The sequence below is a fragment of the Nocardioides sp. SYSU D00065 genome, from assembly GCF_017916425.1.
GTDB lineage: Bacteria > Actinomycetota > Actinomycetes > Propionibacteriales > Nocardioidaceae > Nocardioides.
In genome coordinates, this window is record NZ_JAFMSX010000003.1 from 343,205 (window position 1) to 399,508 (window position 56,304).

General features: G+C 72.6%; 51 protein-coding genes, 2 tRNA genes and 1 other RNA gene (2 of these 54 only partly in view). 34 read left to right on the forward strand and 20 right to left on the reverse strand.

The features are described 5' to 3' along the window. The 5 genes from eccD to J3P41_RS15115 form a co-directional block, all read left to right on the forward strand. Positions 1–861: the 3' portion of a type VII secretion integral membrane protein EccD gene (gene eccD, locus J3P41_RS15095; RefSeq protein ID WP_210651173.1), read on the forward strand. 522 nt of this gene lie to the left of the window's left edge; the window shows 861 of its 1,383 coding nt (coding positions 523–1,383); its start codon lies off the left edge, out of view; it ends in the stop codon at positions 859–861. Positions 862–864: 3 nt separating this feature from the next. Continuing rightward, on the forward strand, positions 865–2,280 hold the full coding sequence (locus tag J3P41_RS15100) for a type VII secretion protein EccB (RefSeq protein WP_210651174.1): 1,416 nt from the start codon (positions 865–867) through the stop codon (positions 2,278–2,280). Beyond that, on the forward strand, positions 2,277–3,509 hold the full coding sequence (locus J3P41_RS15105; protein WP_210651175.1) for a S8 family serine peptidase: 1,233 nt from the start codon (positions 2,277–2,279) through the stop codon (positions 3,507–3,509). Before J3P41_RS15100 ends, J3P41_RS15105 begins: the two co-directional genes overlap by 4 nt. 69 nt (positions 3,510–3,578) lie before the next feature. Then, positions 3,579–4,649 (forward strand): sugar phosphate nucleotidyltransferase, encoded by a 1,071-nt coding sequence (locus J3P41_RS15110; RefSeq protein ID WP_210651176.1) that lies wholly within the window; start codon positions 3,579–3,581, stop codon positions 4,647–4,649. A gap of 45 nt (positions 4,650–4,694) precedes the next feature. Further along, positions 4,695–5,996 carry a UDP-N-acetyl glucosamine 2-epimerase gene (locus J3P41_RS15115; RefSeq protein WP_210651177.1) on the forward strand — a complete coding sequence of 434 codons (1,302 nt, stop codon included), beginning with the start codon at positions 4,695–4,697 and terminating at the stop codon, positions 5,994–5,996. 74 nt (positions 5,997–6,070) lie between these two features. On the opposite strand, the gene J3P41_RS15120 is transcribed toward J3P41_RS15115, so the two are convergent. Further along, positions 6,071–6,155: transfer RNA gene (locus J3P41_RS15120), tRNA-Ser, on the reverse strand. A gap of 93 nt (positions 6,156–6,248) precedes the next feature. On the opposite strand from J3P41_RS15120, the gene ffs reads away from it, so the two are divergent. The 7 genes from ffs to J3P41_RS15155 all read left to right on the forward strand — a co-directional run bounded on the left by ffs (position 6,249) and on the right by J3P41_RS15155 (position 12,600). After that, positions 6,249–6,338: signal recognition particle sRNA small type (gene ffs / locus J3P41_RS15125), an RNA gene on the forward strand. Between the two features lie 56 nt (positions 6,339–6,394). Further along, positions 6,395–8,566: a DNA polymerase III subunit gamma and tau gene (locus J3P41_RS15130; protein WP_210651178.1), complete on the forward strand. Its 2,172-nt coding sequence runs from the start codon at positions 6,395–6,397 to the stop codon at positions 8,564–8,566. A gap of 42 nt (positions 8,567–8,608) precedes the next feature. Further along, positions 8,609–8,992 carry a YbaB/EbfC family nucleoid-associated protein gene (locus tag J3P41_RS15135; protein WP_210651179.1) on the forward strand — a complete coding sequence of 128 codons (384 nt, stop codon included), beginning with the start codon at positions 8,609–8,611 and terminating at the stop codon, positions 8,990–8,992. Positions 8,993–9,003: 11 nt separating this feature from the next. Next, positions 9,004–9,600 carry a recombination mediator RecR gene (gene recR / locus J3P41_RS15140; RefSeq protein ID WP_210651180.1) on the forward strand — a complete coding sequence of 199 codons (597 nt, stop codon included), beginning with the start codon at positions 9,004–9,006 and terminating at the stop codon, positions 9,598–9,600. After that, entirely contained in the window at positions 9,597–10,178 is a 582-nt protein-coding gene (locus J3P41_RS15145) for a DUF5063 domain-containing protein (protein WP_210651181.1), read from the forward strand. The genes recR and J3P41_RS15145 overlap by 4 nt, the downstream gene beginning before the upstream one ends. A gap of 90 nt (positions 10,179–10,268) precedes the next feature. Then, positions 10,269–11,555 (forward strand): aspartate kinase, encoded by a 1,287-nt coding sequence (locus J3P41_RS15150; protein ID WP_210651182.1) that lies wholly within the window; start codon positions 10,269–10,271, stop codon positions 11,553–11,555. A 1-nt stretch (position 11,556) separates the two neighbouring features. Further along, on the forward strand, positions 11,557–12,600 hold the full coding sequence (locus J3P41_RS15155; protein ID WP_210651183.1) for an aspartate-semialdehyde dehydrogenase: 1,044 nt from the start codon (positions 11,557–11,559) through the stop codon (positions 12,598–12,600). On the opposite strand, the gene J3P41_RS15160 is transcribed toward J3P41_RS15155, so the two are convergent. From J3P41_RS15160 to J3P41_RS15175, 4 genes are all read right to left on the reverse strand, one after another. Beyond that, a complete protein-coding gene (locus J3P41_RS15160) occupies positions 12,601–13,260 on the reverse strand; it encodes a hypothetical protein (RefSeq protein ID WP_210651184.1) in 660 nt (219 codons plus the stop codon). 63 nt (positions 13,261–13,323) lie between these two features. After that, a tRNA-Pro gene (locus J3P41_RS15165) sits at positions 13,324–13,400 on the reverse strand. Between the two features lie 82 nt (positions 13,401–13,482). After that, positions 13,483–14,136 carry a dihydrofolate reductase family protein gene (locus tag J3P41_RS15170; protein ID WP_210651185.1) on the reverse strand — a complete coding sequence of 218 codons (654 nt, stop codon included), beginning with the start codon at positions 14,134–14,136 and terminating at the stop codon, positions 13,483–13,485. Between the two features lie 9 nt (positions 14,137–14,145). Next, positions 14,146–15,069, reverse strand: a complete 924-nt coding sequence (locus tag J3P41_RS15175; RefSeq protein WP_307862019.1) for a metallophosphoesterase — start codon at positions 15,067–15,069, stop codon at positions 14,146–14,148. Between the two features lie 25 nt (positions 15,070–15,094). Between J3P41_RS15175 and J3P41_RS15180 the strand changes: the two genes are divergently transcribed. Continuing rightward, positions 15,095–15,553 carry a GatB/YqeY domain-containing protein gene (locus J3P41_RS15180; RefSeq protein ID WP_210651187.1) on the forward strand — a complete coding sequence of 153 codons (459 nt, stop codon included), beginning with the start codon at positions 15,095–15,097 and terminating at the stop codon, positions 15,551–15,553. A 29-nt stretch (positions 15,554–15,582) separates the two neighbouring features. Here the strand turns inward: J3P41_RS15180 and J3P41_RS15185 are convergent, their stop codons facing one another. Further along, positions 15,583–17,901: a transglycosylase domain-containing protein gene (locus J3P41_RS15185; protein WP_246862236.1), complete on the reverse strand. Its 2,319-nt coding sequence runs from the start codon at positions 17,899–17,901 to the stop codon at positions 15,583–15,585. 193 nt (positions 17,902–18,094) lie between these two features. Here J3P41_RS15185 and J3P41_RS15190 point away from each other — a divergent pair, with 193 nt between their 5' ends. Continuing rightward, entirely contained in the window at positions 18,095–18,382 is a 288-nt protein-coding gene (locus J3P41_RS15190; protein WP_210651188.1) for a WhiB family transcriptional regulator, read from the forward strand. A gap of 167 nt (positions 18,383–18,549) precedes the next feature. Here the strand turns inward: J3P41_RS15190 and J3P41_RS15195 are convergent, their stop codons facing one another. Both J3P41_RS15195 and J3P41_RS15200 read right to left on the reverse strand, forming a co-directional pair. Then, positions 18,550–19,701 (reverse strand): ArsA family ATPase, encoded by a 1,152-nt coding sequence (locus tag J3P41_RS15195; protein WP_210651189.1) that lies wholly within the window; start codon positions 19,699–19,701, stop codon positions 18,550–18,552. After that, entirely contained in the window at positions 19,698–20,732 is a 1,035-nt protein-coding gene (locus J3P41_RS15200) for an ArsA-related P-loop ATPase (protein ID WP_307862020.1), read from the reverse strand. Before J3P41_RS15200 ends, J3P41_RS15195 begins: the two co-directional genes overlap by 4 nt. Before the next feature lie 339 nt (positions 20,733–21,071). Here J3P41_RS15200 and J3P41_RS15205 point away from each other — a divergent pair, with 339 nt between their 5' ends. The 3 genes from J3P41_RS15205 (at position 21,072) to J3P41_RS15215 (ending at position 29,689) form a co-directional block, all read left to right on the forward strand. After that, positions 21,072–27,887: an OmpL47-type beta-barrel domain-containing protein gene (locus tag J3P41_RS15205; protein ID WP_210651190.1), complete on the forward strand. Its 6,816-nt coding sequence runs from the start codon at positions 21,072–21,074 to the stop codon at positions 27,885–27,887. A gap of 294 nt (positions 27,888–28,181) precedes the next feature. Then, positions 28,182–29,015 (forward strand): CoA transferase subunit A, encoded by an 834-nt coding sequence (locus J3P41_RS15210; RefSeq protein ID WP_210651191.1) that lies wholly within the window; start codon positions 28,182–28,184, stop codon positions 29,013–29,015. Between the two features lie 5 nt (positions 29,016–29,020). After that, positions 29,021–29,689: a 3-oxoacid CoA-transferase subunit B gene (locus tag J3P41_RS15215; protein ID WP_210651192.1), complete on the forward strand. Its 669-nt coding sequence runs from the start codon at positions 29,021–29,023 to the stop codon at positions 29,687–29,689. Positions 29,690–29,697: 8 nt separating this feature from the next. On the opposite strand, the gene J3P41_RS15220 is transcribed toward J3P41_RS15215, so the two are convergent. From J3P41_RS15220 to J3P41_RS15230, 3 genes are all read right to left on the reverse strand, one after another. Continuing rightward, positions 29,698–30,423 (reverse strand): DinB family protein, encoded by a 726-nt coding sequence (locus tag J3P41_RS15220; RefSeq protein ID WP_210651193.1) that lies wholly within the window; start codon positions 30,421–30,423, stop codon positions 29,698–29,700. Positions 30,424–30,561: 138 nt separating this feature from the next. Next, positions 30,562–30,813, reverse strand: coding sequence for a hypothetical protein (locus J3P41_RS15225; RefSeq protein WP_210651194.1), 252 nt, complete (start codon positions 30,811–30,813; stop codon positions 30,562–30,564). A gap of 91 nt (positions 30,814–30,904) precedes the next feature. Continuing rightward, positions 30,905–31,303, reverse strand: a complete 399-nt coding sequence (locus tag J3P41_RS15230) for a VOC family protein (RefSeq protein ID WP_210651195.1) — start codon at positions 31,301–31,303, stop codon at positions 30,905–30,907. A 230-nt stretch (positions 31,304–31,533) separates the two neighbouring features. On the opposite strand from J3P41_RS15230, the gene J3P41_RS15235 reads away from it, so the two are divergent. The 6 genes from J3P41_RS15235 to J3P41_RS15260 all read left to right on the forward strand — a co-directional run bounded on the left by J3P41_RS15235 (position 31,534) and on the right by J3P41_RS15260 (position 37,770). Beyond that, entirely contained in the window at positions 31,534–32,589 is a 1,056-nt protein-coding gene (locus tag J3P41_RS15235) for an LLM class flavin-dependent oxidoreductase (protein WP_210651196.1), read from the forward strand. 136 nt (positions 32,590–32,725) lie between these two features. Beyond that, positions 32,726–33,781, forward strand: coding sequence for an ABC transporter substrate-binding protein (locus J3P41_RS15240; protein ID WP_210651197.1), 1,056 nt, complete (start codon positions 32,726–32,728; stop codon positions 33,779–33,781). Beyond that, a complete protein-coding gene (locus tag J3P41_RS15245) occupies positions 33,778–34,614 on the forward strand; it encodes an ABC transporter permease (RefSeq protein WP_210651198.1) in 837 nt (278 codons plus the stop codon). Before J3P41_RS15240 ends, J3P41_RS15245 begins: the two co-directional genes overlap by 4 nt. Further along, positions 34,590–35,375 (forward strand): ABC transporter ATP-binding protein, encoded by a 786-nt coding sequence (locus tag J3P41_RS15250; protein ID WP_210651199.1) that lies wholly within the window; start codon positions 34,590–34,592, stop codon positions 35,373–35,375. The genes J3P41_RS15245 and J3P41_RS15250 overlap by 25 nt, the downstream gene beginning before the upstream one ends. Continuing rightward, entirely contained in the window at positions 35,372–36,721 is a 1,350-nt protein-coding gene (locus tag J3P41_RS15255; protein WP_210651200.1) for an LLM class flavin-dependent oxidoreductase, read from the forward strand. The genes J3P41_RS15250 and J3P41_RS15255 overlap by 4 nt, the downstream gene beginning before the upstream one ends. Further along, positions 36,718–37,770 carry an aldo/keto reductase gene (locus J3P41_RS15260; RefSeq protein WP_210651201.1) on the forward strand — a complete coding sequence of 351 codons (1,053 nt, stop codon included), beginning with the start codon at positions 36,718–36,720 and terminating at the stop codon, positions 37,768–37,770. The genes J3P41_RS15255 and J3P41_RS15260 overlap by 4 nt, the downstream gene beginning before the upstream one ends. Positions 37,771–37,799: 29 nt before the next feature. Here the strand turns inward: J3P41_RS15260 and J3P41_RS15265 are convergent, their stop codons facing one another. Continuing rightward, a complete protein-coding gene (locus J3P41_RS15265) occupies positions 37,800–39,182 on the reverse strand; it encodes an MFS transporter (protein ID WP_210651202.1) in 1,383 nt (460 codons plus the stop codon). Between the two features lie 75 nt (positions 39,183–39,257). Here J3P41_RS15265 and J3P41_RS15270 point away from each other — a divergent pair, with 75 nt between their 5' ends. Beyond that, the gene (locus tag J3P41_RS15270; RefSeq protein ID WP_210651203.1) at positions 39,258–40,292 is read left to right on the forward strand and encodes an LLM class flavin-dependent oxidoreductase; all 1,035 of its coding nucleotides are present in this window, start codon (positions 39,258–39,260) and stop codon (positions 40,290–40,292) included. An 18-nt stretch (positions 40,293–40,310) separates the two neighbouring features. On the opposite strand, the gene J3P41_RS15275 is transcribed toward J3P41_RS15270, so the two are convergent. From J3P41_RS15275 to J3P41_RS19345, 4 genes are all read right to left on the reverse strand, one after another. Continuing rightward, positions 40,311–42,725, reverse strand: a complete 2,415-nt coding sequence (locus J3P41_RS15275; RefSeq protein ID WP_210651204.1) for an ABC transporter permease — start codon at positions 42,723–42,725, stop codon at positions 40,311–40,313. Next, complete coding sequence (locus J3P41_RS15280) at positions 42,725–43,471, reverse strand: ABC transporter ATP-binding protein (protein WP_210651205.1); 747 nt, start codon at positions 43,469–43,471, stop codon at positions 42,725–42,727. Before J3P41_RS15280 ends, J3P41_RS15275 begins: the two co-directional genes overlap by 1 nt. 304 nt (positions 43,472–43,775) lie before the next feature. Next, entirely contained in the window at positions 43,776–44,441 is a 666-nt protein-coding gene (locus tag J3P41_RS15285; RefSeq protein ID WP_210651206.1) for a response regulator transcription factor, read from the reverse strand. Beyond that, a complete protein-coding gene (locus tag J3P41_RS19345; RefSeq protein WP_210651207.1) occupies positions 44,438–45,580 on the reverse strand; it encodes a sensor histidine kinase in 1,143 nt (380 codons plus the stop codon). The genes J3P41_RS15285 and J3P41_RS19345 overlap by 4 nt, the downstream gene beginning before the upstream one ends. Before the next feature lie 92 nt (positions 45,581–45,672). On the opposite strand from J3P41_RS19345, the gene J3P41_RS15295 reads away from it, so the two are divergent. From J3P41_RS15295 to J3P41_RS15315, 5 genes are read left to right on the forward strand one after another with little or no spacing between them, the layout of a single operon-like run. Next, the gene (locus J3P41_RS15295; RefSeq protein WP_210651208.1) at positions 45,673–45,831 is read left to right on the forward strand and encodes a hypothetical protein; all 159 of its coding nucleotides are present in this window, start codon (positions 45,673–45,675) and stop codon (positions 45,829–45,831) included. Beyond that, positions 45,824–46,288 carry a RidA family protein gene (locus tag J3P41_RS15300; protein WP_307862021.1) on the forward strand — a complete coding sequence of 155 codons (465 nt, stop codon included), beginning with the start codon at positions 45,824–45,826 and terminating at the stop codon, positions 46,286–46,288. Before J3P41_RS15295 ends, J3P41_RS15300 begins: the two co-directional genes overlap by 8 nt. Positions 46,289–46,292: 4 nt before the next feature. Beyond that, positions 46,293–47,162: an NUDIX hydrolase gene (locus tag J3P41_RS15305; RefSeq protein ID WP_210651209.1), complete on the forward strand. Its 870-nt coding sequence runs from the start codon at positions 46,293–46,295 to the stop codon at positions 47,160–47,162. Beyond that, positions 47,159–47,959 carry an MBL fold metallo-hydrolase gene (locus J3P41_RS15310; protein WP_210651210.1) on the forward strand — a complete coding sequence of 267 codons (801 nt, stop codon included), beginning with the start codon at positions 47,159–47,161 and terminating at the stop codon, positions 47,957–47,959. The genes J3P41_RS15305 and J3P41_RS15310 overlap by 4 nt, the downstream gene beginning before the upstream one ends. 39 nt (positions 47,960–47,998) lie before the next feature. Beyond that, positions 47,999–48,535: a TIGR03086 family metal-binding protein gene (locus J3P41_RS15315; RefSeq protein WP_210651211.1), complete on the forward strand. Its 537-nt coding sequence runs from the start codon at positions 47,999–48,001 to the stop codon at positions 48,533–48,535. 129 nt (positions 48,536–48,664) lie between these two features. On the opposite strand, the gene J3P41_RS15320 is transcribed toward J3P41_RS15315, so the two are convergent. The 3 genes from J3P41_RS15320 to J3P41_RS15330 form a co-directional block, all read right to left on the reverse strand. Continuing rightward, a complete protein-coding gene (locus J3P41_RS15320) occupies positions 48,665–49,927 on the reverse strand; it encodes a hypothetical protein (protein ID WP_210651212.1) in 1,263 nt (420 codons plus the stop codon). Further along, entirely contained in the window at positions 49,924–50,415 is a 492-nt protein-coding gene (locus tag J3P41_RS15325) for a SigE family RNA polymerase sigma factor (RefSeq protein ID WP_210651213.1), read from the reverse strand. Before J3P41_RS15325 ends, J3P41_RS15320 begins: the two co-directional genes overlap by 4 nt. A 69-nt stretch (positions 50,416–50,484) precedes the next feature. Then, on the reverse strand, positions 50,485–51,162 hold the full coding sequence (locus tag J3P41_RS15330; protein ID WP_210651214.1) for a Crp/Fnr family transcriptional regulator: 678 nt from the start codon (positions 51,160–51,162) through the stop codon (positions 50,485–50,487). A 151-nt stretch (positions 51,163–51,313) separates the two neighbouring features. On the opposite strand from J3P41_RS15330, the gene nth reads away from it, so the two are divergent. Genes nth through J3P41_RS15350 form a run of 4 tightly spaced genes read left to right on the forward strand, consistent with a single transcriptional unit; the run spans position 51,314 to position 54,551 of the window. Further along, complete coding sequence (gene nth, locus J3P41_RS15335) at positions 51,314–52,030, forward strand: endonuclease III (protein WP_307862022.1); 717 nt, start codon at positions 51,314–51,316, stop codon at positions 52,028–52,030. Next, entirely contained in the window at positions 52,027–52,635 is a 609-nt protein-coding gene (locus tag J3P41_RS15340; protein WP_210651215.1) for a TlpA disulfide reductase family protein, read from the forward strand. The genes nth and J3P41_RS15340 overlap by 4 nt, the downstream gene beginning before the upstream one ends. Beyond that, the gene (locus J3P41_RS15345) at positions 52,632–53,372 is read left to right on the forward strand and encodes a CoA pyrophosphatase (RefSeq protein WP_210651216.1); all 741 of its coding nucleotides are present in this window, start codon (positions 52,632–52,634) and stop codon (positions 53,370–53,372) included. Before J3P41_RS15340 ends, J3P41_RS15345 begins: the two co-directional genes overlap by 4 nt. A 3-nt stretch (positions 53,373–53,375) precedes the next feature. Beyond that, positions 53,376–54,551 (forward strand): MarP family serine protease, encoded by a 1,176-nt coding sequence (locus J3P41_RS15350; protein ID WP_210651217.1) that lies wholly within the window; start codon positions 53,376–53,378, stop codon positions 54,549–54,551. Positions 54,552–54,569: 18 nt separating this feature from the next. On the opposite strand, the gene J3P41_RS15355 is transcribed toward J3P41_RS15350, so the two are convergent. Continuing rightward, positions 54,570–54,974, reverse strand: coding sequence for a phage holin family protein (locus tag J3P41_RS15355; RefSeq protein WP_210651218.1), 405 nt, complete (start codon positions 54,972–54,974; stop codon positions 54,570–54,572). A gap of 155 nt (positions 54,975–55,129) precedes the next feature. On the opposite strand from J3P41_RS15355, the gene nhaA reads away from it, so the two are divergent. Beyond that, positions 55,130–56,304, forward strand: partial view of a Na+/H+ antiporter NhaA gene (nhaA, locus tag J3P41_RS15360; protein WP_210651219.1) — the 5' portion only. It continues 229 nt past the right edge of the window; the window shows 1,175 of its 1,404 coding nt (coding positions 1–1,175); the start codon lies at positions 55,130–55,132; the stop codon falls past the right edge of the window.

The window sequence follows — 56,304 nt, forward strand, 5'->3', positions numbered from 1 at the left end:
ACCGGGGTGGTGGTCTCGCTGCTCGCCGCGCTCTACGCCGGCGTGGCCGGCCTGCTGCTCGCGCCCGGCGACCTGCCGCCGTGGCAGTGGCCGCTGGACCAAGCGTTCTTCACCGACCCGCTGCTCTTCGCGGGGCTGGGCGTCCTGGCGGTCGGCCTCGTGGCCGTCGTCGGGCTCAAGGACGGGCGCCCCCTGGTCATCCCGGCCATCGTCGTCGGTGCCGTGGTCGTCGCCAGCTCGGTGCTCATCCGCGTCGCCTCGTGGGAGCCGAGTGCCGTCTTCACGGTCCTGCTGACCCTCGTGGTGCTCGCCGGCAGCGTCCTGCCCTGGCTGGCCCTCGGAGTCACCGGCACCAGCGTCGACCAGCTCTACTCGTTGCACGACATCACCGCGGACCCCGACGAGATCGACCCGGACGAGGTGGCCGACGACGCCCGGGTGGGCCACGAGATCCTGCTGGCGGTCTCGGCGACGGTGGGCACCCTGCTGGTCCTCTTCGCGCCGTTCGCGGTGGACCGCGGCGTCTACGGCACGGTCCTGGCCGCCGTGTGCTGCTTGGCCGTCATGTTCCGCACCCGTCAGTACCGCACCAGCGCCGAGGTGCTCGCCGGGCTGACCTCCGGCATCCTCGGCCTGGTCTCGGTCGCGGTGTCGATGCTGCTGATCCACGACGAGTGGCGCTCCGGTGCGGCGATCGGACTCGCGGGCGTCGGCGCGCTGCTGCTCGCCCTGACCCTCGTCCCGGCGTCGGCCTCGGTGCGCCGCGGCCGGATGGGCGACGTCGTCGAGACCATGACACTGCTGGCGCTGCTGCCGCTCATGGTGCTGGCGGCCGGATTCGTCTCCGCGGTGGCGGGCTGATCGATGGCGACCAAGAAGGACCTCGTCGAGGCCCACGCCTTCAGCCGGCGCCGCCTGGTCACCGCGTTCGTGTCGGGCGCGCCCGGCGGGCGCGAGGTCGAGCCGGTGCGTCCGGGCCGGGTGATCATCGGCGGCGTCGCGCTGTCGGTGCTGCTCCTGGCGGGTGCCGCCATCGCCGGCTTCCTGCTCGGCCGACCGCCGGCCCAGTGGCTCGACGAGGGCAGCTTCGTGATCTCCAAGGACACCGGCGAGCAGTACGTCGTGCTCCGCGGCGGCGACGACCCGCTGCTGCAGCGGGTGCCCAACTACGTCTCCGCCCAGTTGCTCCTCGAGCAGGCGGACCTGACGCCCTACACCGTGCGCGACAAGTACATCCGCAGCGTCCAGCTCGGCGAGGACCTCGGCATCGAGGGAGCGCCGGCAGGCCTGCCCTCGGCCGACGAGCTGGTCGACGACGGCTGGACCGCCTGCACCGGCCCCGACGTGGGCATCAAGATCGCGGTCCAGCGCGAACCCCAGGTCGAGGACCTCACCGGGTCGGCGTTCCTGGTCGCCAGCAAGCGCCAGCAGTGGCTCATCGCGACCGCCCCGCCGGTGGGCAACCGGCAGGGGCGCGCCTACCGCTTCCCGATGCCCGCGGACTCCACCGCCGCCTCGACGATCGGCATCAAGCTCGGCTTCGACGCCTCGCCCACCAAGGTGGACGAGGAGTGGCTGAACCTCTTCCCGCTGGGCGAGCCGCTGGAGGCGGCCTCGTTCGGTGTCCGCAACGCCGGCCGGCCGGTGCCCTACGCCGACACCGCCACCGACCTGTCGCGCTACCGCGTCGGCGACCTGCTGCTGTCCAGCGACGGCACCTACTTCCTCCTCGGCGACGAGCAGCCCGTGCCGCTCGGCGACTTCGCCGGCATGGTCTACGACGTCGTCGGCTCCCGCGCCATCGAGCTGCCCGGCGACCTGCGCGCCGACTTCGGCGACATCGGCTACCCCAGCGAGTGGCCCTCCGCCCTGCCGACCGCCGTCCAGGGCGGCGCCCTCTGCGCGGTGCTGCACCCGCAGGCCGAGGCGGCGCCCGAGGTCACCCTCGCCACCAACCCGGTCGGCGCCGCCGACCCCGCTGAGGTCGGCCCGGGGCGCCACGACGTCGACGTCGAGCCGAGCACCGGCGCCTACGTGCTGTCCGGCTCGGACGAGGCGGCCGACGACGGCACCCCCTTCGTCATCGACACCAAGGGCGAGAAGTACGCCTTGATCGGGCCGCAGGTCCCCGACTTCATCGGCTACGCCGACGTCGAGCCGCCGCTCGTGCCCAGCTCCTGGCTCGGGTTCTTCAGCTCGGGCGTCCCGCTCTCCACCAACAGCGCGCGCCGGGTGCCCGAGGACGCTCCGCCGCCCGACTCGGAGGCGTCGGCCTCATGAGGAGCAGCGGCCTGCGTACGACGCTCGCTGCCGGCGTCGTCGCGGCGTCCGTGGTGCCGGTGTGGGCGGCACCGGCGGTGGCCGACCACGACGCGCCGTGCTCGATCGGCGAGGTCCCGGGCTCCGAGCGGCTGGCCGACACCCACGCCGAGGACAACCCCGCCTTCGAGCGCATGCACGTCGAGCAGGCCCAGGAGGTCGCCACCGGGCGCGGGGTGAAGGTCGCGGTGATCGACAGCGGCGTCATGCCGCTGGAGGGCATCGACCGGCCCTCGGCGGTCGTGGCCGGCGGCGCCTCGGGCACGAGCCTGCTCTCGGGCCACGGCACGATCGTCGCGGGACTCATCGCCGGCCCGCACGGGGTGGCGCCCGACGCGCAGATCCACGACGTGAAGGTCTACGACTCCGAGACCGCCGACCCCACCCAGGGGGAGAAGCCCCTGACGTCGGCCGGCATCGTCGCCGGGATCGAGGCGGTGCTCGCCGCGCAGCCGACGCAGCAGTACGACGTCGTCAACATCTCCCTCGCGGTCCGCCAGTCCGACCCGGCCCTCAAGGCCGCGGTGGCCCGACTCGTGCGCGAGGACCTCGTGGTGGTGGCGGCGGCCGGCAACGTCGAGGCGGACGACTCCGATGACTCCGGCAAGGGGACGCCGGGCAGCGACGCCGCGGTGTTCCCCGCCGACTACCCCGGCGTGCTCGCGGTGAGCGCGACCCCGCCGGGCGGGGAGAGCCCCAGCACCTACGTCGTACCCAACAAGGACACCGACGTCGCCGCCCCGACGGTGGGCGCGATCTCCGCGAACGCCACCGGTCAGGTCTGCGTCGTCGGCGAGGTCGCGACGTCGTGGGCCGCCGCCGAGGTGAGCGGCATCCTGGCGCTGCTCCGGGAGCGCTTCCCGCGGGAGACGCCGCGGCAGCTCGTCGCCCGGCTCCAGGCCACCACCGAGGGGGCCGGCGTGCCGCAGGGACCCGACGCAGTCGTCGACCCTTGGACCGGAGCCGGCGTCGTGCAGGCGCACGACGCGCTGACCCGGCAGATCGAGCCGGGCCGCCAGGGGAAGATCGAGACCACCGTCCAGGAGGTCCGCGCCGACGCGCAGGCACCGCCGGCGCCGGAGCGGGTCGACCTGTTCAGCACGCCGCGCGCGATCCTGCTCTGGTCGGGCCTCGGCGCGGGGTCGCTGCTGGCCCTGGCGTTCATGCTGCGGCCGCTGCTGCGCCGCTGACCTGCCCTCTGGTCGGCCCGCTGACCGGTTCTGCCCGGCCGATGCGGGGCCGCGTGATGGAATCGCCCCATGACCGACACCTCAGACGAGCCGGTTGCCGTGATCCTGGCCGGCGGCCAGGGATCGCGCCTGTGGCCGATCAGCCGGGACCGGGCGCCCAAGCAGTTCCAGCCGGTCGTCCGTGACCGTCCGCTGCTGACCGGCACCATCGAGCGGCTGAGCGAGCTGGTCGACCCCTCCCGCATCCACGTCTCGACGCGCGCCCGCTTCGCCGACGCCGCCCGCGCCAACCTCGGGCCGGTGCCCGCGGAGAACCTCATCCTCGAGGAGGACCCGGCCGGGCCGGCCACGGCCTTCGCGCTGAGCATCGCCACGCTGGCGCACCGCTACGGCAACGCGCCGGCGCTGATCGCGCCGTCGGACCACCTGATCAACGAGGAGGAGGCCTTCAACGCCGCCTCCCGCGACATGCTGGCGCAGCTGGCTGCGACGCCGCAGTCGATGGTCGTGCTCGGCGCCGAGCCGACGCGCTTCGACTCCAGCCTGGGCTACATCCACACCTCGGGCGGCGACGACGCCGTGCAGGTCATCGAGTCCTTCCACGAGAAGCCCGACCCCGACGTCGTCGACGAGCTCGCCGAGAGTGGCAACCTGTACTGGAACACCGCCTGCTACGGCGTACGCGTCGGCCAGGCGTGCGACGCCTACCGGACCGCGCTGCCCCTGATCTTCGACTCGATCGAGCGGTTCGCGCGCAGCGAGCACACCGGCGACCAGGGCTATCGCGGCGCCGCCATCGGTGGCCACGAGATCTATCCGCTGATGTGGGCCGGCATGGAGTGCCTGGTCGTCCCGCGCCAGCTGGGCTGGACCGACGTCGGCACCTGGGTCCGGCTCGAGCGCGTCCTGCACGACCAGCGGGTGACCTCCATCGGGCCGGCGCTCCAGCTCGACGCCGAGGACACCCTCGTCGCCAGCATGGACGGTCGGCCGGTCGTCACCCTCGGGGCGCGGGGGCTGATCGTGGTGACCCACGAGGACGCCGTCTACGTCCTGGACAAGCAGAAGGCGCTGGACACCCCCACGCTCGAGCGCCTCCGTTCGCTCCTCGCGGCCAGCACCCGCGAGGATCTCCTCTGAGGCTTCGGCCCCGGCCACCGCAGCTGCACCCACGTGAAGGAACCCATGTCCTCTGAGAACAGCCAGCACATCGTCGTCGTCGGCACCAAGCCCGACATCATCAAGCAGGCGCCGATCTACCACGAGCTGCGCGAGCGCGGCCACGACGTGCTGCTGTGCCACACCGGCCAGCACTACGACCACAACCTCTCCCAGTCGATGCTCGACGAGTTCGGCGTGCGCGAGGACGTCAACCTCGAGGTGCGCGGCGGCGTCAACGACCTGGTGTCGGGCATCACCGCCAAGCTGTCGGCGTACCTGCGTGGCATCGTCGCCTCCGGTGGGTCCCCGATCACCTACGTGCACGGCGACACCACGACCGCGATGGCCGGTGCGCTCGCCTCGTTCGGGGAGCGGCAGGCGCTGGTCCACGTGGAGGCGGGCCTGCGCACGCTCTCGCCCACCACGGACGTCCTGAAGGGCTGGATCGAGCAGGGCGCCGACCTCGACTGGGCGTCGTTCCGCGACGAGTCCGTGCGCCGCGACAGCTGGAGCAAGGGCAGCAAGGAGCCCTCGCCGGAGCAGTTCAACACGCGCGTCGCCGACGCCGGCTCCGACCTGCACGCCGCTCCGGTCGAGCTCAACCGCGACTTCCTCGTCGAGGAGGGGTTCGCGCCGGCCGCCATCGACGTCGTGGGCAACTCGGTGGTCGACGCGCTGCAGCAGGCGATCGACGGCAGCGACAAGAACCAGGTGCTGGAGAAGTACCCGCAGATGGGCGACGGATCGTTCCTGCGGTTCTGCGTCCACCGTCGCGAGAACACGACCAACCGCGAGCGCTTCGACCTGCTCATGGACGCCATGGAGGCGCTGCTCGAGCAGGGTCACCACGTGCTCTTCATCCGCCTGATCGGCACCGAGGCGGCCATCGACAACTTCGGTCGACGCCAGTGGCTTGCCGACCTGGAGGAGCGCTACGGCGACGCGCTGATCTCGACGCCGGTGTGGGACAGCTATCTCGACGTGATCGCCGCGATGTCGATGTGCGCGGTGATCGTCACCGACTCCGGCAGCATCCAGGAGGAGGCCAACGTCCTCGAGGTGCCCTGCGTGACGCTGCGCTTCGGCTCCGACCGGTCGGAGACCTTCCTGGCCGGCAGCAACTTCCTCGCCCCGCCGGTGAGCAAGGAGCTCATGGCCGCCGTGGTGCACCAGGTCTTCGAGCACCGCGGCGAGCTGTCGTGGAAGCGCGTCTACCCCGAGGGCGCCTCGTCGATGCTCGTCGACGCGGTCGAGCGGCGCCTGGCCGACGACAGCCTGCGGATCTCCGAGGAGTGGCGCTACGGCCTGCGCGCCCGGCTGCGCTGAGCGACGTACGACGCTGTCGGCGACGAGACGACGAAGGCCCCGCGACCGGAACCGGTGCGGGGCCTTCGTGGCGGCGGAGGTAGGGGGATTCGAACCCCCGAGGGCGTTAACCCAACCCGCTTTCCAAGCGAGCGCCATAGGCCACTAGGCGATACCTCCGCCGAGGAGAGTACCGGTCGGCTCGTGGGCGGTGAAATCGCGTCGGTACGCCCGGGGTTTGGGCGCCGGATGCGGCTCGCCTAGACTCCCGGCAACCCCCCACGCGGCGTCACCTCGCCCAATCCCCCAGGGCCGGAAGGCAGCAAGGGTCAGTGAGCTCTGACGGGTGCGTGGGGGGCCTCTTCATGTCCGGGGCACGCGCGGTGGTCGGTGTGGGTGCGCCCGGTTAGGGTTCCCACGTGGAGTCACCGCTCGCGCTCTATCGCCGCTACCGGCCCGAGACCTTCCAAGAGGTCATCGGGCAGGACCACGTGACGGAGCCGTTGCGAGCCGCGCTGGCGGCCAACCGGGTCAACCACGCCTACCTCTTCTCCGGCCCGCGCGGCTGCGGCAAGACCACCTCGGCGCGCATCCTGGCCCGCGCGCTCAACTGCGCCGCCGCTCCGGTCGCCGACCCGTGCGGGGAGTGCGACAGCTGCCGCGACCTCGCCCGCGGCGGTCCGGGGTCGATCGACGTCATCGAGATCGACGCGGCCTCGCACGGCGGCGTCGACGACGCCCGCGACCTGCGCGAGAAGGCGTTCTTCGCCCCGGTGCGCGACCGCTACAAGGTCTACATCATCGACGAGGCCCACATGGTCACCACGCAGGGCTTCAACGCCCTGCTCAAGCTGGTCGAGGAGCCGCCGCCGCACCTGCGGTTCATCTTCGCCACGACCGAGCCCGACAAGGTGCTGCCGACGATCCGCTCGCGCACCCACCACTACCCGTTCCGCCTGATCCCGCCGCGGCTGCTGAGCGACTACCTCTCCCAGCTCGCCGCCGAGGAGGGCGTGAGCATCGAGCCGGCCGCCCTGCCCCTGGTGGTCCGCGCCGGCGCCGGCTCGGCGCGCGACACGCTGTCGGTGCTCGACCAGCTGCTCGGCGGTGCCGGCCCCGCCGGCGTCACCCACCAGCTGGCCACGGGCCTGCTCGGCTTCACCCCCGACTCCCTCCTCGACGAGGTGGTGGAGGCGTTCGCCACCCGTGACGGAGCGGCGGTGTTCTCGGTCGTCGACAAGGTGGTGGAGACCGGCCAGGACCCGCGCCGGTTCACCGAGGACCTCCTGCGCCGCCTGCGCGACCTCGTCATCGTCACCGCGGTCCCCGACGCTCCCGCGACCGGCCTCATCGACGTCTCCGAGGACGCCGGCGAGCGGCTGGTGGCCCAGGCCGCCCGCTTCGGGGCGATCGAGCTCAGCCGCGCTGCCGACATCGTCGCGGCCGGGCTCACCGAGATGCGCGGCGCCACGGCGCCGCGCCTGCTCCTCGAGCTGCTCTGCGCGCGGGTGCTGCTGCCCGGTGCCGACCACACCTCCGACGGCGTGATGGCCCGGCTCGAGCGCCTCGAGCGGCGCCTCGAGGTCACCGGCGGCACTCCGGCGGCCCCCGTGTCGTCCCCGGCGCCGCTCACGCCCGCGTCCACCGCCGTCGCGTCGTCGCCGGTCGTCGCCGGGGCGGTGCTGCCGTCCGGGGCGCCTCCGGCCCACAGCGCACCCGCTCCCACCGGCGAGCCGGCCCCGCCGCCGCCCGTGCCGGCAGCCCCGGCGGCCGCGGCCTCGCCGGCCCCGTCTGCGCCGACGCCACCCACGGTGCGCGACGACGGTCCGCCGCCGCCCCCGCCGATACCCACCTCAGTGCCGCAGGCCCCACCCGCCGTCGCGGACCCCGCGCCGGCTCCCGCGGCCTCGGTCCGGCCCGACGAGCCGGTGGCCGAGCAGCCGGCGGGTCCGCGCGGCGGCCTCAGCCTCGTCGACGTACGCCGCCTGTGGCCCGACGTCCTCGAGCAGACCAAGAACCGTCGCCGCCTGGCGTGGATGGTGCTCTCCCAGCACGCTCACGTCGTCGACGTCGACGGCACCCGGCTGACCGTCGGCTTCGCCAACGCCGGCGCGCGTGATTCCTTCGTCAACGGTGGCTGCGACGAGATCCTGCGCCAGGCGGCCATCGACGTCGTCGGGATGGACTGGCGCATCGAGTCCATCGTCGACCCGAGCGGCGCGGCGGCCGAAGCCCCGGTGGTGCGCCAGGCCGCGACCCGGCCGCCGGCCGGCGCCTCGCCCGGCCCCGCCCAGGAGGCGCCCGACGGTCCGCCGGCGTGGGTGACCGGCCCCGACACGGGGTCCGGGGCTGCCGCCCCAGCCGCGGAGCCGGCCCCGCCTGCGGCGCCCGCCGTGTCGGCTGCGCCGGCTCGCGAGGCGCTGGAAGCGGCCCGCGCGGGCGGTGCGCCCGAGGCGGCAGCGCCGGTGCGCTCGGCCGACGACGACGTCCACCCCGACGACCCCGACGCGGAGTCGGCGGCGCTCGACACCGAGTCGCTGCTCAGCCAGGCGCTCGGTGCCCGGCTGATCGAAGAGATCAAGAACGACTGACCCGCACGATCCCCTGACCTCCGTCCTGACGTGGGAGACCCGATGACCCAGAACCCGTTCGACGCCCTCGGCGGCGGCTTCGACATGAACGCCCTGCTCCAGCAGGCGCAGCAGATGCAGCAGCAGATCGAGGAGGCGCAGGCCGACCTCGCCCGGCAGACGGTCGAGGGCACGGTCGCCGGTGGCGCCGTCAGCGTCACGGCCAACGGCGTGGGGGAGCTGGTCGGCGTGACCATCCGGGCCGGCGAGTTCGACGGCAGTGACCCTGACGACCTGTCCGACCTCTCCGACCTCATCGTCGCGGCCTACCGCGACGCGCGCGCCAAGTCCGAGGCACTGGCCAGCGACTCGCTGGGCCCGCTGACCGAGGGACTCGGCGGCGCGGGCGGGCTCGGCGGGCCGGGCGGCCTGCCCGGCCTGGGCTGAGGGGCCCCGACTTGTACGAGGGCGTCGTCCAGGACCTCATCGACGAGCTGGGGCGACTGCCGGGCGTCGGACCCAAGAGCGCCCAGCGCATCGCCTTCCACCTGCTGCAGGCGGAGCCCGTCGACGTACGCCGCCTCGCCGACGTGCTGATCGAGGTCAAGGCCAGGGTGAAGTTCTGCTCGACGTGCTTCAACGTCAGCGAGGACGAGCAGTGCCGGATCTGCCGCGACGAGCGGCGCGACCCGAGCGTGCTGTGCGTGGTCGAGGAGTACAAGGACGTCGTCGCGATCGAGCGCACCCGCGAGTTCCGGGGCCGCTACCACGTCCTCGGCGGCGCTATCTCGCCGATCGACGGCATCGGTCCGGACCAGCTGCACGTCAAGGAGCTGATGCCGCGCCTGGCCGACGGCGCGGTCACGGAGGTCATCTTGGCCACCGACCCCAACCTCGAGGGCGAGGCCACCGCGACGTACCTGACGCGACTGCTCCTCCCGATGGGGTTGCGCGTGACCCGCCTGGCGAGTGGACTGCCGGTGGGTGGAGACCTCGAGTACGCCGACGAGGTCACCCTCGGCCGCGCGTTCGCCGGAAGGAGATCAGCCGAATGACCGACGAGGACCAGATCAGGTTCGAGGAGCAGATCGCCGACTCCGTGACGAGCTTCCTGCTCGCGCTGCGCGCCATCGCCCGCGAGGGCAACGGGGCCCAGGCGGTGTCGCTGCTGCTGCTCGAGATCAGCCAGGTGCTGCTCGCCGGTGCCCGGCTCGGCGCCCAGACCGACTTCACCCCCCGCGAGGAGTTCCAGCCCGACGTCGGTCCGGAGGCCGACATCGACGACCTCCGGATGCGGCTGGCGGAGATGCTCGGGGGAGTCGACGCCTACACGTTCGTCTTCGACCCCTATGCCCCCGAGGTGGTCGTCAGCCGGCTGTCCGACGACCTGGCCTCGATCGCCATCGACCTCGAGAACGGCCTGCGCCACTTCCGCGCGGGCGACGTCGAGGAGGCGCTGTGGTGGTGGCAGTTCTCCTACGTCAACAACTGGGGCAACCTGGCCGGGGCCGCCCTCAACGCGCTGCTCACGGTGGTCGCGCACGACCGGTTCGACACCGACTTCGACGCCGACGCAGAGGCGGTCGCGGTCGCCGATGAGATCCTCGGCGGCGCACCGGCCATCCAGCCGTAGAATCGGGGGTGGCCTGCCGGCAACGGCGCCAGCGGGCTCACCCGTCGAGCGCGACCCGAGCGGTCGCCACCCCGACCCCGAGGACCAACCGTGGGCATTGTCGTGCAGAAGTACGGCGGCTCCTCGCTCGCCGACGCCGACGCCATCAAGCGCGTCGCCCGGCGCATCGTGGACATCAAGAAGGCCGGGCACGACGTCGTCGTCGCCGTGTCGGCCATGGGCGACACGACCGACGACCTGCTCGACCTCGCCAACGGCGTCTCGCCACTGCCGCCGGCGCGCGAGATGGACATGCTGCTCACCGCGGGCGAGCGCATCTCGATGGCGCTGGTCGCGATGGCCATCAGCGACCTCGGCTACACCGCCCGGTCGTTCACCGGCTCCCAGGCCGGCGTGATCACCGACTCCGTCCACGGCAAGGCCAAGATCATCGACGTCACGCCCGGGCGCATCACCCAGGCGATCGGCGAGGGCCACATCGTGATCGTCGCGGGCTTCCAGGGCGTCTCGGCCGACACCAAGGAGATCACCACCCTCGGTCGCGGCGGCACCGACACCACCGCGGTGGCGCTCGCGGCCGCGCTCGAGGCCGACGTCTGCGAGATCTACACCGACGTGGACGGCGTCTTCACCGCCGACCCCAGGATCGTGCCGAGCGCCCGCAAGCTCGACCGGGTCTCCTACGAGGAGATGCTCGAGCTGGCCGCCTGCGGTGCGAAGATCCTGCACCTGCGGTCCGTGGAGTACGGCCGTCGCTACGGCGTCCCGATCCACGTCCGATCCTCGTTCAGCCAGCTCGAGGGCACCTGGGTCGTCAACGACCCCAAGCCCAGTGCGCCCAGCCAGGGAGACACCATGGAACAGCCCATCATCGCCGGCGTCGCCCACGACCGGAGCGAGGCCAAGATCACCGTCGTCGGCGTGCCCGACAAGGTCGGCGAGGCCGCCCGCATCTTCGAGGCGCTGGCCGACGCGCAGATCAACCTCGACATGATCGTGCAGAACGTCTCGGCGGCAGCGACCAGCCTGACCGACATCTCGTTCACCCTGCCGCGCACCGACGGCCAGACCGCGATGACGGCACTCGCGCGCATCCAGGCCGAGGTCGGCTACGACAAGCTGCTCTACGACGACAAGATCGGCAAGGTCTCGCTCATCGGCGCCGGCATGCGCTCCCACCCCGGCATCACCTCGAAGTTCTTCGGCGCGCTCGCCTCGGCCGGTGTCAACATCGGCATGATCTCGACCTCCGAGATCCGCATCTCCGTGATCGTCGACGAGAACGCGGTCGACGACGCGGTGCGCGCCACCCACACGGCGTTCGAGCTCGACGCCGACGAGGTCGAGGCCGTGGTCTACGGCGGGACGGGGCGCTGAGATGGGCGTGAGCATCGGCATCGTCGGCGCCACCGGACAGGTGGGCGTCGCGATGCGCCAGATCCTGCTGGAGCGGGAGTTCCCGGCCGACCACGTGCGCTTCTTCGCCTCCGCCCGCTCCGCCGGCACGGTGCTGCGGTTCGGTGATCGGGAGATCACCGTCGAGGACGCCGCGACCGCCGACCCGGCCGGGCTCGACATCGCGCTGTTCTCGGCGGGCGCGACGACGTCGCGGGCGCTCGCGCCCCGCTTCGTCGAGGCGGGCGTGATCGTGGTCGACAACTCCTCGGCGTTCCGCAAGGACCCCGAGATCCCGCTGGTCGTCTCCGAGGTCAATCCCGACGCGATGCGACCGGTCGTCGAGGCGGGCCGGGGCATCATCGCCAACCCCAACTGCACGACGATGGCGGCGATGCCGGTCCTCAAGCCGCTGCACGAGGAGGCCGGCCTCACCCGGCTCGTGGTCTCCACCTACCAGGCCGTCTCCGGCTCCGGCGTCGCCGGTGTCGACGAGCTGGCCGGCGGCGTGGCCGCGGCGGGCGACAAGGCGCGCGAGCTGGCCTACGACGGCTCGGCGATCGCCTTCCCCGAGCCGGTGAAGTACGTCGAGCCGATCGCCTACAACGTGCTCCCGCTGGCCGGGTCCATCGTCGACGACGGTCTCAACGAGACCGACGAGGAGCAGAAGCTGCGCAACGAGTCGCGCAAGATCCTCGGCATCCCCGACCTGCTGGTCTCCGGCATCTGCGTCCGCGTCCCCGTCTTCACCGGCCACTCGCTCGCGGTCAACGCCGAGTTCGAGCGGCCGATGACGCCGGCACGCGCCCGCGAGCTCCTCGCGGAGGCCGCGGGCGTGCAGCTCGACGAGGTGCCCACGCCGCTCAAGGCCGCCGGCCGCGACCCGTCGTACGTCGGGCGGCTGCGGCAGGACCCGGGCGTCCCGGACGAGCGCGGGCTGGCGCTGTTCATCAGCAACGACAACCTGCGCAAGGGTGCCGCGCTCAACACGGTCCAGATCGCCGAGCTGGTGGCCGCGGCCCGCTGATCAGCGCACGTCGCGCGGCGGCGTGGCCCCCGGGGTGACGTCGTCGCCGGCCGTGGTGGTGACCCACCACGACGCGCCGTAGGCCGCCGCGGCCAGCAGCGGCACGGCCAGGGCGCTCCACCGCTCGTCGAGCGCCTCGAGCAGGAAGACCATCACGAGCACGGCGAGGACGCCGACCGCGAGGAGACTGGTCGAGCCGGGATCGGCGACGCCGAGGGCGCGCAGCAGCATGCCGCCGACGTACGCCAGGACGACGAGGCCGGCGAGCAGCAGCGGCCACCCGAGCGCGCCGCCGCACGACGACGTACCGCGGGCGGCCTCGCAGCCGGTGCCCGCGAGCCACGTGAGGAGCACCGCCAGGGCGCCCACGACGAGCCCGGTGACGCCCGCGCCCAGGAGGCCGGGCAGGCGCACGGCTGGGACCCTGCGTCGCTGCTGCGGCTCGTCGCCTGCATGGCCGTCGCGCGTCGCCGCCGGCACGGGCGGTGCCTGAGCGACCTCGGGCCGGGGTCTCGGTGTGGCTGGCGCACCGCCGGTGCGGTCGCTCGTCGACGAGTCGGCGTCGGGCAGGCCCGCCGGCGGGGCCGACGCCCGTCGCCGCCGGAAGGAGAAGGACGGCATCTCCAGCCGGGGGCCGTCGTCGGGCGTGTCGTCTGCCATGGGGGCAGTGTCTCAAATGCGCGGAGCTCCCGGACCCAGCGTCGTGGGTCCGGGAGCTCCGGGTGGTCGGGCTGACAGGATTTGAACCTGCGGCCTCCTCGTCCCGAACGAGGCGCGCTACCAAGCTGCGCCACAGCCCGCCGCCCGGACGCAGTAGGTCCGGGCAACGCGGGCGAGCATACCGGAGCGGTCGGGGGCTCTGGAAATCGCCCCGGCCCCCGATCAGCCGGGGAGGTCGGCCGCCGCGGCGCGCCGGGTGAACGTCAGGTGCGTGACCCCGCTCGGCGAGGACACCGCCTCGACGTCGAAGTCGTCCTCCAGCCCGTCGAGCCCGTCCCACAGGCGCGTGCCGCGACCCAGCACGATCGGCACCTGCACCACGTGGAGGTGGTCGACGAGCCCCGCGGCCACGAAGTCCCGGATCGTCCGGGCGCCCCCGCCGAGGCGCACGTCGAGGCCGCCGGCGGCCTCCCGGGCGATCGCGAGCGCGCGCTCGGGGGAGGTGCTGAGGAAGTGGAAGGTGGTCCCGCCCGCCATCTCCAGCGGCTCGCGGGGACGGTGGGTCAGGACGTACGTCGGCGTGTGGAACGGCGGCTCGGGACCCCACCAGCCGGTCCAGTCGGGGTCGTCCTGCCAGCCGGGGGGACCGAACTTGCCGGCGCCCATGATCTCGGCGCCGATGCCGAGCCCGTGCTGGGTGGCGAAGGCGTCGTCGACGCCGCGCTCGCCCCCGTCGCGGTCCCAGAAGCTCGTCGCGAACATCCACTGGTGCAGCCGCTCGCCGGCGTGTCCCATCGGCAGCTCGGCGGACTGCGGCTCACCGGCACCGAAGCCGTCGAGCGAGATCGAGAAGTTGTGGACTCGCAGCCGCGACATCGGTTCTCCTCAGGTGCGTGCGACGAAGGTGAGCAGCGTCGCCTCCGGGCGGCAGGCGACCCGGAAGCGGACGTAGGGGTTGGTGCCCAGGCCTGCGGACACGTGCAGCCACGACGAGCCCGTGTCGCCCGGGGAGGAGCCGGCGGGGTGGCGGTGCAGGCCGCGGGCGCGGGCCGGGTCGAGGTCGCAGTTGGTGGTGAGCGCCCGCCCCCCGGGCAGGCACACCTGTCCGCCGTGCGTGTGGCCCGCGATGATCGCGTCGTAGCCGTCGCGGGCGAACTGGTCCAGGACCCGGAGGTACGGCGCGTGGGTGACGGCGAGCCGCACGTCGGCCGCCGGGTCGGCCGGGCCGGCGACGCGCGGCAGGTCGTCGTACTCGAGGTGCGGGTCGTCGACGCCGGCGAAGGCGATCGAGGTCCCCTTCACGGTCAGCGACCCGAAGCCGTTGGTGAGGTCGAGCCACCCCGCCGCGTCGAAGCGTGCCTTGAGCTCCGGCCACGGCAGCTGCGGGGTCCTCGTGTTGCGCCTGCCGTCGTCGGGCAGCAGGTAGCGCAGCGGGTTGCGCATGCCGGGGGAGTAGTAGTCGTTGGAGCCGAGGACGTAGGCACCGGGGACGTCGAGCAGCGCGCCCAGCGCGTCCGTCACGAGCGGGACGGACCGCGCGTGGGCGAGGTTGTCGCCGGTGTCGACGACCAGGTCGGGCTCGAGGTCGGCCAGGCCGCGCAGCCACTGCTGCTTGGCCCGCTGGTCCGGCGCCAGGTGGATGTCGCTGAGGTGCAGCACCTTCAGCGGCGCGTGCCCGGGCGGCAGCAGCGGCACGTCCACCCGGCGCAGCGTGTACTGGCGGGCCTCCCAGGCGGCGTACGACGCGAGGCCGGCGCCTGCCAGGGCGCCGAGCGTCGCCGTCCGGCGCAGAATCGGGAGGAGGGCCACGCGGCAAGGCTGCCACAATGGCGCCATGAGTGCTCTCAAGGACCGTCTCCGCGCCGACCTCACCGCCGCCATGAAGGCGCGGGACGAGCTGCGCTCCTCGACCCTGCGGATGGTGCTCACCGCCATCACCAACGCGGAGGTCGCCGGCAAGGAGGCGCGCGAGCTCACCGACGACGACATCATCGGCGTGCTGTCCACCGAGGCCAAGCGCCGTCGGGAGGCCGCCGTGGCCTTCGAGGAGGGCGGCCGCGCCGAGATGGCGGCCAAGGAGGCTGCCGAGGGCGAGGTCATCGCCGAGTACCTCCCGGCGCAGCTCGCCGAGGCCGAGATCGCCGAGCTCGTGTCCGCCGCGATCGCCCAGACGGGCGCCGCCGGCGAGGGCATGCGCGCCATTGGCAAGGTGATGGGCGTCGTGACGCCCCAGGTCAAGGGTCGCGCCGACGGCGGCGCCGTGGCTGCGGAGGTACGCCGCCAGCTCGGCTGAGCCTCAGCCCCGGCACTCCCCGTGCCGGGTCAGCCGCGGCCCTTGCGGCCCCTGCCGTTGGTGGAGGCGGTGCCGGTCGAGGTGTAGAGCGTGACCGTGTCGCCGCTGCTGAGCGACGTACCCGCCTCGGGTGAGGTGGACGCGACCACGCCCGCCTCGGCGTCGGAGTCCACCTGACCGCCGTCGGCGACCGTGAAGCCGGCCGCCTGCAGGGCCGTGGTGGCTGCCTCGACCGATTGGCCCGTCACGTCGGGCACGGGCACCAGCACGCCGGCGATGTAGTCGCCGGGCGGCGGCGCGAAGTCCTCGTAGGGCAGCTTGGCCGAGATCGCAGCCATCGCATCGCCCCAGATCGGACCCGCGTAGCCGGAGCCGGAGGCCTCGCTGATGTACTGCCCGCCCACGGTCTGGCCGCCGAGCTCGAGCCACTGGCCCTGGTCGTTGGCACCGGCGAGCATCGCAGCGGCGGCGAGGGTCGGCGTGTAGCCGACGAACCAGACGGAGCGCCCGCTCTGCGTCGTGCCGGTCTTACCGGCCGACGGCTTGTCGATGGCGATGTTCTGGCCGAAGCCGCCCGGCTCCATGACGCCGCGCAGGATGTCGTTCACCGCGTCGGCGGTGGCACCGGGCATCGCCTGCTCGCACTGGTTGGGGAAGTCCTTGAGCACCTGTCCCGACGAGTCGAGCACCTGGGTGACCGGACGCGGTTCGCAGTAGAGCCCCCTCGCGGCGAAGGTCGCATAGGCGCTGGCCATGGCCAAGGGGCTGGTGTCGGAGTCACCCAGCACCCATGACGGGTTCATCCCTGGCGAGAGGCCGAGCGAGCGGGCCAGCTTGACCGGCTCGCACATCCCGGTCCGCGTCTCCAGCTGCGCGAAGAACGTGTTCACCGACTGCTGGGTGCCGGTGTAGAGGTTGTAGCTGCCGGAACCGGTGGAGTTCTGTACGTCCCATCCGCCGTCGCCGACGTAGGGGCCGTTGCACGTCTCGAACTCCGAGTCGGGGATGAACATCTGCTGCGGGGAGCTGATGTAGGTGCTCAGCGGGATGCCCTGGTTGATGGCGGAGGCCAGGACGAAGACCTTGAACGTCGAGCCGGCCTGGAAGCCGTTGGAGTTGCCGTACTCCTTCGGCACCACGTAGTTCAGATAGGTCTCGCCGGCCGCCTTGTCCTTGCCCATCGGCCGCGACTGTGCCAGGGCGCGGACGTCGCCGGTGCCCGGCTCGACCATCGCCAGGCCGCCGATGGCCTGGTCCTGCGGGTAGACGTGGGAGGAGACCGAGTCGTCGGCGGCCTCCTGCATGTCGAGGTCGATCGTGGTGTGGATGTTGAGGCCGCCGTTCTTGAGCGTCGTACGACGCTCCTTGGGCGTGTCGCCGAGCACCGGGTCCTTGAGCAGCCAGCTGACGACGTAGTCGCAGAAGAACGGCGCGCGCGACTGCTGGCAGCCGTTGGGCGCGGTCTCGATCTTCAGCGTCTCCTCCAACGGCGTGGCCTTCAGCCGCTCGGCTTTCTTCTCGGTCAGCACGCCGAGCTGGGCCATCCGGTCGAGCACGACGTTGCGGCGGCTCTCGGCCCGCTCCGGGTTGTCGATCGGGTCGTAGCCGACGGGGTTCTTCACCAGGCCGGCGAGCGTTGCGGACTCGAGGAGGTTGAGGTCCTTGGCGTTCTTGGAGAAGAAGTGCCGCGCGGCCGACTGCACGCCGAAGGCGCCGTCGCCGAAGTAGGCGATGTTGAGGTAGCGCTCGAGGATCCAGTCCTTGGTGTGGTTCTTCTCGAAGGCGATCGCGTAGCGCAGCTCGCGGATCTTGCGCGCGTACGTCTCCTCGGTCGCGGCCTTGCGCTCGGCGTCGGTCTCGGCCTGGTAGAGCAGCGTCTGCTTCACCATCTGCTGGGTGATCGACGAGCCGCCCTGCACCGCCCCGCCGTTGGCCTGGTTGGTGATGAACGCGCGCAGCGTGCCGCGCAGGTCCAGGGCGCCGTGGTCGTAGAAGCGGTAGTCCTCGATCGCGACGATCGCCTTGACCATCGGCCGCGAGATGGAGCTCAGCGGGACGTTGATCCGGTTCTGGTCGTAGAGCGAGGCGATGAGGTTGCCGTTGACGTCGTAGATGCGCGTCTTCTGCGACAGGTCCTTGGCCTCGAGCGACTCGGGGAGGTTCACCATCCCCCTGCTGACGTCCTTGGCGGCCACGCCGACCAGGCCGGCGAACGGGATCGCCAGGCACGCGGTGAGGACGCCCATGACCACCGCGACGGCAGCCATCACGGCCAGGTGGGCGGCGACCCGACCGGAGTCGGGGCGTCCCTGAGAGCGTGCGGAGCGGGAGGACATGCGGGAAGGCATGGTCACCAGAGTACGGGGCGCCGGCCTACCACCTGGCATTCCAGCCGCGCAGGCGAATAGTCACTTCGGACTACTCGAATTGGACCACTCGGCCCTGCCGGGGTCGTTGCGGATTCGTTTACTTTTCTTTCGGAGTCAGGGACGGCCGCTATGGGGGCGGCCGGTCGGCTCGCACACACCGTGGGGATTGACTATGTGGGTCGAGGACTGGGCGGCACGCGCCGCATGCAAGGGCGACACGCCGGACGCTCTGTTCGTACGGGGTGCGGAGCAGAACAAGGCCAAGCAGGTGTGCGCCGGGTGCCCCGTCCGCACCGAGTGCCTGGCCGAGGCCCTCGACAACCAGATCGAGTGGGGCGTCTGGGGTGGCATGACCGAGCGTGAGCGCCGTGCGCTGCTCCGCCGCCGCCCGGGCTCGTCGTGGCGCTCGATCCTGGAGACCGCCCGTACCAAGGTCGAGACCCCCTCCGTCTCCGTCTGACCTTCGGCGTCCCGGCCCCGGGGGCCGGGGCCCCCGGTTGCGATCCCCGGCTAGCCGGGGATCCTGGAGCCTCACCCCCGAAGTTTCGGCCGGTAACCGCAAGTTTCGGCGGCTAGCCGGGGATCGCAACAGACCCCCCGACGCCCGGAAACCCCGGAGAAGCGGGGTCAGGGGCGGCGCGCGAGCGCGTCGCCGATCGCCCGCAGCCCGTCGAGGTCGTGGACGTCGCCCGCCATCGCGGGTACCAACGCCGTCGCGACCTGCGGGTGCGCGGCGGCGAACCGCTCGCACAGGTGCTGCTCGCGCTCGAGGATCCGTACGCGGTCCGCGTGCAGGCGCAGCAGCCCCGCGGTCAGCGACGACGAGTCGCCCGCCCAGAGCCGGTCCGCGGCGGCGATCGCCTCCTCGGCCGAGAGGTCGGTGCGCGTCGGCGGGCTGGCCCGGTTGACCACCAGCCCGGCGAGCGGCATCCGGTCGTCGGTGAGCCGATCGACGAAGTACGCCGCCTCGCGCAGCGCGTCGGGCTCGGGCGCCGCGACCACCAAGAACGCCGTCCCCTCGGCCTGCAGCAGCGCGAAGGTCTGCTCGGCGCGCTGGCGGAAGCTGCCGAAGAGCGTGTCGAGAGCGGTCACGAAGGTCTGCACGTCGCGCAGCATCTGCCCGCCCAGCACCTTCGCCAGGGCGCCGGTCACCACCGAGAACCCGGCGCTCATCAACCGCGCCGGTCCGCGGGCCGGAGCCAGGAGCAGCCGGATCAGCCGGCCGTCGAGGAAACTGGAGAGTCGTTCGGGAGAGTCGAGGAAGTCCAGCGCCGAGCGCGACGGCGGGGTGTCCACCACGATGAGGTCGTGGCTGCCGTCCGCCACCGCCTGCCGGTGCAGCTGGCCCAGCTTCTCCATCGCCATGTACTCCTGCGTGCCGGCGAACGAGCTGGACAGGGCGACGTAGAACGGGTTCGCCAGGATCTGCTGCGCCTTCTCGGGGCTCGCCTGGCTCTCGACGACCTCGTCGAAGGTCCGCTTCATGTCGAGCATCATGGCGTCGAGCGAGCCGCCGCCGTCCGACTGCGGACGCAGCCCCGGCACCGGGCGCGGGATGTTGTCCAGCTGCTCGATGCCCATCGCCTGGGCCAGCCGGCGAGCCGGGTCGATGGTGAGCACCACGACGCGGCGTCCCCGCTCGGCGGCGCGGAGGGCGAGCGCCGCCGACGTCGTGGTCTTGCCGACCCCGCCGGACCCGCAGCAGACGATGATCTGCGTGCCGCGGTCGTCGAGGAGGGCGTCGACGTCGAGGTGCGGAGCGCCGGACCCGGTGCTCATGCCATCCCCTGCGAGCGCAGCGAGTGGGCCAGCTCCACGAGGGCGCCGCGATCGATGCCCGCCGCCAGGCGCGGCAGCTCGTAGGTCGGCAACCCCTCGGCCGCCACCCGTTCGCGCTGCTCGTCCTCGAGCTGTCGGCGTACGGCGTGCTCCCGCGCCTCCTCGACCAGGGCGGCGACCAGCCTGGCGTCGACGTCGACCTTGGCCCGGCCGAGGTCGGCGGTGATGGCGGTGGGGTCCAGCGCGCCGTCGCGGACCCGGGCCAGCGCGTCGGCACCGAGCACCTGCGGGCGCACCAGGTTGACCACCACGCCGCCGACGGGGAGGCCGGCCGCGCGCAGCTCGGCGATGCCGTCCGAGGTCTCCTGCACCGGCATCTCCTCCAGGATGGTGACGAGGTGGACGGCGGTGCGCGGCGAGCGCAGCAGCTCCATCACCTTGTCGGCCTGCGCCTTCACCGGACCCACCTTGGCGAGCCCGGCCACCTCGGAGTTGACGCCCAGGAACTGACCGATCCGGCCGGTCGGCGGAGCGTCGAGCACCACCGCGTCGTACGTGATGGCGCCGCGGCTGGGGCCCCGCTCGGTCCCGCGCGGACGCTGGACGGCCTCGAACACCTTGCCGGTGAGCAGCACGTCGCGCACGCCCGGTGCGACGGTGGTGGCGAAGTCGATCACGCCGAAGCGGTCCAGCGCTCGCCCGGCCCGCCCGAGCTTGTAGTACATCGCCAGGTACTCCAGCAGCGCGGACTCGGCGTCGATGTGCAGCGCGTGGACCTGCCCGGCACGCCCGTCGCGGTCCGGTGCTCCCTTGGCGATGCGCCGCTCGGCGTAGGGAAGGGGGTCGACGTCGAACATCCGGGCGATGCCCTGGCGTCCCTCGACCTCGCAGAGCAGCACGTTGCGACCCGACGTCGCCAGCGCCAGTGCGAGGGCCGCCGCGACGGTCGACTTGCCGGTGCCGCCCTTGCCGGTGACCACGTGCAGGCGGACCTTCGCCCAGTCCACGGGCCGGTCGGGATGCGCGGTCACGGTTCGAGGATAGCCAGGACCGGTGCGCGGGCCCGCAGCTCGCTTTTACGGGACGGCCGACGTCTTTATTGCACTTCCAGCCAACTTTTGCTTGACCCGTGCACAAAAGTCTGCGACGGTCCGGGTAGCCCTGGTGACGCCCGTCACACGCGCGCGCCAGGGCCCACCACCGACCTGGAGGCCCGCATGCCCACATCGTCCGCGTCGATACCGACGTCCTCACGCAGCGTCCGGCGGAGGACCGCCGGCTCAGCCCTGCTCGCCGTGTCCGCCCTCGCCGGGAGCCTGCTCGGCGTCGTCGCCGCGGCGCCGGCGCAGGCGCACGAGGGTCACGGCCACGTGCTGATCTTCACCGAGGACGCCGCCGGCAACTGGCACGATGCCGCCATCGCCGAGGGCACGCCCAAGCTGAAGGCGGGTCTCGAGGCCGCCGGCATGGAGGTGACGGTCGTCCACAAGGAGACGCCCGGCGGCTCGGAGGCCGTGTTCACCGACGAGGGCCTCGCCAAGTTCGACGCGGTCGTCGTCTTCCAGGCCAACGGTGACCCGTGGAACGCCTCGGAGAAGGCGGCGCTCGAGCGCTGGCACGCCGAGGGCAACGGCGTCGCGGCGATCCACAACGCGCTCGACATGCGCGGCAACTACCCGTGGTGGGACAACATGGTCGGGTCGCTGATGCCCGGTCACGCGCCCACCGGCACGGACCCCGGCCCCGCCGGGGTGGTCCGCAACGAGGACACGACGCACCCCTCGACCAAGCACTTCAAGGGCACCCCGTCCGACACCCGCTGGGCCCGCAACGACGAGTGGTACAACTTCTCGAACAACGTGCGCGGCACCGCCCACGTGCTGCAGTCCATGGACGAGTCGACCTACTCCGGCGGCAACATGGGCTACGACCACCCGATCACCTGGTGCAAGCCCTACGAGGGCGGCCGCTTCTGGGGCACCGCGCTGGGCCACTTCCCCTCCCACTACGACGAGCCGGCCTTCATGGCCGAGATCGTCGGCGGGGTGAAGTACGCCGCCGGCCTCGAGGAGGGCGACTGCGGCGCCACGGTGTGGAGCAACTACGAGCGCATCCCGCTCGACCAGAACACCTCGGCCCCCTACGCCATCGACGTGGCCGACGACGGCAAGGTCTTCTACACCGAGCTCGTGCGCGGCCAGCTGCGGATGTACGACCCCGAGACGCAGGGCGTCAGCACGGTGCTGACCCTGCCGGTCTACTCCGGCGGTGAGGACGGCCTCCTCGGCGTCGCGCTCGACCCCGACTTCACCACCAACGGGCACATCTTCCTCTACCGCTCGGCGGAGTCGCCGGACAACTCGAACCCGAACAACTTCTGGTCGACGGTGTCCCGCTTCACCTTCGAGAACGGGACGGTCGACCCCGCGTCGGAGAAGGTGATCATCAAGATCCCGGCCCGCCGCCTGCCCGACGAGCCCGGTCACACCGGTGGCGCGCTCGACATCGACGACGACGGCAACCTGTTCATCGGCGTCGGTGACGACGTCAACCCGCACTCCGAGCCCTCGGGCGGCTACGCGCCCCTCTCCGAGCGCGCCGGCACCTTCCACGACGCCCGTGAGACCTCGGCCAACACCAACGACCTGCGCGGCAAGATCCTGCGGATCAACCCGGTCGACGACCCCGGCGCCACGCCGGGCGTCGGCTCCACCTACGAGATCCCCGAGGGCAACCTGTTCCCCGAGTCCGAGGACGCGGGCCGCGACAAGACCCTCCCCGAGATCTACGCGATGGGCTTCCGCAACCCGTTCCGCTTCTCCATCGACAGCGAGACCGGCTGGCTGAGCATGGCCGACTACTCGCCCGACAACAGCACGGACGCCCCCGCCACGCGTGGGCCCGCCGGCATCGCCGAGTGGAACCTGATCAAGAGCCCCGGCAACTACGGCTGGCCGCTGTGCATGGGCGGCAACCACCAGGGCCAGAACCCCAACGGTGAGCCGTTCCGCGACGTCGACTACGGCAGCACCACCCCGCTCAACCCGCCGGTCGTCGGTGACTACTTCGACTGCGCCAACCCGGTCAACGACTCGGTGCGCAACACCGGCCTGCGCGAGCTGCCCCCGGCCCGGGCCGCGGACATGTACTACGGCTACCGCCGCTCCTCGGTCGGTGCCATCCCGCAGGGTGGCGGCCTGGCCCCGATGGGCGGCCCGATCTACCGCTACGACGAGAACCTCGAGTCGGACACCAAGTTCCCCGAGTCCTTCGACGGCAAGCCGTTCTTCTACGACTGGGCCCGCAACAAGATGTACAACATCCAGCTGAAGAACCCGGCCGCCGAGCAGGGCTCGCAGGTGGAGAAGGTCAACCCGTTCCTGCCCGACGTCCCGTTCCTCGCGCCGATCGACTCCAAGTTCGGCCCGGACGGCTCGATGTACGTCCTGGACTGGGGCGGCGGCTACGGACGCGACAACCCTACGTCCGGCCTCTACCGCATCGACTACATCAGCGGCTCCCGCTCGCCGGTGGCCCGCATCGACGCCACGCCGGACACCGGCAAGGCGCCCCTCGAGGTGTCGTTCCACGCCGGCCGGTCGAGCGACCCCGAGGGCGAGGCGCTGACCTACGCGTGGGACTTCGACGGTGACGGCACCACCGACGCGACGGGCGTCACCGCCGAGCACACCTACACGACCGAGGGCGCCTTCGACGCCCGCCTGACGGTCACCGACCCGGCCGGCAAGACCGGTACGACGACGGTGCCGATCACGGTCGGCAACACGCGACCGGTGGTGGACATCGAGACCCCGCCCGACGGCGCGTTCTTCGACTTCGGCGACCGGATCAGCTGGAACGTCACGGTCACCGACGCCGAGGACGAGTCGGTCGATCCGCAGCGCGTCGAGGTGCAGCCGGCGCTGGGGCACGACGACCACGCCCACCCGCTGGTCGGCTCGCCCGGCCTCACGGGGAGCACGGTCACCAGCCTCGGTGGCCACGCGGCGGACGAGAACATCTTCTACTCGATCGACGCCCGCTACACCGACACCGGTGGCGCCGGCGGTGCCAACCCGCTGGGCGGCTCCGACACCTCGGTGATCTTCCCCAAGCTCCGGCAGGCCGAGTGGTTCGACGCCAAGTCCGACACCGCCACCCTCGCCCCCGGCCGTGACGCGGCCGGCGGCGGCCAGGTCGTGGTCGGCAAGAACGGCGCATGGGTGAACTTCGAGCCGGTGAACTTCTACCGGATCGACACCTTCAACCTCCGCGTCCAGGCCGCGTCGGGCGGCGGCACCATCGAGCTGCGCAAGGACAGCCCCACCGGTGCGGTCGTCGGCACCGCCGCGGTGCCCGCGACGGGACAGCAGTTCCGTGACGTCGCGGTCGACGTGAGCGAGCTCGGCGACGAGACGATGGACCTCTACCTGGTGTTCACCGGGACGAACGACATCAAGCTCAACTTCTTCGAGGCCATGGGGCAGGGCGTCTCGCCCGAGGCCAAGCCGCTGGTCGCCCTCACCTCGCCGGCCGACGGCGACAAGGTCGACCCCGGTGACGCGGTGACCGTGACCGCCGACGCCTCCGACGCGGACGGCTCGATCGCCAAGGTGGAGTTCTTCGACGGGGACACGAAGATCGGTGAGGCCACCACCGCGCCGTACTCGGTGACGTGGACCGCGCCGGACGCCGAGGGTCTCTACGACCTCACCGCGAAGGCCACCGACGACGACGGCAACGTCACGACGTCGCGCCTGGTCCAGCTGCAGGTGGGCGAGCTGTTCGGCGACCTCCTGCCCTTCACCAACGTCAACGGCGAGTTCGAGCGCCTGGGAGCCGGTGCCTTCCGGATCTCCGGTGCCGGCAGCAACGCCTGGCAGGGCGTCGACCAGTACACGACGCTCTACGAGCCGGGCGCCGGCGACGACGAGTACGACGCCATCGTGCGGGTCGACGCCAGCACGCTGGCCAACAACTCGGGCAAGGCCGGACTGATCATCCGCAACGACATGACGCAGCCCGGCGTCTCGCCCGGCTACGCAATGCTGGCGTGGCGTCGGGCGGCCGGGATGGAGTTCCTCACCGACCCGGACGGCAACGGGCAGCTGAACTCCTCGATCGCCGGTGGCACCAGCACCGTCCCGAAGTGGCTGAAGCTCAGCCGCCGCGGCAACCAGGTGTCGGCGTACTGGTCGAACAACGGCACGACCTGGACTCAGATCGGGACCCCGGTCACCCTGGCGAACATCGGCGACACGCAGGACGTCGGCATGTTCATCATGGCCCACGAGTCCGCGGTCCGGACCGCCGACTTCTCGCAGTTCGCCATCGACAGCGACCCGCAGGAGCCGCAGCCCGAGCCGGACACCCCGAGCGAGCCGCTGAGCTGTGTCCCGGGACCGGTCTCGGACGAGTTCGACTCCCCGGCGCTGCTGCCCAAGTGGGCTGTGCGCAACGCTCCCGGTGCACCGATCACCCAGGCCGGCGGCACTCTGCGCCTGCCCGTCACGACCGGCGACATCAACGAGGCCAGCACCGGCCCGGTGAGCTTCGCGGGACAGCCCGTGCCGGCAGGCAACTGGACCGCTACCACGAAGATCACGCTCGACCACAGCTCGCACTGGCAGTGGGCCGGCCTGGTCGTGCACCAGTCGGACGACGAGTACAACAAGCTCGCGTTCGTGCGGCACGAGAACGGCAGCAGGCTCGTGGAGTTCCAGTCCGAGACGGGCGGCAACCGCACCACGCCCGCCGCGCCCGTCGTGGCGGCGAGCTTCCCGACCACGATCCACCTGAGGCTGACCAACACCGGGGGCACGCTCACCGGTGCCTACTCCGCCGACGGCACGGCGTGGACCACGCTGCCGGGGTCGCTCGCCCTCAAGACCGGGGCGGGCGCGAAGATCGGCCTGATGGCGGCCGGCGACCTCGGCACCACTCCCCGGGTGGCGCAGGTCGACTACCTCCGGGTGACCCCGGACGCCACGGCGCCGGCCTTCGAGCCGAGCGACGAGTTCGACGGCACCGCGCTCAACGGGTGCCGCTGGGCGGAGTCGGTGCGCTACAACTCCCACAAGGAGTCGGTGGCGGACGGGCACCTGAAGATCGAGACGGAGCCGGGCGACATCAACGGCGCCAACCCGATCTCGCCGCGCAACTTCATCCTGCAGGACGCGCCGTCGGGTGACTGGGTGGCCGAGACCAAGCTCAAGGCGCCGCTCAAGCACCAGTGGCAGCTGGCCGGCCTGATGATGTACGGCAACGACGACAACTACGTCAAGGCAGACGTCGTCGCCTACAACGCGCCCGGTGCGGCGCTCGACCTGCGGGCCGAGCTGGCCGCGGAGAAGAACGGCACCGGCGTCAGCGGTGGTGACCAGATCGACATCCCCAACACCACCGAGAGCGGCTACTGGTGGGTGCAGGTCACCAAGACCGGCACGACCTACACCGCGGCGGTCAAGTCGACGGCAGGCGCCTCGTGGACGCCGATCGGCAACGGCATCACCTACGACGGTCCGCTCAACTCCCTGGGCCTGATGGCGATCGGGCCCAACCAGGAGGAGCCGGTCACGGTGGAGTTCGACTACTTCCACCTCGACACCGACGAGGAGCCGCCGGCCGACACCACCGCGCCGGTCACCTCGGCCGCCCAGGCCGTGGTCGAGGACGGCGTGCAGGTCACGCTGACCGCGGTCGACGAGACCGGCGGCAGCGGCGTGGAGTCCACGGAGTACCGGATCGGCGGGGGTGAGTGGACCGCCTACACCGGACCCTTCACCATCACCGAGCCCGGCAGCCACAAGGTCGAGTTCCGCTCGACCGACGTGGCCGGCAACGAGGAGACGGCCAAGAGCATCACGGTCGTCGTCGAGGCCGCTGACGAGGACGCCCCGACCACCACCCTCACCTGGTCGCCGGCCGAGGCCGACGGCGAGGACGGCTGGTACGTCAGCGCGCCGCGCTTCACCCTCGCCGCCGCCGACGGTGACGGCTCGGGCGTCGCGTCGACCGAGTACCGCATCGGCGACGGCGCGTGGACGGCGTACACCGGTGCCGTCACCCTTCCCGAGGGCAGGAGCACCGTGCACTACCGCTCCACGGACACCGCCGGCAACGTCGAGGACGTCCAGCAGTCCGAGGTGAAGGTCGACACGGTGAAGCCGGCGACCGGTGCCCGCCAGGAGCGGGCCGGCAACGGCGTGCGGGTGGTGCTCGAGGCCACCGACGCCACCTCCGGCGTCGCGGTCACGGAGTACCGCGTCGACGGCGGGGACTGGATCGAGTACACCGACCCGGTCGAGGTGAACGGCGCCGGGGACCACACGGTCCGCTATCGCTCGACCGACGTCGCCGGCAACGTGGGTGACGAGGGATCGATCGAGGTCACGGTCGACGGACCGCCGGCCGACACGACCGCCCCGGTGACCACCGTGACGACCGCCCCGGGTTCGCCCGACGGCAGCGCCGGCTGGTTCACCACGGCACCGAAGGTCACGCTCGCCGCGACCGACGCCGACTCCGGGGTGGCACGCACCGAGTACCGCATCGGCAACGGCGCGTGGACGGCGTACACCGCTCCGTTCACGGTCACCGCGCAGGGCCGCCAGGTCCTCGAGGTGCGGTCGGTCGACCAGGCCGGCAACGTCGAGACGGCGCAGTCGAAGGAGCTCGCGGTCGACACCGGCCAGCCGGCCGTCGCGATCTCCGGGATCCGGGCACGCACCTACCCCAGCCACAAGGCGACGGCAGTGGCGTGGACCGCGAGCGACACGACCTCCGGGATCCGCGGGGTGCGCGCCACGCTCGACGGTGAGCCGGTCGACGCAGGGGACTGGGGCATGTGGGCGCTGTCCACCGGCCGCCACGTCCTGACCGTCACGGCCACCGACGTCGCGGGCAACGTGGAGTCCACGACCGTGGTCTTCACCGTCCAGGCCACGAGGGCGTCGCTCAAGAAGGTGGTGGCGACCCTGGCCGAGGACGGCGACCTCGGCCCGAGGCTCGCCAACCGGCTGCTCCAGCTGGAGAAGGACGCTGCGAAGGCCGAGCGCCAGGGCGACCGACGCGAGGCGAGGCAGCACCTGAAGGCGCTGCGCAAGCTCGTCCGCGCCAAGGTCGACGACGCCGACCTGCGGCAGGCGCTGCTCGCCCAGATCAAGGAGCGCCTGGCGAAGCGGTGACGCGCTAGCGCTGCCGGGCCCGGGGACCACCCCGGGCCCGGCAGTTCTGCGTTTCTGGGGGTTGGGCTGCCCGTTGCAGGGATCCCCGGCAGTTCTGCGTTTCTGGGGGTTGGGCTGCCCGTTGCAGCGATCCCCGGCTAGCCGGGGATCCCTGCAGGATCGTGGAGGATCCGAGCCACCTGGCGACACGGATCCTCCACGATGACGTTCTCCACAGGCTCGGACCGACACGAGTCCGAAGCCGGTCGGCGCCCGGGCCGTGGCGCCGGTCACACGGCCGCTAGGGTGCGAGACATGGACAAGGTGGTCTCCTCAGCGGCCGAAGCGGTCGCCGACATCCCTGACGGTGCGAGGCTCGCGGTCGGCGGGTTCGGGCTCTCCGGCATCCCGGCGGTGCTCATCGACGCGATCCTCGAGGCGGGCACGACCGACCTCGAGGCCGTCTCCAACAACTGCGGCGTCGACGAGTGGGGTCTGGGCCGGCTGCTCTTCGCCAAGCGGATCCGGCGGATGATCTCCTCCTACGTCGGGGAGAACAAGGAGTTCGCCCGGCAGTACCTCTCCGGCGAGCTCGAGGTGGAGCTGACGCCGCAGGGCACGCTGGCCGAGCGGCTGCGCGCCGGCGGCTCGGGCATCCCCGCGTTCTACACCGCGACGGGCGTCGGCACGCAGGTGGCCGAGGGCGGCCTGCCGTGGAAGTACGACTCCGAGGGCAACGTGGTCGTGGCCTCCCCGCCCAAGGAGACGAAGGTGTTCTCGACCGCGGAGGGGGACAAGGAGTACGTCCTCGAGGAGGCCATCGTGGCCGACTTCGGGCTGGTGCGGGCCTGGAAGGGCGACCGGCACGGCAACCTCGTCTACCGGCAGTCCGCGCGCAACTTCAACCCGCTCGCTGCGATGGCCGGCCGGATCACCATCGCGGAGGTCGAGCACCTCGTCGAGCCGGGCGAGCTCGACCCCGACCTCGTGCACACCCCCGGCGTCTACGTGCAGCGGGTGGTGGCGCTGACCCCGGAGCAGGCAGCCGACAAGAAGATCGAGAAGGTGACCACCCGCCCGCGCCCCGCTGCGGGGCCCTCGGGCGACGCGACCGTCGACGACGCGGCGACGCACGGACTGGGAGGCTGAGCCAGATGGCATGGAGTCGTGAGGAGATGGCCGCGCGGGCGGCATCCGAGCTGCGGGACGGGTCGTACGTCAACCTCGGCATCGGGCTGCCGACGCTGGTGCCCAACTACGTCGCCGACGACGTGGAGCTGGTGCTGCAGTCCGAGAACGGCATCCTCGGCGTGGGCGCGTACCCGTTCGAGGGCGAGGAGGACCCCGACCTCATCAACGCGGGCAAGGAGACGGTCACGCTGCGCAAGGGCGCGTCGTTCTTCGACTCGGCCCAGTCGTTCGGGATGATCCGCGGCGGCAAGATCGACGCCGCGATCCTCGGGGCGATGCAAGTCTCGGCAGCCGGCGACATCGCGAACTGGATGATCCCCGGCAAGATGGTCAAGGGCATGGGCGGCGCGATGGACCTCGTCCACGGCGCCAAGCGGGTGATCGTGCTCATGGAGCACGTCGCCAAGGACGGCTCGCTCAAGATCCTCCGCGAGTGCGCGCTGCCCTACACCGGCAAGCGCGTCGTGCAGCGGATCATCACCGACCTCGCGGTTCTCGACGTGATCGACCCGGCGACCGGTGCCGTCGCCCCCTCGGGCACGCTCGGCGACCGGGTGCTCAAGCTCGTCGAGCTGGCTCCGGGCGTCACCGAGGACGAGGTGCGCGACAAGACGGAGCCGGAGCTCGTCTGAGGCTGGGCTCAGCCCAGGAGGGCCAGGTCGCGTCGTACGTAGCGCAGGTGCGCCCACTCCTCCTCGAGGATCACGCGTACGCAGTCGCCGACGGTGGGACTCCAGTCGGACCCCCACGGGTCGCGGCGCTCCTCCGCGAGCAGCTGCGGCGTCGCCGTGGCGAGGAAGTCGGTCACCATCCGCTGGCGCTCGGCGCGTACGGCGAGGACCTCTTCGAACGCGGGCGGGTCGGTCCGGAAGATCGAGGTGTCGAAGCCCATCTGCTCGGCCCCGGTGAAGACGAGGCCGATCTCGTGGAACGGCCGCTCGATCCGCAGGATGCCGCCGCGGAGCCACGCGTCGGTGGCCAGGACCAGGTGGCGCAGCGTCTGGCTCAGCGACCACTCGTGCTCGACGTGCGCGTCACGCAGCTCCGGCGGCGTGCCCGTGACCGTCTCCTGCCACGCCGCCTGTACGGCGACCCATCCCTCGCGCAGTCCCTCCGGCGTCCCGGCCTTCTGCAGCTCGCGGCCCGGGAACTGCCGGTTGAGCTCCGCGTCGACGAGCGGCACGACGTCGACCCCGTTCACGATCAGCCGACCCAGGAACAGGTCGTGGCTGTCGATGTCGAGCCCGTCCACGTCGACGCCGCGCATCGTCACCCCGCTGACGTCGGAGAACCGCAGGGACGCGTTCTTGAAGCTCGCCCGGACGAAGGACGCGCCCTCGAAGTCGCTGCCGCTGTGGGTGCTCATCCGGTCATCCTCGCGCCTGGCGGGAAATGTGGGGAGGGCGTCACGGCGGGCTCCTGCCTCGAGGGGACCGACGACAGGCCGTCTGTCACGCGTGTCCTCAGCTCGCCGCGACCCGGGGGTGGGTGCACCCCCGGTCGATCAGGACTCGACGGACGTCATCAGCCGGGCGCGGGCGAGCGCGTCGGGCACGGTCAGCCTGACCACGTCGCCGCTCTGCTTGTCGACCAGACGCGGGCCGTTCGCGACCGGTCCGTCATCCCGTCCGCGGCCGCTGTCCAGGACGAGGACGAGGTAGGACTCGTCGTCCTCCTGAGCTCGCTTGCGGTCGACTCGCAGGCGTGACGTGTCGATGGTCCGCTCGACCGCCGCGATCGCATCGTCCAGGGTCATGTGCGCCGCCTTGCTCGGAGTCGACGAGTGAACGTCGCCGCGGCGAGGGATGTTCCTCGTCCGGAGGGGCGCAGGGACGCTACCGCGCACCTCAGCCCTGGTAGCCCTCCCCGCCGGCGCCCGACGACCAGTCCGGCAGCTCTTGGAGCGCCCAGCCGTTGCCGTCGGGGTCGGCGAAGAACACGAAGCGGCCCCACTGCAGCTCGTCCACCTCGCTGACCTCGATGCCGCGCGACGCCAGGTCCGCGCGTACGGCGTCAGCGTCGGCGACGACCATCTGGAGGTTGTCCAGCGAGCCGGGGGCGAGCCGCGTCAGCCCCTTGCCGAAGGCGATCGAGCAGGCCGAGCCGGGCGGCGTCATCTGGACGAACCGTACGTCGTCGCTGACGACGTGGTCGTGATCGGCGGAGAAGCCGACCTTCGCGTAGAACTCCTTGGCCCGGTCGACGTCGGTCACCGGAACCATCACCAGCTCGAGCTTCATGTCCATGTCTCGAGGCTAGGGCGCCATCAGGTCAGCCGCTGACCGCTCGGCCACCGAATCGTCCACCGAATCGGGGGCCGGAGAGTGAGCTGGGGCAGCGGGCACGCCGGCGTGTCGTTCGCCGACACGCGGGCGAGGCGGGGACATGTCGACCCGACCGGTCCTGGCTGTTCGTGAGCGAGCGCGGGTGTGCTAAGTCTAGTAACCCACTAAACAACACGCAGAAAGGGCGGCGGATGGAGTTCCTCTGGTACATCCCCAACCAGGTCACGCCGGGACACCGGCTCGACGACACGGTCGAGGGGCACAACGCCCTGCCGAGGCTGGCGCGGCTCGCTCGCCTGACCGAGGACCACGGCTGGGGCGGCGCGCTCATCGGCACGGGCTGGAAGCGGCCGGACACGTTCACCGTGGCCACCGCGCTGACGGCGGTGACGACGACCTTCAACCCCCTCATCGCCATCCGGCCGGGCTACTGGGAGCCGGCGCACTTCGCCTCGTCCGCCGCGACGCTCGACCAGCTGAGCGGTGGCCGGGTGCGGGTGAACATCGTCTCGGGACCCGACCATCAGCCGCAGTACGGCGACGACGAGGGCGACCAGGCCCAGCGGTACGCCCGTACGCGGGAGTTCATGCGGCTGGTGCGGAGCTACTGGACCGAGGACGACCTCGCGTTCGACGGCGAGCACTACAAGGCCACCGGCGCCACGCTGGAGCACAAGCCGCTCGTCCGCCCCGGCCGTCCGCACCCGCCGCTGTACTTCGGCGGCGCCTCCGAGGCCGCCCAGCGCACCGCAGCGGCCGAGGCCGACGTCCAGCTGTTCTGGGGTGAGCCGCTCGACGGTGTCGCCGCCCGCATCGACCACCTCCGCACGCTGAGTCGCGACCTCGACCGCGACCTGCCGCCGCTCGAGTTCGGCCTGCGCGTCACCACGCTGGTGCGCGACACCACCGACGAGGCCTGGGCCGACGCCGAGGCCCGCGTCGCCGAGATGGCGCGGGGCCGCGACGAGTGGGTCGCCGACCCCGGTCGGCGCCTCGCCGTCGGCCAGCAGCGCCTGCTCGACCTCGCTGAGAAGGGCGATGTGCTCGACGACTGCCTCTACACCGCCCCCGGACGGGTGGGTGGCGGCGGCGCCGGCACGACCTGGCTCGTCGGGTCGCCGGACGACGTCGCGAAGGCGCTGCGCCGCTACGCCGACCTGGGCGTCACGCACTTCGTCCTCAGCGACACGCCGTACGAGCAGGAGATCGCGCGCGTCGGCGACTCGCTGCTCCCGTTGCTGCGCTGAGCCCGAACCGGCGCGCCCCAGCCCGGGAGGGCGCCGCCTGACAGGCGCGGACTGCAAGGCAGAATCATGCGTCCATTGTGGTGTAAGTACACCAAAACACTGTACTTTGAGTCGCACCCGATGAAGGAGAATGTTGATGGCACGACGAGGGCTCTTGCGCCCCCTGACCCACGCCGCCCTGCTGACGACCGTCGGCCTGGTGGCTCTCACCGGCTGCGGCGGAGCCGAGGCCGGCCCCAAGCTGGCGCTGAGCGCCGCCCTGCCCGACGCGCCCGCGGACGGCACCGTCCTGCGCGTCGGTGACCCCGCCACCCAGGTCGCCCTCGAGACGTCCGGGCTCATCGACGAGCTCGACGTGGACGTCGAGTGGGCCAACATCACCGGCGGCCCCAAGACGCTGGAGGCGTTCCGCGCCGACGCGATCGACATCGGCTCGGTCGCCGACATCCCGCCGCTGTTCGCCCACTGGACCGGCACCGACGTCCGCATCGTCGCCGCCCGCGAGACGGTCGACCCGATGGAGCACCCGACCTACGAGCTCGGCATCGCGCCGGGCGTGGACGTGGAGAGCATCGAGGACATCGAGGGCAAGAAGGTCGCCTACAGCCCCGGCCAGGCGCAGGGGGCGCTCGTCCTCAACGTGCTGCGCGAGGCGGGCCTGTCCCAGGACGACGTCGAGCTCGTGGAGATGCAGAGCGTCGACGACGCGTTCTCGGTCGCGCTGGCCGGCAACCAGGTCGACGTCGCTCCCTTGGGCCAGGCGCTGGTGAAGACCTACCTCGCCAAGTACGAGCAGGACGGCGCCAGCACCATCGCCCCGGGCGTGCGCGACGACGCCTGGACCCTGTACGCGCCGACCGAGGTGCTCGAGGACGCCGACAAGGCCGCGGCCGTCAAGGAGTACGTCGGCCTGTGGGCGCAGGCGCAGCAGTGGATCTCGGACCACCCCGAGGAGTTCGCGGAGGCGTACTACGTCGACCACGAGGGCCTCTCGCCCGAGGACGCCCAGTACGTCGTGGAGGCCCTCGGCGAGTTCACCGTGCCGACCAGCTGGGACGAGTTCATCGCCCGGCACCAGGAGACCGTCGACACCCTCGTCGAGGCCCAGGACCAGGAGCCGCTCGACGTCGAGACGCTCTACGACCGACGCTTCGAGAAGGCCATCGCGGCCGCCGTGGAGGGGTCGCAGTGACGACGCTGACCGCTCCCACCCGCCCGGTCGCGGCGGCCGAGGACGTACGCCCCACCCGCCGACGGCTCGGCCCCGGCGAGCCCATCCGCTTCGGCGGGCTGATCGGCATCGCCGCGCTGCTCGGCGCCTGGGTGGTCGGCTCGGCCACCGGGCTGCTCGACCCGCGGACGCTCACCGAGCCGTGGACCGTCGTGGAGACCGCCGGCACGCTCGTCGAGAACGGCCGGCTCCAGGAGAGCCTGCTGACCTCGGGCGTCCGGGCCGCCCTCGGCCTGGGTCTCGGCGTCGCCGTCGGCACCGTGCTGGCGCTCGTGTCGGGACTCTCCCGCATCGGCGAGTCGCTCATCGACGGCCCGATCCAGGTCAAGCGCTCCATCCCGACCCTGGCGCTGATCCCGCTGCTGATCCTGTGGCTGGGCATCGGCGAGCCGATGAAGATCATCACGATCGCGCTGGCCGTCTTCGTGCCCGTCTACATCCACACCCACAACGGCCTGCGCACCATCGAGGGCCGCTACGCCGAGCTCGCCGAGACGCTCGGCGTCACACGGGGCGAGTTCGTCCGCCACGTGGTGCTGCCCGGTGCGATGCCCGGCTTCCTGCTCGGCATGCGCTTCGCGGTGACCTCGTCCCTGCTGGCGCTGGTGGTCGTCGAGGTCATCAACGCGACGAGCGGGATCGGCCACATGATCACGCTCGCGTCCAACTACGGACAGACCGACATCATCGTCGTCGGCCTGGTCGTCTACGCGCTGCTCGGCGTCACCGCCGACGCGGCGGTCCGCTTCATCGAGAGGAAGGCACTGTCATGGCGTCGTACGCTGGCGAGCTGAGCCCCGCGGTCCGGGTGAGGTCCCTGCACCGCAGCTTCAACGAGGCGGGCGGCGTGCTCAACGGCCTCGACCTCGACATCGCGCCCGGCGAGTTCGTGGCCCTGCTGGGCCGCAGCGGCTCCGGCAAGAGCACGCTGCTCCGGGCCCTGGCCGGGCTCGACCGCGGCGTGGCCGGGACCGGTCGCATCGAGGTCCCCGACAAGGTGTCGGTGGTGTTCCAGGACTCGCGGCTGCTGCCGTGGAAGCGCGTCCTCGACAACGTCACCCTCGGCCTGCGGTCCGACGACGCGGCGCAGCGCGGCACCCAGGCGCTCGCCGAGGTCGGCCTGGCCGGCCGTGAGCGGGCGTGGCCGCACGAGCTGTCCGGCGGCGAGCAGCAGCGGGCCTCCCTGGCCCGCTCGCTGGTGCGCGACCCCCAGCTCCTGCTCGCCGACGAGCCGTTCGGCGCGCTGGACGCGCTGACCCGCATCCGCATGCACACCCTGCTGCGGCGGCTCTGCGAGGTGCACCAGCCGGCGGTGCTGCTGGTCACCCACGACGTCGACGAGGCGATCGTGCTGGCCGACCGGGTCATCGTGCTCGACGGCGGCGTCGTGCGCCATGACGCACACATCGACCTCGGCACCCGGCGCTCCCAGGCGGACCCCGCCTTCGCGCGACTGCGCGCCCTGCTGCTCGCCGAGCTGGGCGTCGAGGACGACCACGACGCCGCGCCGGGCCGTCACGCCGATCCCCGCCTGGACGAGAGGGCCGCCTCGTGACGCGATCGCTGCACCTCAACCTGTTCATCTATCCCGACGGCCACCACGAGGCGGCCTGGCGCCACCCGGACAGCCAGACCGAGCGCATCCTCGACATCTCCTACTACCAGGGGCTGGCCCAGCGTGCGGAGGCGGCGAAGTTCGACGCGGTCTTCTTCGCCGACGGGCCGTCGCTGGCCGAGAACATCCGGTACGCCGCCCGATTCCGGCTCGAGCCGATCACCGTGATGACCGCGATCGTCGCGGCGACCGAGCGCATCGGCGTGATCGGCACCGCGTCGACGACGTACACCGAGCCCTACAACCTGGCGCGCCAGTTCGCCTCGCTCGACCACCTCAGCGGGGGCCGGGCCGGGTGGAACATCGTGACCACGGGGGCGGCCGACGCCGCCCTCAACTTCGGCCTGGACGCCCACCCGCTGCACCGCGACCGCTACGCGCGGGCCGAGGAGTACCTCGACGTGGTCACCAAGCTCTGGGACAGTTGGGAGGACGACGCGGTCGTCGCCGACCGCGAGAGCGGGATCTTCGCCGACACCGCCAAGATCCACCGCGTCGACCACGTCGGTGACCACTTCCGCGTCCGCGGGCCGCTCAACGCGCCCCGCTCGCCCCAAGGCCGCCCGGTGTACGTGCAGGCCGGGTCGTCGGAGGACGGCCGGGCGTTCGCGGCCCGGTGGGCCGAGGCGATCTTCACCGCGCACCAGACCCTCGGCTCCGCGCAGGAGTTCTACGCCGACATCAAGTCCCGGGCGCGTGCCCAGGGCCGCGACCCCCGCGGGCTCAAGGTGCTCCCGGGCATCAGCCCGTTCATCGGCTCGACCGCCCAGGAGGCCGAGGACCTGCACGAGCAGTTCAACGACCTCACGCAGCCGGAGTACTCCCTGGCCCAGCTGCACCGGCTCACCGGCGTCGACCTGTCGTCGTGCGACCTCGACGCGCCGTTCCCCCGCGAGGTGATCGACGAGGACGTCGAGCGCAGCGAGGGCAGCCGCTTCCGGCTCGTGCTCGACATCGTCGATCGCGAGCAGCCCACCCTGCGCCAGCTGTGCCACCGCCTCGCCGGCGCGCGCGGGCACCGGGTCGTCACCGGCACGCCCGACCAGATCGCCGACACCATCCAGGAGTGGGCCGAGCACGGCGCCGCCGACGGGTTCAACGTGATGCCACCCTGGCTGCCCGGCGGCATCGAGGTGTTTCTCGACGAGGTCGTGCCGATCCTGCGCGAGCGCGGCCTGTTCCGCACGGAGTACGCCGGCCGCACCCTGCGCGACCACCTCGGCCTCGAGCGTCCGGCCAGCCAGTACGCCCCCATCGACCAGCACGACGAGTTGGAGACAGCATGAGCGCGACCTACGAGCACCACCGCCCTCTCGGCCGCACCGGCGTCCAGGTCAGCCCGCTGACCCTCGGCGCGATGATGTTCGGCGCCTGGGGCAACACCGACCACGACGAGTCGATCGCGATCATCCACCGTGCGCTCGACGCCGGGATCAACGTCATCGACACCGCCGACGTCTACGCCCGAGGCGAGTCGGAGGAGATCGTCGGCAAGGCGCTGAAGGCTCGGGCGGGGAGCCGCGACGACGTCGTCCTGGCCACCAAGTTCCACGGCGCCATGCACGACGAGGACCCCAACCGGGCCGGCAACTCGCGCCGCTGGATCGTCCGCGCCGTGGAGGATTCGCTGCGCCGCCTGCAGACCGACCACATCGACCTCTACCAGGTGCACCGGCCGCGACCCGAGGTCGACCTCGACGAGACGCTCGGCGCGCTCACCGACCTGGTGCGGCAGGGCAAGGTGCGCTACATCGGCACCTCCACCTTCCTGCCCTCGCAGGTCGTCGAGGCGCAGTGGGTGGCCGAGCGGCGCCAGCGTGAGCGGCCGGTCACCGAGCAGCCGCCGTACTCGATCCTGGCGCGCGAGGTAGAGCGGGACATCCTACCGACCGCCCAGAGGTACGGCCTCGGTGTGCTGCCGTGGAGCCCGCTGGCGGGCGGGTGGCTCTCGGGCCGCTACCGCCGCGGTGAGGAGCCACAGGTCACCTCCAGCCGGCTGCGCCGCCAGCCGGCACGCCACGACCCGGCGAGCCCGGAGAACCGGGTGAAGCTGGAGGCGGTGCACCAGCTGCAGGACCTGGCCGACGAGGCCGGCCTGTCGCTGATCCACCTAGCGCTGGGGTTCGTGCTCGCCCACCCGGCGGTGTCCTCGGCGATCATCGGACCGCGGACCCTCGAGCAGCTCGAGTCGCAGCTCGGTGTCGAGAAGGTGCTGCTGCCCGCCGACGTGCTGGACCGGATCGACGAGATCGTCCCGCCCGGCACGACGCTCAACGAGGCGGACCGGGGTTACGCACCGCCGGCCCTCGTCGAGGCGGCGCTCCGGCGTCGCTGAGCGTCCGCCGCCTGGTCCCGCGGGGAGGATCAGGCGGCGGGCCTCGCCGCGCGCGCTGCCACCAGCACGCCGAGGACCCCGATGGCCACCGCGAGCGCGTAGACGGCGGGGAACGGGTCGAGATCGGCGCGCTCGGCCGAGGCGTACGCGATGCCGCTCACCGACAGGGCGAGGGCGGCGCCCAGCGAGTCGGCGACCGTGAGGGCGGAGGAGTTGAAGCCGCGGTCCTCGTCGGTCGTGGCGGCCAGCATCGCGACGCCCGTGCGGGGGTAGGCGAAGCCCATGCCGACGCTGGCCAGGACGTACGCCGCCACCGGTGCCGCGGCCGGCACGGCGGTGCCGCCCGAGCGCAGCCAGACCAGCACCGCGATGCCGGTCAGGCCGAGCAGGACGACCGCGGTGCCGAAGCGCAGCGCGGTCCCGTTGGACACCCGCTCGCCGAGGCGCGAGGAGACCTGGCTCGCGCTCGCCCACACCACGCCCACGCAGGTCAGCGCGATGCCGGCCTGGCCGGGTGTGAGGTCCCAGCGCTCCTGCAGGACGTAGACGATGTAGGCCTCGGCGCAGAAGAACGAGGCGGCCAGCAGGCCGCGGGTGGCGATGACCGACGGAAGTCCGCGGCCCCCGCTGAGCGTCCCCGGCGGCAGCAGCGGCCGCAGGCCGACGACGACGAGCACGAAGGCCCCGGCCGCCGCGAGGAGGGTGAGGCCGGTGCCGGAGCCGAGGAGCTCGAGCGCCAGCACGGCGCCGGCGGCCAGGACCGCCCAGCCGAGGCGGGCCGGGGAGGCCGAGCCCGGGTCCTCGGGGACCGGCTGCCGGCGCGCGGTGCCGGTGACGAGCGCCGCCGCGACCGCGACCAGCACCACGATGCCGAGGAACACCCAGCGCCAGCCGAGGGCGTGGGCCACGAACGCGGCCACGCCGGGGCCGAAGAGCGCGGGCAGCACCCACGCCGCGGCGAACGACGCGAACACCGCGCCCTGGAGGCGGGCGGGGTAGACCAGGCCGACGAGCACGTAGGCGACCACGATCATCGCGCCGCTGCCGACGCCCTGCACGACGCGACCGAGGACGAAGACCTCCATCGCCGGAGCCGTGCCGCAGACCAGGAGCCCGAGCGAGAAGGTGGCCAGCGAGGCCAGCAGCGGCTGGAGCGGACCCCGGCGGTCGGTCCACATGCCGGCGGCGACCATGCCGACGACGCCGCTGGCGAAGGGCGCGGCGAAGGCGAGGGCGTACAGGTCGAAGCCGTCGAGGCCGCGCGCGACGGTCGGCATCACGGTGGTGACGGCCATCGACTCGAAGGCGGCGAAGACGATGAGCGAGAACAGGCCGATCGTCGTGGTCGCGTAGGCCGGTGAGAGCAGCCGCTCGCGCGGCGCGCCCGTGTCGGGAGTGGTGCTGCTGGTCACCGGCACGACGGTAGGACCTCGGGCGCGCGGGAGGTCAATCGGAATAACCGTGACGTCGGCGACGCTGGGCAGACAGTGACCGCTCTCTCCGTGCTCGACCTCGTGCCCGTCCGCAGCGACCAGACGACCGGTGACGCCGTCGCCGCCTCGCGCCGGCTGGCGCAGGTGGCCGACGAGCTCGGCTATCGCCGCTACTGGGTCGCGGAGCACCACAACATGCCGGCGGTCGCGGCCACCAACCCGCCGGTCCTCATCGCCATGCTCGCCGCGGCGACCACGCGCATCCGCCTGGGCTCGGGCGGCGTGATGCTGCCGAACCATGCACCGCTCGTCGTGGCCGAGCAGTTCGCGCTGCTCGAGGCCGCCTTCCCCGGCCGCATCGACCTGGGCATCGGTCGTGCGCCCGGCACCGACCCGCTGACGAGGTACGTCCTGCGCGGCGGCAGCGCCGAGTCCGCCGACGAGGCGGTGAGCAAGTTCCCCGACTACGTCGAGGACATCCGCACGCTGATGACCAGCGACGGCGTGGAGCTGCAGGTCGGCCCGCGCCGCCAGCCGCTGCGCGCCACGCCGTCCGCGCGCAGCGTCGCCGACATCTGGCTGCTCGGGTCCTCGGACTACTCCGCGCGCCTGGCCGCCGAGAAGGGCCTGCCCTACGTCTTCGCCCACCACTTCTCCGGCGAGGGCACCGGCGTCGCGCTCGAGCTCTACCGCTCGTCGTACCAGCCCTCCCCGGAGTACCCCGAGCCGCGCACCTTCCTCACCGTCAACGCCGTCGTGGCCGAGACCGAGGAGGAGGCGCGCCGTCAGGCGCTGCCCAACGTGCAGCAGATGATCGCGCTGCGCACCGGCGCCCCGCTGCACCCCCAGCGGCTGGTCGAGGAGGCCGAGGCGGCGGAGATGACCGCCGACCAGCGCGCCTTCGGCCACGCCATGGCGGGTCGCTGGGTGGTCGGCTCGGCCGAGCAGGCCCGCGCCCAGCTCGCGGACCTGGCGGCGACGTACGGCGTCGACGAGGTGATGGTGCACCCGGTGGCGGGCGCCCACGCCGGCACCGACGCCACGACCTCCCCCAACCGCGAGACCACGCTGCGCCTGCTCGCCGGTTGAGCAGGCGCAGCGCGTCGCTCAGTCGAGCGCCAGCCCCGCCGCGGGCGTGACCCGGGCTGCCCGGCGGGCCGGGACGACGCACGCGGCCAACCCGGCCAGCGCCGCCACCACGGCGACCCCGGCCACCTGCAGCACCGGCACGGTCAGGTCCGCGTCGTCGACGACCGTCCCGAGCAGGACCTGCACGCCGACCCAGGCGAACGCCAGCCCCAGCGCCGTGCCCATCACGGTCGCGACCGCCGAGAGCAGCAGGCCCTCGGTCGCCAGCGCCCGGCGCAGCTGCGTGCGCGTCAGGCCCATCGCCCGCAGCAGCGCGTTCTCGCGCGTCCGCTCGAGGACCGAGAGGCCCAGCGTGTTGGCGATGCCGACCAGCGCGATGACGATGGCGATCGCCAGCAGGCCGACGACCGAGCCGGTGAGGATGTCGACCTGCAGGTCGACCCAGGCGCGCTGGCTGTACCCGCTCTCCAGGCCCGCCCCCGAGGCGCCGGCCAGCGCCGCCAGGTCGCCTTGCAGGTCCTCGGCGTCGGCGCCGTCGACCGCGCGCACCCACACCGCCGTCGGCTGCGGGTCGGCGTCCAGCGCGGCGAGCGTGCTCGTCGACACCAGCCCCGCCCGGCCCCAGCCGGTCGCCGGCTTCACCTGGAGCGTCCGCTCCCGCCCCGCGACCGTGACGGTCACCTCGCGGTCCTCCCACACCCGGTCGGCGCGCCCGGCCGGCAGCTCGTCGATCACCGAGTAGGGAAGCCACACCACACCGTCGCGGGGTGCGAAGTCGTTGGGCCCTCGCACCACGCCCGGACGTGCCGACACACCAGCCAGCGGAACCTCGACCTCACCGATGAGGGCCGTCGTACCGTCCAGCGTCGCGACGTCCGCGACGCCCTCGACACCGGCCACCCGGTCCGCCAGGTCGGCCTCGAGCGGGTCGTCGGCGGCCGTGATCGTCGCGTCGATGGGGTGCGACAGGTCCATCTCCCGGTCCAGCTCGGTGCGCGAGGAGGCCAGGCCGGTGAGCACCGCGGTGGTCAGCGTGACGCCGACCAGCAGCGACGCGGCCGTGGTCGCCGTACGCCGCGGGTTGCGCACCGCGTTGCCGGTCGCCAGCCGCCGCACCGGACCCGCCCCCAGCAAGCGGCCTCCGAGCCTGATGAGCGCGGGGACCAGCAGCGGGCCGAGCAGCAGCACGCCGACGAAGGTCGCCGTGCCGCCCACGAGCATCACCGGCAGGGCCTCGGTGGCCACGGAGAAGGCGAGGGCCAGGCAGCCGCCGACGAGGAGGACGCCCGCCGCGGCGAGCCGCCAGCGACCGGCCGCGGAGCGTACGTCGACGCCCGTGTCGGGCCGCAGGGCCGCCAGCGGAGCGACGCGGGTGGCCGAGCGGGTCGGCAGCCATGCCGCCACCAGGGTGACGAGCACGCCGACCGTGAGGGCCGCGCCCGTCCACAGCGGGTCGATCGCCGCCGGGCCCATGTCGGCGAACCACTGCGCCACGAGCGCCACGAGGCCGTAGCCCAGCACGGTGCCGAGGACCAGGCCGAGGACCGAGGCGACGACCCCCAGGGCCAGCGCCTCCAGGCGCACGGCGCGTCGCAGCTGGCGGCGGGTGACGCCGACGCAGCGGAGCAGGGCGAAGTCGCGCAGCCGCTGGGCGAACAGGATCGCGAAGGTGTTGGCGATGACCATCACGGCGACGAAGAGCGCAATGGCGACGAAGAGCAGCGCCATCACCGCCAGGACGTCGACGCCCTGGGAGATCTCCGCCTGGCGGGCGGCGACCCAGTCGTCGGCGGCCTCGACGGACGCGTCCGGGGCGACCTCACGGGCGAGCTCCTCACTGCCGCCCCACGCCAGCGACTCGATCCACAACGTGTCGCGGAAGCCTTCGAGCACCTCCCACGGGACGTACAGCGAGGCGCCGAAGGCCGCGGGGCTGTCGACCATCCCGACGACCTCGACGTCCACGGCCGCCTCGCCGGCGCCGACCCGGACGACGTCGCCGATCGCGACGCCGGTGCTCTTGGCCGCGTTGACGTCGGCCAACGCCTCGCCTGCCGCCGTCGGGAAGCGGCCGTCCTCGAGCTGCTGCCACTGCATGGCCGGGTCGAGCGACGCCTCGGCGATGTCGGCCGATGCCGCCAGCTGCACCCCGTCGCGGCTGACCGGCTCCATGGCGTAGCCGAGGGTCAGCGCGGGCACCCCGTCCTCGGCGGCCGCGTCGACGAGGCGGCCCACGTCGCGCGGGGCGCCGATCGTCACGACGTGGTCGACCGCTGCGACGGGTGCACCCACATCGGCGGTCAGGCCGGCGCGCGTCGCCCCGGTCAGCATGCCGGTGACGACGACGAACGCGACGCCGATCGCCACCGCGAGCGCCGCGGCGACGTACCGGCGTGTGTGGTGGCGCAGCGACGCCAGCAGCACCCCGCGCATCAGGCGCTCCGCCCGCGCAGCGCGGCGACGAGCCGGTCCTGGCCGGGGTCGGTCAGGTGGGCGGTGACGACGCCGTCGTGGATCACGACCACGTCGTCGGCGTACGCCGCCGCGTCGAGCTCGTGGGTCACCATCACGACCGTCATGCCGAGCTCGCGCACGGAGCGCCGCAGGTGTCCGAGCACCTCGGCGCTCGCCTCGCTGTCGAGGTTGCCGGTGGGCTCGTCGGCGAAGACGATGTCGGGCTGCGTGACCAGCGCGCGGGCGATCGCGACCCGCTGCTGCTGGCCGCCGGAGAGCTGGCTGGGCAGGTGGCCGAGCCGGTCGGCGAGGCCGAGCACGCCGACGACCTGGTCGTAGCGCTCGCGGTCGACCCGTCGTCCGGCGAGCTCCAGGGGGAGCAGGATGTTCTGGCTGGCGGTCAGCATCGGGAGCAGGTTGAAGGCCTGGAACACGAACCCGATGTGCTCGCGGCGGAAGAGCGTCAGGGCGGTGTCGTCGAGCCCGGCGAGGTCGCGCCCGGCCACGGTGACAGTGCCCGAGGTGGCGGCGTCGAGGCCCGCGAGGCAGTGCATGAGCGTGGACTTGCCCGAGCCGCTCGGGCCCATGATGGCGGTGAACCGGCCGGCCGGGAGGTCGAGGTCGATGCCGCGCAGCGCGTGGACCGCGCCCTCGCCCTCGCCGTAGGTGCGGGTCAGGCCACGCGCGCTGGCCGCCGTGGCCGTGTTCTGGAGTGTCGTCGTCATGGGGACAACGCTCGTCCACCGCGGCCCGCCGATCGTCCGTCCCGGGCACGGACCGGACGTCCGTCCGGGGGCCGACCTCGCGCGCCGTCGTACGACCTGGGGAGGACGGGGCTGGGTGCGGGGCGGGGCGCGTGCAGGGCTGCGTGCAGCGATCCCCGGCTAGCCGGGGAAACTCGAGGTTACTGGCCGAAACTTCGGGGGTGAGGCTCCAGTTTCCCCGGCTCGCCGGGGATTGCCACCGGGTCCCCGAGCACCGGGGCCCGGGTCCCCTGTCCCCGTAGCCCCGAGGCCCAGAGACTCGACGCTACGGCGAGACCAGGCCCGACTCGTAGCCGAGCACCACGAGCTGTACGCGGTCGCGCGAGCCGGTCTTGGCCAGGATCCGCCCGACGTGGGTCTTCACCGTGGTCTCCGCGACGACGAGGCGGTCGGCGATCTCGGTGTTGCTCAGCCCGCGGGCGATGAGCGTCAGCACCTCGATCTCACGCTCGGTCAGCGGAGCCAGCCGGTCGTCGCCGGTCGCGGGGGCGCCGGGGTCGGGCAGTGCCGCGAAGTGGTCGAGCAGCCGGCGCGTGGTGCTCGGCGCGACCACCGCGTCGCCGGCCTGCACCGCGCGGATCGCGCCCAGCAGGTCGGGCGGTGCGGCGTCCTTGAGCAGGAACGCGGAGGCGCCGGCGCGGATCGCGGCGAAGGCGTACTCGTCGAGGTCGAAGGTGGTCAGCACGATCACCCGCGGTGGGGCCGGCGCCGCGAGCAGCCGCCGGGTGGTCTCGACGCCGTCCAGGCGCGGCATGCGGACGTCCATCAGCACCACGTCGGCCGTGGTGACGGCGAGCCGCTCGAGCGCCTCGCCGCCGTCGCCGGCCTCGCCGACGACGACCATGTCGTCCTGGCTCTCCACGAGCATCCGGAAGCCGGCGCGCACCATCTGCTGGTCGTCGACGAGGAAGACGCGGATCGGCTCGTTCACAGCGGCAGCCTCGCAGACACCACGAACCCGCCGCCCGCGGCGGGCCCCGCCTCGAGGGTGCCGCCGTGGGCGGCCGCTCGCTCGCGCATCCCGACCAGACCCAGGCCGCGTCCATCGGAGGGCGCGGCCGCGCCCCGTCCGTCGTCGCGCACCTCCACCTCCACCGCGCGCCCGACGCTCACGCGCACCTGCACGGCCGCGGACGGGCCGGCGTGCTTGCGGACGTTGGTGAGTGCCTCCTGCACGATGCGGTACGCCGCGAGCGCGACGCCGTCCGGTACGTCCGGCAGCTCCTCGGGCAGCTCGGCCTCCACGCGCGTCCCCGCGGCGCGGGCCTCCTCGACGAGGTGGCGTACGTCGTCCAGCCCCGGCTGCGGCGCGACCCCGGTCTCGCCGTCGCGGAGCAGCCCCAGCAGCCGCCGCATCTCGGTGAGCGCCCCGCGGCCGGTGCTCGAGATCGTCTCGAGGGTGCCGACCGCGACGTCGGGGTCCTTGGCTGCGGCGTAGCGCGCCCCGTCGGCCTGGATGACGATCACCGAGAGGCCGTGCGCCACCACGTCGTGCATCTCGCGCGCGATCCTCGACCGCTCGTCGCGGGCGGCCAGCTCGACCTCGCGCTCGGCCATCCGCTCGGCCTGCTCGGCGCGCGCGACGAGCGAGTCGACGTACCTCTCCCGCTGCTGCGCGCCGAAGCCGATCGCCCACGCCGCGGTGACGATGGCGCCGATGGTCACCAGGTAGGGGACCAGCGAGCTCGCGTCGAGGGCGCCGAACCCCACCAGCCAGCGCACGGCCGCCACGACCGCGCCGGCGTAGCCGACCAGCAGGGCGCAGATGCCCTGCCAGCGCGGCGACCAGCGGGCGACGGAGTAGACGGCGACCGGAAACGCGAGCTGGCCGGCGATGGGCTCGTCGACCACGACAGCCTGGGCTGCACTGGCGACCGCGACGGCCAGGAAGGCGGGCCAGGCGTGCCTGCGACGCCACAGCAGCGGCAGCACCTCGAGCACGGTGAACAGCGCGGGCACGGGCTGTCCGCCTGCCACGTGGGCGAGGGCGAGGAGCAGCAGCCCGGCGACCAGCAGCCGGTCGAGCCAGCGCCGGCCGCCGGGGCCGAGGCGCCACGGGTGCTGGTCCATGGGGCGGACGATAGACCGCGCGACGCGGGCGTGGCGTCAGACCGCGGGAGGACGTCGGGTCGTGCGCGTCGGACCCGAGTAGGGTGCGAGCCATGACCAAGTGGGAATACCAGGTGGCGCCGATTCCGCTCCACAACGAAGCGCTCATGCTCAACAACTTCGGCCAGGACGGCTGGGAGCTGGTGGCCATCCACACCAACGCCCAGGGTGGTCTCGTGGCGTTCCTCAAGCGTCCTGCGCAGGGTGCCTGACGTGGGCGCCGAGGCGCGGCTCGCCGAGCTCGGCATCACGGTCCCCGAGGTGGTCCCGCCGGTGGCGGCCTACCAGCCCACCGCCCGCACCGGGAACCTCGTCTTCACCGCCGGGCAGCTGCCCGCGCGTGACGGCGAGATGATCGCGGTCGGCAAGGTCGGCGGCGAGGTCACCGAGGAGCAGGGCTACGAGTGCGCGCGCCAGTGCGCCCTCAACGCGCTCGCCGCGGTCAAGGCCGAGATCGGCTCCCTCGACGACGTCAAGCGCGTCGTCAAGGTCGTCGTCTTCGTCGCCTCGACGAGCGACTTCACCGGCCAGCCCAAGGTCGCCAACGGCGCCTCCGAGCTGCTGGGCGAGGTGTTCGGCGAGGCCGGCAAGCACGCCCGGTCCGCGGTCGGCGTGCCCGTCCTGCCGCTGGACGTGCCGGTCGAGGTCGAGATCATCGTCGAGGTCTGAGTCCGTGACCGGTGCGCAGCGCCTGCCGCTCCCCGCGGCGCTGGTCGCTCAGGCCCGGGCGTACGCCGACGGCGGCGCCGCGCCCGCCGAGCCTCGGGACGCGGCCACGGTCGTGCTGCTGCGCGACGGCCCGACCGGTCCCGAGGTGTACCTGCTGCGCCGCCAGGGCTCGATGGCCTTCGCCGGAGGGATGTGCGTCTTCCCCGGCGGCGGTGTCGACCGGCGTGACTTCGACGACGAGCTGGTCGACCGCGGGCTGTGGGCCGGTCCGTCGCCGCGCGAGTGGGCTGCGCGGCTCGGCTGTGAGGAGCCGCAGGCGCGCGCGCTGGTGTGCGCGGCCGTGCGGGAGACCTTCGAGGAGTCCGGGGTGCTGCTCGCCGGCCCCGGGCCCGCCGAGGTGGTCGCGGACACGACGGCGGCCGACTGGGAGGCTGACCGGGTCGCCCTCGAGTCGCGCGAGCTGTCACTGACCGCCTTCCTCGAGAAGCGCTCGCTCGTCCTGCGCACCGACCTGCTCGGGGCGTGGTCGGGCTGGCTGACCCCGGTCTTCGAGCCCCGTCGCTACCGCACCTGGTTCTTCGTCGCCCGCCTGCCCGAGGGACAGCTCACCCGCGACGTCTCCTCCGAGTCGTCCTCGGTCACCTGGCTGCCCGCGGCCGAGGCCGTGGACCAGGTCGAGCGGGGCGAGATCTCGATGCTGCCGCCGACGTGGCTGACCTGCCTCGAGGTCGCCCAGCACGCCGGTGCCGCCGGCGTGCTGGCCGCGGCCGGCGGGCGCACGGTCGAGATGTTCATGCCGGAGGTCGTCGCCGACGGCGGCGACTTCATCCTGTCCACCCCCGCCCGCTACGCCGCCCTGGTCGACGCCCGATGAGCGACGAAGGCTGGTCCGGCGGCTCGTTCGGTGCCACCGGCACCTGCGTGCTCGCTCCCAACGCCGACGTCATGACCCTCGACGGCACCAACACCTGGGTCCTGCGCGATCCCGACTCCGCGCGCTCGGTCGTCGTCGACCCGGGGCCGGCGATCACCGCCCACCTCGACGCGATCGACGCGGCCGCCGGCGACGTCGCCGTGGTGCTGCTGACGCACCACCACGCCGACCACAGCGAGGCCGCGCGGGAGTACGCCGAGCGGCACGGGTGCGGCGTACGCGCCCTCGACCCGCGCTACCGGCTCGGCTCCGAGGGCCTGGTGGAGGGCGACGTCGTCGCCGTGGGCGGCCTCGAGGTGCACGTGGTCGCGACCCCCGGCCACACCTCGGACTCGCTGTCCTTCGTGGTGCCGCAGGACCGGGCGGTGCTGACCGGCGACACGGTGCTCGGACGCGGCACGACCGTGGTGGCGCACCCCGACGGCCAGCTCGGCGCCTACCTGTCCTCGCTGCAGCGGCTGCACGCGCTGTGCGGCGAGCAGGGCATCACGACCGTGTGGCCGGGCCACGGACCGGTGATCGACGACGCCCTCGGCGCGCTGGACTTCTACCTCGCGCACCGCCGCCAGCGGCTCGACCAGGTGCGCTCGGCCGTGGCGACCCTGGCGGCGGGCCCGCCGCCCGACGACCTCGCGCGTGCCGTCGTGGAGATCGTGTACGCCGACGTCGACCCGGTGCTCTGGGGCGCGGCGGAGCTGTCGGTGCGCGCGCAGATGGCGTACCTCTCCACCACCTAGGGACTTGCGCCTGTCGGCGCCGGGCGGTGGGGTGGTGACATGAGTGAACTCCCGCGCCCCGTGCTCGTCCTGTCCCGTGCCCTCGACCAGGCTCGAGCGGCGCTCACGACACTCGACGCCGCCGACCTGGACCTGCCGACGCACTGCGGTGACTGGAGCGTGCGCGACCTCGTCGGACACCTCGTCGCCTCGCCCGGCAACTTCTTGCTGATGGGCCGCGGCGAGGAGGTCGACTGGGACGCCGTGCCGGACGTCGCCGAGGGCCAGTGGGCGGCGTACTTCAAAGCCGACGCCGACCGGCTCGTCGAGCACTGGTCGCTCCGCCCGCAGGAGGAGGCGGGGATGGCCGACATGCAGAGCGCCGAGATCGGCGTCCACACGTGGGACCTCCTGCACGCGACCGGCCACAGCATGCCGCTGGACCCCGAGGTCGCCGAGCGCGGGCTGGCGTTCCTCCAGCAGGGCCTCACCGACGAGAACCGGTCCGGTGCCTTCGGGCCGGCGGTCGAGGTCGGCGAGGACGCGACGCCGTACGACCGGCTGGTGGCCTTCGCCGGGCGCGACCCGCGCGCCTGACGCCGCTCCCGGCGGCCGTTTCTGGGGCCGTTTCTCGCATCGGGCCGCGGAGACGCGCGGACAATGGTCGGACCGGCGTGGTTCGGTCACGCTCGGACGGCGCCTCGCAGCGGGGTGAGGTCCGCGCGTCTACGGCCTGAGTCGGCGCCAGAGCCGGCGCAGCCCCAGAAGTACGGCGATCGCCGCGGCCACGCCGAGCCCGATGATCCACGAGAAGTCGCGCTCGTCCTCCGTCCGCTCGCCGAAGTCGTGGGTCAGCTGCTGCCAGCTCGTCCCGTCCAGGTCAGGGACCAGGTCGACGGCCAGGCTGACCCGCCCGGCGATGCTCGCGTCGATCGAGCCGACCGAACGTCGCCACGTGCTCGTCTCGCCGACCTCCGGGGTCGCGACGACGAGCTCCGCGGGCGAGTCCTCGTCGGACCAGACCTGTAGGAGCTGGTGCCTCACGTCAAGCCACCCCAGTGGTATCACCGCACCTCGGTCGAACGTCGCATCGGGGAAGGGGTGCTCCACGATCGTCCTGCCCGCCCACCGGAAGGTGCGGGACGCGGTGCCGGGCGAGGTGCGGAGGGCGAGCATCGCGCCGTCCGGGGAGAAGGCCCCGGCGCCCACCTGATCGGCGTCGCTGAGCTGCGCCGGCCTGCCGCGGTCGTCGAACGAGAACAGACCGCCGGAGGCCCTGCTGAAGACGAGCCCGGCATCGCTGCGGACCGCGACGCCGGGGACGTTCCCCCTCACGAACCAGTTGTCGTCCAGCACGGCGAACACGGGGCGCAGCCGTCCAACGTACGCGCCTCCCTCGGTGTCGCCGAGCCAGGCCAGCCACACGGAGTCCGGCGACCACGAGAGCTCGCGAAGCGCCAGATCGCCGTCGGGGTGCACCTGGTGGCGGGTGATGCCTCCGGTCATCAGCTCCAGGACCGCGATCGTGGCCTGACCCGAGTCCTGGTCGTGCCAGGCCAGGCGGGTCCCGTCGGGCGACAGGGACAGCCCCTGGTTGCCGGTGCCCCAGCCCGGCAGCGCGAGTCGGTGCGGCACCCCGTCCATCGCGGTGATGACCACCGGATCGTCCTGAGACGCCGAGATGAACGCTGCGGAGGCTCGCCCGACCGCCAGGTCGGTGGTCGCTTCGAGGCCGCCGTCGATGTCGACGATCCGGCTCGGGATCGCGCCGCCCTCGACCACGTCGGTCGACGCCGTGCGCGCCTCGCGGTCCGGCGCGAGCAGCGTCCCGAGTCCGACGACGAGGGCGACGACGGCCAGCACGGCAGCCCCGCGCAGCGCGTGGTCGCGCCGGCGGGCGCGGCGACCGCGGTCCCACGCGGACGGGTCGGGGGAGAAGGGGTGTGTCTCGGCGAGGGCGGAGAGCTCCTCGCGCAGCCTCGCGGTCATGCGTCTGCCTCCACCAGGTCGGCGAGCTCGGGGGCGAGGACGCGCAGCCGCCGGAGCGCCTGCCGCGCCATGGACTTGACCGCGCCGCTGGAGATGCCCAGCGCCTCGGCCGTCTGGACCTCGGTGAGGTCCTCGAAGTAGCGCAGCACCAGCACCGTGCGCTGCCGCGAGGTGAGCCGGCGCAGCGCCTGCTCGAGGGTCAGCCGCAGCGTCGGGTCGTGCGCCGCCACCGGCTCGTCGTACGCCCCGAGCGGGGACTCGACGAGCCTGCGGCGGCGCCACCAGGAGATGTTCTGGTGGTACATCGAGCGCCGGACGTAGGCCTCGGGCGAGGTCTCGATGCGCTCCCAGCGTCGCGCGGCCTCGACCAGCGCAGCCTGCACGAGGTCCTCGGCGAGGTGGTGGTCACCGGTGAGGAGGTACGCCGTGCGCGCGAGGGCTGGTCCGCGCGCGCGGACGAAGTCGTCGAACCCGGACCGGTCGGCCATCTGCCACCCCCTTCACCACCCATGACGCACGCAGGCGTCACCGCGGGGGTCAGCAGGCGGAAGGAATGTTCAGCGCGCCCGGCGCGAGAGCCGCTCGAGGTCCATGATCACCACGGAGCGGGGCTCGAGGCGCAGCCAGCCGCGGGAGGCGAAGTCGGCGAGCGCCTTGTTGACCGTCTCGCGGGAGGCGCCGACCAGCTGGGCGAGCTCCTCCTGGGTGAGGTCATGGTGGACGTGGACGCCGTCGTCGGCGGTCCGGCCGAAGCGGTCGGCGAGGTCGAGCAGCGCCTTGGCGACGCGGCCCGGGACGTCGGAGAAGACGAGGTCGGCGACGACGTCGTTGGACTTGCGCAGCCGCGAGGCGAGCTGGGAGAGCAGGCCGCGGGCGACCTGCGGGCGTCCCTCGAGCCAGCGCAGCAGGTCGTCGTGGGACAGCGAGGCGAAGGACGCGTCGGTGACCGCGGTGACGGTCGCGGAGCGGGGGCCGGGGTCGAACAACGACAGCTCGCCGAACATCTGGCCGGGGCCCATGATCGCGAGGAGGTTCTCGCGGCCGTCGGAGGAGGAGCGGCCGAGCTTCACCTTGCCCTCGGTCACGATGTACAGCTTGTCGCCGGAGTCGCCCTCGTGGAACAGGACGTCGCCTCGTCGCAGCGTGGTCTCGGCCATCGAGCCGCCCAGAGCGGTCGCCGCCTCGTCGTCCAGCGAGCTGAACAGCGGTGCCTGCCGCAGCACGTCGTTGTCCACGTCAATCCTCCAAGTGAGTGCGTCCCGACGAGCCCTCGCCGATCGGGCACGATCCTAGCCGTGGTCCGGCTCACAGGGGCCATCCCGGCGAGGAGTCGGCGCGCTCGGCGTCTGTTCGAGCGGTGTCGGCGGCGGACCGTAGGCTGATCCCGTGCCCGCTCCGACCGAGACCGTCAAGCCCGACACCTCGCTGGTGCGCCGGGCGCGCAAGATCGACCGGATCCTCGCCGAGACCTATCCCGACGCCAGGGCCGAGCTCGACTTCGCCAACGCGTTCGAGTGCCTGGTCGTCACCGTGATCTCCGCGCAGACCACCGACCGCCGGGTCAACGCCGCGAGCCCTGCCCTGTTCGCGGCCTACCCGACGCCCGAGGCCATGGCCGCCGCACCGCGCGAGCACATGGAGCAGCTGCTGGGGCCCCTCGGCTTCTTCCGGCAGAAGTCCGACGCGCTGCTCAAGCTGAGCCAGGCGCTCGTCGACGACTTCGACGGCCAGGTGCCCGCCCGTCTCGACGACCTCGTGAAGCTGCCCGGTGTCGGCCGCAAGACGGCCAACGTCGTGCTCGGCAACGCGTTCGGGCTGCCCGGCATCACCGTCGACACCCACTTCGGGCGGCTGGCCCGCCGCCTGGGCTGGACGGAGGAGACCGACCCGGTGAAGGTCGAGCACGCTGTCGGCGCGCTCTTCCCCCGGCGCGACTGGACGATGCTGTCGCACCACCTCATCTGGCACGGCCGGCGCCGATGCCACGCCAAGAAGCCCGCGTGCGGCGCCTGCCCGGTGGCGCGGCTGTGCCCGTCCTTCGGCGCCGGACCCACCGACCCGGTCGAGGCGGAGAAGCTGGTCACGACGCAGGGGCCGGCGTGAGGCGCGTGGTCGTCGCGGTGCTCCTGTCCGCGGCGCTCGCGGGGTGCTCGTCCGCCGACGGCGGCTTCGACGTACGCCCTCCCGACGTCGAGGTCGACACGCCGGCGTTGCGCGAGGTCAAGGCCCGCATCGGCATGGACGACTGCGCGCCCGGCTCCGGCGAGCCGGTCACGGACGGTCTGCCCGACGTGACGTTGCCGTGCCTCGGCGGGGGACCGGACGTCGACCTGTCCTCGCTGCGCGGTCCCCTCGTGATCAACCTGTGGCAGGCCAACTGCGCGCCGTGCGAGGAGGAGATGCCGGCGCTGGAGCAGTTCCACCAGCAGCACGCCGACCGGGTCCGGGTGCTCGGTGTCGACTTCAACGACGTGCACCCCGAGGGTGCCCTCGCGCTGGCCGAGCGGACGGGCGCGACCTACCCCTCCCTCGCCGACCCCGGCGGCGCGCTGATGGCCGAGGACGCGTTCGCGGTCGGCCGTCGCGGACTGCCGGCGTTCGTCTTCGTCGACGCCGACGGCGCGGTCGTCGGCCAGACCTCCGGCGGGGTGGAGTCGGTCGACGAGGTCGAGGAGCTGGTCGCCGAGCACCTCGGGATCGACCTGTGACAGCCGGAGCCCTGCCGGGCTGGCTCGCGCCGGTCCTCGAGTCGGCCTCCACGATCACCGTCGACGAGCTCACCCGGTTCAAGCCACCGCCCGACAGCTCGCCGCGACGCGGGGCGGTGCTGATGGTCTTCGCCGACCGGGCGGCCGACCTGGCGACTCCCGACGACCTGGCGCACCGCGGTGAGCTGCTGCTCACCGAGCGGGCGCACCACATGCGCTCCCACCCCGGTCAGGTGTCCTTCCCGGGCGGTTCGATCGACGAGGGGGAGACCGCCGAGCAGGCGGCGCTGCGCGAGGCGTACGAGGAGATCGGGCTCGACCCGGCGCAGGTGGACGTGTTCGGCCAGCTGCCGGAGCTGTGGCTGCCGCCGAGCAACTTCGCGGTGACGCCGGTGCTGGGCTACTGGCGTGACCGGGGCGAGGTGAGCGTCGTCAGCCCGGACGAGGTGCACGAGATCCACCACGTCGCGATCGCCGACCTCCTCGACCCGGACAACCGGATCAGCGTGCGCCACCCCAGCGGCTGGACCGGCCCGGGGTTCCTCATCGGTCCTGACCGCGACGTGATCCTGTGGGGCTTCACCGCAGGCATCATCGCCCGGTTGTTCAGCCATCTCGGGTGGGCCCAGGACTGGGACCGGGCGCGGGTGCGTGACCTGCCCGACCACATGCTGCAGGGTGAGCCCCGGAACACCGACCTGGCGGGTCCGCCGCAGAACACCGAGCTCGAGGAGTAGCGCATGAACGTCCTCGACTGGTGCCTGGTCGCACTCGTGGGGATCTATGCCCTCTCCGGCTACTGGCAGGGCTTCATCACCGGCGCCTGCGCCACCGCCGGCCTGCTGCTCGGCGGCCTCGCCGGCATCTGGGCGGCGCCCCTGGCCCTGGGCGACGCGGCGCCGTCGCTGTGGGTGTCCCTGGGCGCGCTGTTCATCGTCATCATCTCCGCCTCCCTGGGTCAGGCGATCCTCCAGTTCGTCGGCGCCAAGGTGCGCGACCGGATCACCTGGCAGCCGATGCGGGCCGTCGACGCCGTGGGCGGCTCGGCGCTGAGCGCGGTCGCCGTCCTGCTGGTGGCGTGGGCGCTCGGCGTGGCGGTGTCCGGCACCCGCATCGGCGCCGTGACCCCGCTGGTGCGCGAGTCGGCCGTCCTGGCCAGGGTCGACCAGACGCTGCCGGCCGACTCCGGCAAGGTGCTGCAGACCTTCAACAACGTGGTGGGCACGACGTTCTTCCCCCGCTACCTCGAGCCGTTCGCGCCGGAGCGGATCGTCGCGGTCAACCCGGGCGACCCCCGCATGCTCACCGATCCGGACGTGGTCGCCGCCCAGGCCAGCGTGGTCAAGGTGCGCGGTGCCAACGGTTGCGGCAGCGGTGTCGAGGGCACCGGGTTCTTCTACGCCCCGGGCCGGCTGATGACCAACGCCCACGTCGTCGCCGGCGTCACCCGGCCCGAGGTGGAGGTCGCGGGCTCGTCGGTCGTGGCGTCCGTGGTGCTCTACGACGCCGACCTGGACATCGCCGTCCTCGCCCTGCCCGACGTCGGCGTGCCCCACCTGGCCTTCGACACCGAGGCCAAGCCGCGCGACCCGGTCGCGGTCCTCGGCTACCCCGAGGACGGCCCCTACGACGTGGAGTCCGGGCGCATCCGCTCCGAGCAGCGGCTGCGCTCACCCGACATCTACGGCGAGGGGACGGTGATCCGTCAGGTCTACTCCCTGCGTGCCCTCATCCGCCCGGGCAACTCCGGCGGCCCGATCCTCACCTCCGGCGGCGACGTGGCCGGGATGGTGTTCGCCGCCTCGGTCAGCGACCAGGACACCGGCTACGCGTTGACCGCCGCACAGGTGGCGGAGTCGGCGGCGGCAAGCGTCACGAGCGAGTCGCCGGTCGACACCGGCACCTGCGTGCGCTGAGCGGTCGCCCGGCTGGGATCAGCCGCGACCCTTGAGGGCCTGCGGGATCTGCTTGCCCTGCTCGATCGCCCGCTCGGGCGCCTTGACCTTCTTGACCTGCTTGAGGCCGACGAGGGCGAGGAGGCCGGCGAGGAGGACGTAGAGCGCGAAGACGATCAGGAACGCCCAGTGCAGGTCGAGCCCGTCGCCGTTCCAGTGGATCAGGTAGGCGATCGCGACCGACAACATGATCACGGCCAGCAGCGCGAGGAACGCCGCCGCGGCGAAGAGCCCGGCGCCGACGCCGCCGTGCTTGACGCTGACCTTCAGCTCGCTCTTGGCGAGCTGGATCTCCTTGGAGATCAAGCTGGAGATGTCTCGCTGCGCGTCCATGACGAGCTTGCCGAGCGTCGGATCGGGGTCCTGGATCGGTGCGTGCGACATGGGGTGCGGTCCTTCGGTGTACGCCGGGTGGTGCTGCGACCCTACCAACGGGGCCGTCTGTACTGTGGCCTCAGGTGAGCCGGGAAGTCTGGTCGGCCCGTGGCGTGACGCTGCGGTGAGAGTTCCCCGTCCACCCCGGAAGGATGCGCCCGCGCATGACGCCACACCCCGACGACGCCCCTCGACCCGTCACCGCCGACGACGCCCTGTGGGAGTCCGGCCCGGTCTACAGCGCGAGCAACCGGCCGCTGGCCCGCCTGGTCGCGCGCCCCGTACGCGAGTTCCTGCGGGTGGAGGCCGCCGGCTCGCTGCTGCTCCTGCTGGCGGCGGCGGCCGCCCTGGTCTGGGCCAACAGCCCCTGGGCGGAGTCGTACGACGCTCTCTGGCACACCCACCTCACCCTCGACGTCGGGCCGCTGCACCTCGACGAGTCGCTGCAGCACTGGGTCAACGACGCGCTGATGGTCATCTTCTTCTTCGTCGTCGGGCTGGAGATCAAGTACGAGCTGGTCAACGGTGACCTGCGCGACCCCAAGACGGCTGCGCTGCCGATCGTCGCCGCGATCGGCGGGATGCTCGTGCCGGCGGGGATCTACCTGGCGTTCAATCCACCGGGTAGCGACGGCGGCGGCGGATGGGGCATCCCGATGGCGACCGACATCGCCTTCGCGGTCGGCGTGCTGGGGGTCCTGGGTCGCCGGATCCCCTCGGCCGCGCGGCTGTTCCTGCTGACGCTGGCGATCGTCGACGACATCGGCGCCATCGTCGTGATCGCGGTGTTCTACACCAGCGACCTCTCGCTCGGCTGGCTGGCGATCGCCCTCGGGTTGCTGGCCGTGATGGCCGCCGCTCGGGCGCTGCGCGTGTGGACGATCGTCGTCTACGTCGTCCTCGGGCTGGGGGTGTGGTTCGCGCTGCTGGAGTCGGGGGTGCACGCGACGCTCGCCGGCGTCGCGATCGGGCTGCTCGCCCCGGCCCGGCCGCTGCTCAACGAGGAGGTGGCACGCCGGTACGCCACTCGGGCGCTGCACGACCGCCACCTCGACGCCGACGAGCTGGCGAGGCTCCGGTTCCTGCTCAAGGAGTCGGTCTCGGTCGTCGAACGCCTGCAGGCCACCTTGCACCCGGTGTCCGCGTACGTCGTCCTGCCGGTCTTCGCGCTCGCGAACGCGGGCGTGGAGCTCGGCGCGATCGGTGAGGTCTTCACCGAGCCGGTCGGCCTCGGCATCGTGCTCGGGCTGGTGCTCGGCAAGCCGGTCGGCATCGTGCTGGCGTCCTGGTTCGCCGTACGCCTCGGGCTGGGCCGCCTGCCCGAGGACACGACGTGGCC

What these genes read in the sequence shown, in the direction of transcription:
- J3P41_RS15100 (WP_210651174.1), top strand. Translation starts at nt 865, where the DNA reads ATGGCGACCAAGAAGGACCTCGTCGAGGCCCACGCCTTCAGCCGGCGC.
- J3P41_RS15105 (WP_210651175.1), top strand. Translation starts at nt 2,277, where the DNA reads ATGAGGAGCAGCGGCCTGCGTACGACGCTCGCTGCCGGCGTCGTCGCG.
- J3P41_RS15110 (WP_210651176.1), top strand. Translation starts at nt 3,579, where the DNA reads ATGACCGACACCTCAGACGAGCCGGTTGCCGTGATCCTGGCCGGCGGC.
- J3P41_RS15115 (WP_210651177.1), top strand. Translation starts at nt 4,695, where the DNA reads ATGTCCTCTGAGAACAGCCAGCACATCGTCGTCGTCGGCACCAAGCCC.
- J3P41_RS15135 (WP_210651179.1), top strand. Translation starts at nt 8,609, where the DNA reads ATGACCCAGAACCCGTTCGACGCCCTCGGCGGCGGCTTCGACATGAAC.
- J3P41_RS15145 (WP_210651181.1), top strand. Translation starts at nt 9,597, where the DNA reads ATGACCGACGAGGACCAGATCAGGTTCGAGGAGCAGATCGCCGACTCC.
- J3P41_RS15155 (WP_210651183.1), top strand. Translation starts at nt 11,557, where the DNA reads ATGGGCGTGAGCATCGGCATCGTCGGCGCCACCGGACAGGTGGGCGTC.
- J3P41_RS15160 (WP_210651184.1), bottom strand. Translation starts at nt 13,260, where the DNA reads ATGGCAGACGACACGCCCGACGACGGCCCCCGGCTGGAGATGCCGTCC.
- J3P41_RS15170 (WP_210651185.1), bottom strand. Translation starts at nt 14,136, where the DNA reads ATGTCGCGGCTGCGAGTCCACAACTTCTCGATCTCGCTCGACGGCTTC.
- J3P41_RS15180 (WP_210651187.1), top strand. Translation starts at nt 15,095, where the DNA reads ATGAGTGCTCTCAAGGACCGTCTCCGCGCCGACCTCACCGCCGCCATG.
- J3P41_RS15185 (WP_246862236.1), bottom strand. Translation starts at nt 17,901, where the DNA reads ATGCCTTCCCGCATGTCCTCCCGCTCCGCACGCTCTCAGGGACGCCCC.
- J3P41_RS15190 (WP_210651188.1), top strand. Translation starts at nt 18,095, where the DNA reads ATGTGGGTCGAGGACTGGGCGGCACGCGCCGCATGCAAGGGCGACACG.
- J3P41_RS15195 (WP_210651189.1), bottom strand. Translation starts at nt 19,701, where the DNA reads ATGAGCACCGGGTCCGGCGCTCCGCACCTCGACGTCGACGCCCTCCTC.
- J3P41_RS15210 (WP_210651191.1), top strand. Translation starts at nt 28,182, where the DNA reads ATGGACAAGGTGGTCTCCTCAGCGGCCGAAGCGGTCGCCGACATCCCT.
- J3P41_RS15215 (WP_210651192.1), top strand. Translation starts at nt 29,021, where the DNA reads ATGGCATGGAGTCGTGAGGAGATGGCCGCGCGGGCGGCATCCGAGCTG.
- J3P41_RS15220 (WP_210651193.1), bottom strand. Translation starts at nt 30,423, where the DNA reads ATGAGCACCCACAGCGGCAGCGACTTCGAGGGCGCGTCCTTCGTCCGG.
- J3P41_RS15225 (WP_210651194.1), bottom strand. Translation starts at nt 30,813, where the DNA reads ATGACCCTGGACGATGCGATCGCGGCGGTCGAGCGGACCATCGACACG.
- J3P41_RS15230 (WP_210651195.1), bottom strand. Translation starts at nt 31,303, where the DNA reads ATGGACATGAAGCTCGAGCTGGTGATGGTTCCGGTGACCGACGTCGAC.
- J3P41_RS15235 (WP_210651196.1), top strand. Translation starts at nt 31,534, where the DNA reads ATGGAGTTCCTCTGGTACATCCCCAACCAGGTCACGCCGGGACACCGG.
- J3P41_RS15240 (WP_210651197.1), top strand. Translation starts at nt 32,726, where the DNA reads ATGGCACGACGAGGGCTCTTGCGCCCCCTGACCCACGCCGCCCTGCTG.
- J3P41_RS15250 (WP_210651199.1), top strand. Translation starts at nt 34,590, where the DNA reads ATGGCGTCGTACGCTGGCGAGCTGAGCCCCGCGGTCCGGGTGAGGTCC.
- J3P41_RS15260 (WP_210651201.1), top strand. Translation starts at nt 36,718, where the DNA reads ATGAGCGCGACCTACGAGCACCACCGCCCTCTCGGCCGCACCGGCGTC.
- J3P41_RS15275 (WP_210651204.1), bottom strand. Translation starts at nt 42,725, where the DNA reads ATGCGCGGGGTGCTGCTGGCGTCGCTGCGCCACCACACACGCCGGTAC.
- J3P41_RS15280 (WP_210651205.1), bottom strand. Translation starts at nt 43,471, where the DNA reads ATGACGACGACACTCCAGAACACGGCCACGGCGGCCAGCGCGCGTGGC.
- J3P41_RS19345 (WP_210651207.1), bottom strand. Translation starts at nt 45,580, where the DNA reads ATGGACCAGCACCCGTGGCGCCTCGGCCCCGGCGGCCGGCGCTGGCTC.
- J3P41_RS15295 (WP_210651208.1), top strand. Translation starts at nt 45,673, where the DNA reads ATGACCAAGTGGGAATACCAGGTGGCGCCGATTCCGCTCCACAACGAA.
- J3P41_RS15310 (WP_210651210.1), top strand. Translation starts at nt 47,159, where the DNA reads ATGAGCGACGAAGGCTGGTCCGGCGGCTCGTTCGGTGCCACCGGCACC.
- J3P41_RS15315 (WP_210651211.1), top strand. Translation starts at nt 47,999, where the DNA reads ATGAGTGAACTCCCGCGCCCCGTGCTCGTCCTGTCCCGTGCCCTCGAC.
- J3P41_RS15320 (WP_210651212.1), bottom strand. Translation starts at nt 49,927, where the DNA reads ATGACCGCGAGGCTGCGCGAGGAGCTCTCCGCCCTCGCCGAGACACAC.
- J3P41_RS15325 (WP_210651213.1), bottom strand. Translation starts at nt 50,415, where the DNA reads ATGGCCGACCGGTCCGGGTTCGACGACTTCGTCCGCGCGCGCGGACCA.
- J3P41_RS15350 (WP_210651217.1), top strand. Translation starts at nt 53,376, where the DNA reads ATGAACGTCCTCGACTGGTGCCTGGTCGCACTCGTGGGGATCTATGCC.
- J3P41_RS15355 (WP_210651218.1), bottom strand. Translation starts at nt 54,974, where the DNA reads ATGTCGCACGCACCGATCCAGGACCCCGATCCGACGCTCGGCAAGCTC.